Raw genomic sequence first — 55708 nt, forward strand, 5'->3', positions numbered from 1 at the left:
CGACACTCGCCGACATCGCCCTTCCGCAACAGGCGGCGGCATGATGGCGAAAGGCAGGGAAAGATGATCGAAACACTGTCCGTCCCAGAACGCCGCACCGGCACGATCCTGGCGATCTTGCCGCGGCGGGCTTCATGCGGGTTCGACCGGTCTGTTGCCGGTCCTTGACGCGCGCGCCACCGCCCTGACGGGCTGGTTGTCGATCAGCCGAACACCATCCAGCCAGGCGGCCACGAAGAGTCTCCCCGGACGGTCGGCCTGCGCGAGCGGCCCGAGATCGGGGTCGCTGCGCAGTTCGAGATAGTCGATCTCGGCAATCCCGGCCCCGACCAGATCACGGCGCGCGCGCCGCAGGACATCCGATGCGGTATCGCCACGCTCAAGGGCGGCGGCAGCCGCTGCGAGCGCCCGGCGGATCGCAGGTGCCGTCGCACGCGCCTCGGCATCCAGGCGCAGGTTCCGGGACGACATGGCCAGCCCGTCCTCTTCGCGCATCGTGGGGCAGGGGATGATTTCGGTGCCAAGATCCAGGTCAACGGCCAGGCGGCGGACGACCTGGAGTTGCTGAAAATCCTTCTCGCCAAAGAACGAGAAATCAGCCTCGGTCTGGATCAGCAGCTTGGTCACAACCGTCGCCACCCCGTCGAAATGGCCGGGGCGGGTATTGCCGCAGAGTCCTTCGCTCACACCCGTGACCGAGATCGTGGTGGCAAACCCGTCGGGATAGATCTCTTCCGGTTCCGGCACATAGAGCACGTCGATGCCAAACGGCAGGAGCTTCTGCGCGTCGCTGTCCTCGGTGCGCGGGTATTTCTCCAGATCCTCGGGGTTGTTGAACTGCCTCGGATTGACGAAGATGGTGACGATCACCCGATCCGCCCGGGCCTTCGCGGTTTCCACCAGGCTCAGATGGCCCTGATGCAGCGCGCCCATGGTCAGGACAACACCGATGGTCTCGCCCGATCGGCGCCAGTTTCCCGTCATGGCCCGCAGGTCGGATTTGCGGCGGATGATCTTCATGAGCCGGCCCCTTCGTCGTCGAACATGTGCTCGGCGGCCGGAAAGGTCCGGGCGCGCACTTCGGATGCATAAGCGGCGATGGCGGCCGATGCATCGGTGGCCAGATGCGCATAGCGTTTCACGAATTTCGGCTTAAACGCATCGAACAGCCCCAGCATGTCGTCGATCACCAGGATCTGGCCATCGCAGCCGGCAGAGGCCCCGATCCCGACCGTGGGAATGGCAATCTCGGCCGTGATCGCGTCGGCCAGCGCGGCGGGCACCTTCTCCAGCACCACGGAAAACGCCCCGGCCTCGGCCACCGCGCGGGCATCCGCGCGAATCCGCTCCGCATCGGCGCCGCGCCCCTGCACCCGGTAGCCGCCGATGGCATTCACCGCCTGCGGCGTCAGGCCGACATGCGCCATCACCGGGATACCGCGCGCGGTGAGAAAGCGGATCGTGTCGGCCACATGCGTCCCGCCCTCGAGCTTGACCGCGCCGGCGCCGGTTTCGGCCATAAGCCGTGCGGCGTTGCGGAAAGCCTGGGCCGGGCCTTCCTCGTAGCTGCCGAACGGCATGTCCACCACCACCAGCGCCCGTTCGGCCCCGCGGACCGTGGCCTGGCCATGCAGGATCATCATCTCCATCGTCACGCCGAGTGTCGAATGCAGCCCGTGCAGCACCATGCCAACGCTGTCGCCGACAAGGAGAAGGTCGCAATGCGTGTCAGCGATCTTGGCGACGGGCGTCGTATAGGCGGTCAGGCAGACCAGCGGTTCCGCGCCTTTCCTGGCCCGGATGTCGGTGGCGCTCAGGGCCTTCTGCGGTGCGGACTGGCTCATCTCGATCTCCCGGCTTACGCAAGGTCAATTCAGTAGGGGTTCGGGGTGGGTATCGCAAGTGCGGTGTTTCAGGGCCGTCTCCGAAATCCGCGTGCTCCCTGAGCATGTTCCGGGCCGGAGCGATTGCAACATCCCGGCCGTCGGGACCCCTGCGCCGCGCAGGTTGGCTGGAAACCTGACAATTGCCAATCATCATTCCAATAATGAGACTTATGTAAATATTGGCGGGGTGTATCCCCTCAAGATCAGGCAGACCTCGATAGTGAAGACGGAATACCTGGCCTGACCGCCGCGCCACTTCACGCTTGCACTTTCTTCAAACCAGACCGTCAGATCGCCACGGCCACGAAGTGCCTCGTTGCGCTCTGGCCTGTTGGCCACCCGAAACCTGGCCGCTGGAAGCTTGTTGCGGCCTCTGGCAAGGCGCTTTTGCGGCAGGACAGGCTACCTTCGGCATCAGCGCGCCTGCTTCCTGAATGAAATAGCGGCCCGTGCAACAGCGCGCCTGAAACCCGCCAGGCGGATCAGGGCAGGTTCTCGCGGAAATATATGTCGGCCTTGAGCGGATTGGGTCGCGATTCCGGTTGTGTCAGGTTGAGAATGGCACGATCGAGAAGCAGGTCGGGGTCTTGATCGAAAACCGCGTCCATGGTTCCATCGAGAAGGGCGCGGCGGGTATCTGCGGTCAGGCCGTGGCCGACAAAGACGATATCCTGCCGTTTCCGTTCGCGTAGCGCGCGGGTTATCCCGCCCGAGGATCCCCCGACATTGTAGATCCCCACCAGATCCGACTGCTGGTCGAGCAGGGCCAGGGTATGGCGATAGTTTTCCCCGGCGTCGTCATGGCCTTCGCGCAGGCCGACGAGGGTGAGCCTGGGGAACAACTCTTCGATCAGACTGAGGAAGCCCGCCTCCCGGTCGCTGTGGGCGCGGTATTTGCGGGAGCCGGCGACCAGCGCCACTGCGCCCTCGCTGCGGCCGGCGAGACGGCCCACGAGCAGACCCGCCGTTCGGCCTACCGCATGGTTGTCCAGCCCGACATGGGCCACGCCCGCGCGCTCGCCGAGGTTCGACACGATGGTGACGAGCCGGACGCCACGCGCCGCCACCTCCGCCGCCGCCGCCCGCACCTCGGGATGCTCGATGGCGAAAAAGGCGATTCCATCGGCCCAGTCGGCGCTCTTGCGCAGCGCCTCGGCCAGCGCCTCGGCGTTGAAGCTCTCGATGAAGAGGCAGCGCAGGAAAGGGTCGCTCGCCCCGGCAAGGCCGATCCGCGCCTTGACCCGCTCGCCCAGCAGACGGAGGTAGGGGTTGGTGCCGGCAGGCAGGAGGACGGTGATGTTCAGCGCGCGCTCCGCGCCGATATGCGCGGCTTCCTCCTCGCCGATGTAACCCAGGTCGCGGGCCACCTCGAGCACGCGGCGGCGGGTGCGGTCGGACACGCCCTTGCGTCGGTTGACCACGCGATCCACCGTGGCGAGCGAGACATTCGCCTGCGCCGCGATATCGGTGAGCAGAGGCTTCAGCCCACTTTCCGGCATACGGATGACCCCTCAAAAACCATCAACTCAAAGATCTGGACCAATCATGACCATAACTCATATCATTCGTCAAATGCCAAATTTTGAGGGGGAATGAGGGCAGAGGAGCCGTCCTTTATACCTCACAAAGTCTCACATATCTCGGGAGGAGACACATGACTGATTTCAACGGGTTCAACCGCCGCTCCGTGCTGGCCCTGGGCGGCGCCGCGCTGGCGGCACCGTTCATCACGCGCCCTGTTCTCGCGCAGACCAACCTGCGCTATGGCCACAACAACGAGGTCGCCTCGGTTGCCGGTGCGCAGGCCGACTGGTTCGCCGAAGCCCTCGGCCAGACCTCGGGCGGCGACATCGCGGTGCAGGTCTTTCCGAACAGCCAGTTGGGCAAGCTGCAGGAACTGGCCGAGGCCGTCTCGCTCGGCACCATTGCGTTCTCGCACAACACCGCCGGCGCGCTCGGATCGCTCTATCAGCCCTTCGCCGCGCTCGACACGCCCTATCTCTACCGCGACATCGACCACCTGATGGCGGTGACCGACGTGGAAAGCCCGGTGATGCAGGAATTGAACGAAGGCCTGATTGCCGCCGCCAACGTGCGGGTGATCTACGCCCACTACTTCGGCCGCCGCAACCTGACCTGCAACAAGGCAGTCATGGGCCCGGCAGACCTCGAAGGCGTAAAGATCCGCGCCGTGCCCTTCCCGATCTACACGACCGCCGTGGAAGGCATGGGCGCCGTCGCCGTGCCGGTCGACTGGTCCGAGGTGCCCACGGCGCTGGCGACCGGCGTGGTGCAGGGTCAGGAGAACCCGGTGAACGTGGTGCTGAACGTCAAGCTCTACGAGGTGCAGAGCCACCTCATGCTGACCGGCCACATGAGCAACGCCGAGGTTGTGGTGATGAACGAGGATGTCTGGCAAGGCATGACCGACGCCCAGAAGGACGCCGTGCGCGAGGCCGCCAGCCAGACCCGCGAAAAGGCCACCGGGGCGATTCTCGACAACGAGGAAAGCGAGACCCAACAGCTTCGCGATCTCGGCATGACCGTGATCGGCGAGGAAGACGGGCTGGACCTGGCAAGCTTCCGCGAGAACGTGTCGCAACTGGTCGAGGAACGCTTCGGTGCCGAATACGGCGACCTCTACGCCAAGATCGCGGCCATCTCGGCCTGATCGGCATGGACCGCGTCCGGCAGATACTGGCCCGCGTGGCAGGATGGGGGGTGGGGCTCGGCCTTTCCCTCCTCGCCCTCATGGCGGGTCTGGTGGTGCTTCAGGTCGCGGCGCGCAACTTCCTCGATATCGGCCTGCCCTGGGCCGATGAGATGGCCCGGTTTTCCTGCATCGGGTTGGTGTTTCTGTCGGTGCCGCTGCTCGCCGGGCGGCAATCGCTGGTGGCGGTGACGATGCTGCCAGATGCGCTCGGTCCCCGTGCCGGACGCTGGTTCCAGCTGCTGGCCGATATCGCCGCCTTCGCCTTTGCGGCGCTGCTGCTCTGGAGCTTCGCCGAGTTCCTGCCGCGCGCCGGCAAGTTCCTGACCCCCGCGATGCGGGTTCCCAACTGGGTCTATTACTCGCTCGCGCTCACCGGCTCGCTGTTCCTCGCCCTCGTGGCGCTGGACCGGATCGTCGCCACCCTGCGCGGCGCGGATCCCAGCGCGCCCTACGGCGAGACGGGCGAGGAAGAGGCCCTGAAAACCGCATGACCGCCCTCCTGCTGTCCATCTTCTTCGTCCTGCTGATCGCAGGCGCGCCGGTGGCGGTGTGCCTCGGGCTTTCGGCCGCCGTGGTGATCGTGAGCGAGGGCCTGCCCGTCTCGGTGCTGGCCCAACGCAGCCTGAACGCGCTCGACAGTTCGCCGCTGCTGGCTGTGCCGCTCTTCATCTTCGCCGCCGCGCTCTTGAATGCGACCGGCGTGACGACCCATCTCTTCGACCTCGTGCGCATGGTCCTGGGCCGGATCCGGGGCGCGGTGGCGCAGGTGTCGATCCTCGTTTCCCTGATCTTCTCCGGCGTATCGGGCGCGGCATTGGCCGACATCGGCGCTTTGGGAAAGATCCAGATCGACCAGATGACGCGCCAGGGCTACCGCCCCGAGTTCGCCGCCGGCCTCACGGTGGCCGCGGCCACCATCGGCCCGATCTTCCCGCCCTCGATCCCGATCATCATCTACGCCTCGGTCGCCAATGTCTCCGCCGTGCAGCTTCTGCTGGCCGGGATCGTCCCCGCCCTGCTGCTCACGGCCCTGCTGATGGTGCAGGTGGGCGTGCTGGCACGGGTAAAATCGCTCCCGCGCGACACCATTGCGGCCCGCCCCTCCGACGTGGCCCGCAAGGCGGCCATCTCCTTCCCTGCCCTTCTGGCCCCGGTGCTGCTGATCGGAGGGCTGATGTCTGGCTACTTCGGGCCGACCGAGGTGGCGGGCGTCACCGTGGCCTATGCGCTCTTCATCGGCGTGGTCATCTACCGCAGCCTCACCCTCCGCGGACTCGTCGAGGCGCTGAAGGAGACCACGACGTCGACCGCGAACATCCTCTTCGTCGTGGCCACCGCCGCCCTCTTCGCCTGGGTGCTGACGCTGGACCAGGTGCCGATGAAGGTTTCCGCCCTGCTGCTGGGCCTTACCGAGAACCCGCTGCTGCTGCTCTTGCTGGTCAACGTCCTGCTGTTGGTCGTCGGCATGGTGCTCGAAAGCATCGCCGCCATCCTGATCATCGCGCCCATCATCGCGCCCGCCCTGACGGCGGCGGGGGTGGACCCGTTGCAGCTGGGCATCGTCTTCGTGCTGAACCTGATGATCGGCCTGCTCACGCCGCCCGTCGGCATGAGCCTCTACATGATCACCATCATCACCAGGATGCCGGTGACCCGCGTGATCGCCGGGGTGATGCCCTTTTTCATCCCGCTGATCCTTTCGCTTCTGGTCGTGTCCGCCGTTCCGGCGCTGTCGACCTGGCTTCCCGAAACCCTGATGAAATGAGGCGCCCATGAGCAACCTTCTCGGCCCGATCCGCCAGCTTGGCATCGTCGTGGACGATATCGAGGCCGGCATGAAACACTGGTCGGAGGTCATGGGCGTGGGCCCGTGGTTCTACAACCCGCAGGTGCCGATCGTGGACTACACCTATGACGGGCAGAGCTACGAGCCGCACAATTCGGTGGCGCTGGCCAACTCGGGCGAGATGCAGGTGGAGCTGATCCAGACCCGCAACGATGTGCCGTCGATGTATCGCGACTTCATGCTGAAGGGCCTGCGCGGGCTGCAGCACGTCGCATTCTGGACGACGCAGTTCGACGATGACCTGACCATGATGGAAGCGCGCGGCTTCACGGTGAAGATGTCGGGAACCGTGGGCGAAAACGGGCGCTTCGTTTACTTCGCGCAAGAGCATCATCCGGGCACCTGCATCGAACTCTCCGAGGTGATGGGCCCCAAGGGCCGCATGTTCGACATGATCCGCGGGGCCGCCGTGGACTGGGACGGCGCCGACCCGGTGCGCCCCTTCCCCGATCTCGCCGCGATCTGATGGAACGCATCACCGCAGACTACCTGATCGAGACGCCGTTTCCGCTGGCCGATGTGGCGGCGACGATGGCGGGCGAGCAATCGTCCGGCACCTTCGTGCGCGTGGCGGGAGAGACCGACGAACTGCGTGCCCGGTCGGCGGCGGAGGTGCTGCGCGTCGAGGAACTGGGCGAGGTGGAAACGCCGTCGCTCGGCTCCGCCTACATTGCCCGAAAGGGGGCGCCAGGGCCGTTCCGCCGCGCAAGAGTGAGCATCGCGTTCCCGGTGGGCAACATTGGGAAGAACCTGCCGACGCTGGCCTCCACGGTCTCGGGCAACCTCTTCGATCTCGGCGAGGTGACGGGGCTGAAGCTGCTGAACGTCGAAGTGCCGCCGGAGTATCGCACCCGCTACCCGCTGCCCGCGCAGGGGATAGACGGAACCCGCGCCAGTCTCGGCGTGCAGGGGCGCCCGATATTCGGCACCATAATCAAGCCCAATGTCGGCATGACACCCGAGGCAATTGCCACGCTGGTGGCGGATCTCTGTGCCGCCGGGGTGGATTTCATCAAGGATGACGAAATCTGCGCCAACCCGGATGTCGCCCCGCTTTCCGCCCGTGTCCCTCTGGTGATGGAGGCGATCAAACGCGCCGAAGACCGTTCGGGCCGCCGCGTCATGATGGCCTTCAACATCACCGATGAGCTTGACGCCATGCGCCGCCATGCGGACCTCGTGGCCCGGCACGGCGGCACCTGCGTCATGGCCTCGCTCAACTGGTGCGGCCTTTCGGCGATGGAGACCCTGCGCGCCCACACACCGCTCGCCATTCACGGCCACCGCAACGGGTTCGGCGCCATGAGCCGCCATTCCGCGCTTGGCATGGCGTTCCCGGCCTATCAGGCGCTTTACAGGCTGTCCGGGGTCGATCACATGCATGTCCACGGCATCGGCGGCAAGTTCGTCGACAGCCCCGAAGAGGTGACGGAGGCAGCCCGCGCCTGCCTCTCCCCGCTCGCCGAGGGGTCGGATGATGCGGTGATGCCGGCCTTCTCGTCGGGTCAATGGGCCGGCACGCTGGCCTCCGCGCTGGAGGCGGCCGGATCGTCGGACCTGATGTTCATGTGCGGCGGCGGCATCCTCGCGCATCCCGACGGGCCGGCTTCCGGCATCGCCTCGCTGCACGATGCCTATGAGGCGTTTTCCTCAGGCGAAAGCCTCGCTGACGCCGCCAGAAAGCGCCCCGCCCTTGCCGCCGCACTCGAATTCTTCGGACGCCGGTGATGGGCGCGCGGATCGTCTTTCTGGGCGATGATTTCACCGGCGCTTCCGACAGCCTGGCCACCTATGCGAGGGGCGGCCGCGCCACCCGCCTGCTGACGGGAGAGGCCGCGCCGGAGGCTGGTCTCGACGTGCTGGGCATCGCGACAGACCTCCGTTCGCTGCCCCCGGACCGGGCCGGGAAGGTCGTGTCCGCGCTCTGGCCGACCATCGCCCGCGAGTCGCCCGAGGTCTTGCATCTCAAGGTCTGTTCCACCTTCGATTCCGCGCCGCATGTCGGATCGATCGGGGCGGTCGTCCGGCAGCTCACGACGCTGTTTCAGCCGGATGTGACGGCGGTGATCGGGGGCCAGCCGAGCCTGGGCCGGTACTGCGCTTTCGGGACGCTCTTCGCCCGTGGACCGGATGGGGCGGTCCACCGGATCGACCGGCATCCCGTGATGTCGCGTCATCCGGTCACCCCGATGCAGGAGGCCGACCTGGGCTTGCACCTTTCGCGGCAGGGCCTCGAACTGGCGAACCGGATCAACGCCCCCGAGCTGACCGATGCGGGAAGGGTCGCCGGCGCGCTGCGCGACGGCCCCGCATTGATCGACGTGATGTGCCCGGAACATCTCGCCCTCATCCGCGACGCCTTGCGCCGCGTGGGCGGCAGGCAATTGCTGATCGGCGCAAGTTCGGTCGCTGAAATCCTCGGCGCGGGGCAAGGCGGCGCCACGATCTCCGCGCCGCCGGCCCCGGAAGGCGCGCTGCTTGGCTTCGCCGGCTCACGCTCCACGATTACCGCGGCCCAGGTAAAGGCGGCGCGCCGCTACAGGCGGGTGCCGCTTACGCCCGACATGCTCGACGATCCTGCGACACCTGCCAGGCTCGCCGCTCGCCTTTCGTCCGATCAGCCGCTTCTCGTCCACCTCGATCCCGAGGCCGATTACCGCCGCGACCCCGATGCTCTCGCGGATGCCTGTGCCGACTTGGTCGAAGGGATCGTGACGAAAACCCCGCTCCGCGCTCTTGGCCTTGCCGGAGGTGACACTTCGAGCCGTATCGTCAAACGCCTCGACTTCACGGCGCTGGATTACCTCTCCGATATGGGCCAAGGCGCGTGCATCTGCTTTGGGCGCCACGCGGAAGAGACGCGCAATGGAATGCGCGTGATGCTCAAAGGCGGACAGATGGGTGCCGCCGATCTGTTCGACCGCTTCGCGGAACACATGTCACGTTGACGCGACAAACCGCGGGCTTGTCCGCCACATGGTCCATCGCCTCTTCTTCGGAAACATACTGCGCCGGCTTGCCGATGATCACGGCCCGTTTGGACCCGTCGCTTTCGAAGAATCGATAGAATTGAGCCCGCTGGCGCCCTGGTCCGGTCGGTGCCCGATCCCGAGAGGCAAACCTTATTCGGCGGCGTGTTTGTAGGTGCTCGCAAACTTCGTCAACGCGTCGTCCTCGCATGCCTCGATGGGAGTGAAGTCCTGATGCGCAATCCACTCCTTGCGCGTGGGCGTGCGGATGTAGTTCGATACGGCATTGAGGGTGAGGTAGACGATCTTGCGCGGGAAGGGCGTGATATTGCCTGCCGAGCCGTGCACCAGATTGCCGTGGAACATCAGCACGCCGCCCGGCTTGCCAGTGGGGACAACCAGCCCGCCTTCGTCCACCAGCCGGGTCACGGTATCGTTGTCCAAAGTCCAGAGCGGGTAGCTGGTGGTCGAGATGTCGTGGCCCGCTTGCAGCACGCCGTGCCTGTGGCTCCTGGGGATCAGCATCAGAGGTCCGTTGAAGGTGAAGACCTCGTCCAGGAAAACGGAAATGTTCATGGCGCGCGGTTCCGGCATGCCATCGTCGCGCGCCCATGTGCCGTAATCCTGATGCCATTGCCAGACATCCCCGGTAAAACTGGCTTTGGCGTTGATCTTGTACTGGTGCATGTAGACCTTTTCGCCGAACACCTGCTCCAGCGGCTCGATCAGGCGGGGATGGCGCCCCAGAATGCCAAAGGCCTCGTTATAGGTGTGCGCCGCAAAAGCCGTTCTCGGCGCGCCCGAGGTTTCGCGCCAGACCTCGGGGCGATCTTCATCGTAGATACGCTCGGCCTCGGCCTTCAGGACGGCTATCTCTTCCGATGAGAACGCCTCGGGCAGAAAAATCCAGCCTTCTTCCTCAAACTGCGTGATCTGGTCATCTGTCAGTTTCATGTCACGTTTCCTCCCTGGTTCGTTTGCGCCTGGCGCTCATGCATCTGGTCGATGCGGTTCCGGATCTCCTCACCGGCGCGCCGGGCATGGTCTTGCGAGCGGGCCTCGGCCAGATCCGCGTCCCCTGCGAGAACCGCGGCGGCGATGGCGGCGTGTTCTTCCCAGATGATGGCCCTGTGCCCCTCGTCATCCAGAACCGCCGCCATGGAGCGCATGAATTGCGGCCATTGTTCGGATACGGTGCGCGCAATTTCCGGGTTGCCGGACAGGTCGTGCAGGGCGCGGTGGAACGCGACATCCGCGTGGACCAGGTCAATCGTGTCCGCGTCCGGGCGCAGTGCAGCGCCCGCATCGAATGCTGCTTGCAAGGCGTCCAGTTCGGCGGGCACCGCACCGCCCGATGCCACGCGGACCGCTGCGAGCCGGGCTGCCAGGCCGTCCAGCACCTCGCGAACCTGATAGAGATGCCATATCTGCTGTGCGTCCAGTGGTGCGACGGCCAGCCCCTTGCGCCCATGCTGCACGACCAGTCCCTGATGTTTGAGAACTTGCATCGCATGGCTCACGGGCTGACGCGAAACGTCGAGGAGCTCCGCGACACGGTCCTGCGTCAGCCGCTCTCCCGGCGGCAAGCGGCCGACCGCGATCGCTTGAACCAGCTTGCCGTGAACGAGGTCTATGAGCGCGGGTTCCGATTTGAGCGGACCCAGCATCTCGGCCCCCTGGTTTTCCTTGTCCTGAAAGAGCCGTGTTGACATCGGAGCCGTGATTTCTGAATTTGGAATTCCGAATGCAGAATTTCAAATGGGGGCAAGCGTGTCAAGTGACGCGCAACCGGGGGGCATCGTATGTTTGTCTATCAAGAACTTCTGGCGCGCGCGGCGCAGGACAAACCGGTGCGTGTCGGATTGATCGGCGCCGGCAAGTTCGGATCCATGTTTCTGAGCCAGGTTCCGACGACACCGGCCCTGCGGGTTGCCGCCATCGCGGATCTGCGGCCGGACAACGCGCGCAGGGCCTGCGCCGACGTTGGCTGGAGCGCCGACCGGATCGATGACGTGGTCTTCACCGATGACGCCATGGCGATGATGGCCCGCGACGATGTGGATGTGATCGTCGAGGCCACGGGCAATCCGGTCGTCGGCCTGCTGCATGCGCGCGAGGCGATCCGGCAAGGCCGGCACATCGTCATGGTCAATGTCGAAGCCGATGTGTTGGCCGGGCCTCTTCTTGCGGAAGAAGCGCGCGCCGCCGGGGTCGTCTACTCCATGGCATATGGCGACCAGCCGGCCCTGACCTGTGAAATGGTTGAATGGGCGCGGGCGTGCGGGTTCACCGTTGTTGCGGCGGGCAAGGGCACGAAATACTTGCCGGATTACCACGCCTCGACCCCCGACACCGTTTGGGATCACTACGGGCTGACCACCGCGCAGGCCGCAGAGGCCGGGATGAACCCGCAGATGTTCAACAGCTTCCTTGATGGCACGAAGTCCGCGTTGGAAATGGCTGCGATTGCCAATGCGACGGGTCTCGCGCCTCCGGTTGACGGGCTGCTCTTTCCGCCGGCTGGCATGGACGATCTGGCGCATGTCCTGCGGCCCGCCGCAGATGGGGGGCAGCTTGCGGGCAAAGGCATGGTCGAAGTGGTCTCGTCGCTGGAACGGGACGGGCGGCCGGTGTTTCGCGATCTTCGCTGGGGCGTCTACGTGGTGATTGAAGCGCCCAATGACTATGCGGCGGCCTGTTTCAAGCAATACGGCATGAACACGGACGCCACCGGGCGATATTCCGCGATGTACAAGCCGTTCCACCTCATCGGGCTTGAGCTGAATGTCTCGATCCTGTCTGCCGCATTGCTCGGCAAACCGACCGGATCCACCTTGTCATTTGCGGGTGACGTGGTGGCCACGGCCAAGCGCAACCTGGCTGCCGGCGAGACGCTCGACGGTGAAGGCGGGTTTACGGTCTGGGGCAAGCTGCTGCCGGCCAGGTCGTCCCTCAGGCTGGGCGGGTTGCCGATCGGCCTTGCGCATGGTGTGAAACTGAAAAACGGCATTGCCGAGGGACAGCCGATCACATGGAGCGATGTCGGGATCGACGAAACCGCCGATGCCGTGAAGATCCGCCGCGAGATGGAGCACCGCTTCCAGCAAACGGTGGTTTGAAGTTAATCTCTTCACGACGCTTCTGTTCCGTATCGTGCCGATCCGGGCAACCGAAACGCCGCATTGGCGAAGCCGCGGCGCGGCACGAAGAACCGAAACCAACGGCATCCGTCGGTGGCTCCCGCCTGCAAGACGGCGATCGAAACCGTGAGAGTGGCCGCGAGCGGGAACGCCCGGCAGCTTCGCGCGGTGCCGGTTTCCGGTGAGCGCAAGTTCCATGACCGGTCGCACGGGCAAGGGTTTCAAGGCGCCATCGTCCCCGTCGTCCGACGCGCGCGCCAAGCGCCTGAACGTCAGAGGTGACCGCCATTCCAACACCGACGCCTGCCGGGGTTCAATTCGGTTTCCGGCCGGAAGTTTCCCGCCTGCCGGCTTGCGATCTGCGAAGCGTCGCGGAAGGCAGTTCGCCGTAACGACGGCGATACTCATGCGCGAATCGGCTGAGATGGGCTATGCCGCATTCCCCGGCGATTTCGGTGACGGTGGAAAATGGCCGCGCCAGAAACATTTCGCGGGCGGCTTCCAGACGCTGGGCGGCAAGAAATGCCCTGGGCGTGCAGCCGAGGATCTGTTTGAACGAGAGCTGCAGGTATCTGATGCTGGCTTCCGCCTCACGGGCAATGTCCGATATGGTAAGGGGAGCGCCGAGATTCTGGCACACAAACTCCTGCGCGCGCCGAACGACTTTCGCCGAACCTTCGATCCGTTCCGGGCACAACTTCACCGCATTGGTCGCCAACAGCAGTTGGACGAATGTTTCCACGATAAGCGCCTCCAACAGGCGGCGTTGTTGCTCCGAAGTCTCAAGCGAATAGTAGTCCAGATGCGCCGACGCATGTTCGGTCAGGGAGATCAGCGGACCATCGGGGCCTTTTGCGCCGGACTTTTCGATCAGCGTGAATTCCACCGGACCAATGCGCCGCTCGTTGCCTTGCAGGAGGAACTGGTCCAGCCGCTCCGTGGATATCGTCGTTGCGATGCCGCGCATGCGATGCGATGTCGTCTGCATCCGCAAGCTGACCGCGCCGGGCCCGACGATAACAGCCGCGCCGGAACAGGCGTCAAAGCTGTCCGTCCCATGGTCAATGCCCATCGTGCCGCGGGCCACCTTCTCATACCTGATGATTTCGCTGTCCGGCATCCGGAAGATGCAATTGGAGGCAAGGGCATCGGTGACGGAGACATGCCCATCCCCGAAAAGCCCGCCATTGGCGGCGAAATAACCTTCCTGCCGATCCGAAAAGCGAAGCGCCCGCAGCCCCTCCGTGTGACTGCCGTAGGCAGCCACAAGGCCGGAACGGACGATGTCCTCTTCGAGGTTGCGACCGTAGATTTCAATCATTTCCGAACTCTCCCGCACACAAGGGACATCCGAGGCATCCGAACCGCAGTCATCCGCACGCAGCACCAGTGACCGGGGATCCCGCAAATCCGCAGTGTAGCAACAGGTTAGCAGAGTGTTTCAACCATGTCGCCGCTTCAATGATCGGCGCCCGCATAACGGTTGTTGCCGCGGTTTGACCGTGGCGCGATGCGGAATTCGAACACATTTCGCCTTTTGGACAGCATCTCTTCGCTTTTCGGCTAGCCTGGCCTCCGGGAGTCTGACTAGAGTTGCTGCAAGATCCTGGCCCGTGGCAGCAGATCCCATGTTGTTGCTTCTGTTTCATTTGTCGGGCTGTTTTGCCCCGAACTGAATTGGGACGGTTCCCTGAATTGTTGGTCTGGAGCAGGCCAACCGCGTCGCGAGTCGGAGGAAGAAAGATTGAGACCGACAGTCCCGGTTGCCGCCGATTTCGCGAACGGACTTGCCGATGTTCGGTAATGCCTTGAAGTGCGGGGGCGCGACCAGGAACAGCGGAGCGCACGGCTGCGTCGCGTCCGGTGCCGAAGGCAACATCATCATGCGCAGGCATAATAGACAAAATGGTTGGGCCTGACGCTTGTCCCGGCACGATATCCCTAAGACTGAACATGGAGGACACAATGACCAGTCAAGCAAGAATCGGTAATCCGCGATCCCTTGGAGCCGCTATATGCGCAATGCTTCTGGCGGCCATGGCCTTGCTGACGCCGGGCCAGGCGGAGGCCCAGATGGGTCCGGACTACTGGAAGGTATCCGGCGTAGCGAGCGACGACTACCTCAACATCCGCTCCGGCCCCGGCACCGGGTATCGCGTCTTGGCGCGTGCCCCGAACGGCGCGGTGTTCCGGAATCTCGGCTGTCGCGGCACCGGCAATGATCGCTGGTGCCATCTTGAGACGCCGGATGGCACCGTGACCGGCTGGGCTGCTGGCCGCTTCCTGAGCGAATCGGGCGCCCCAGGCCATGGCAACATCTCGGGCAGCAACGATGTTCCCGAGCTGCATGTCCGCAGCAGCGGAGAGGTCGAGGTACGTTACGCCAGCGGCTGCACGGCGCTTTACAACCCCGCCGGACGACGGATCACGGCAGGCGCGTCCTGCTCCCGCGAACAGCTTTCGCGCGCCCATGACGCGGTCGAAGGCTATATGCGCGAACAGGCAGGTTCCGACAACCATTCGGGCAACACCGCCGCGATGGAAGTGAACCTTTCCGGCTCCGGCCTGATCACCAACGACCGCAGCATCGTCACCGGCAGCATCAGAGGCCACAAGGAGGGTCATTACGCCCTCCTGCTGATCGGCGCCGGTGCCAGCTGCACCGGCTCCATTGACCATGCGCCGGGCAGCGTCGGCAGCCAGACCAGCAGTATCCACTGCACCAACGGCGCGCATGGCTCGGCCATCCTCAACCAGAACGGCCTGCTGACCTTCAGCCTCACGAACGGCACCGCCGGTTTCGTGAAATTCTGACAGATCAGACCCGTTGCGGTCTGTCCCGCCGGCTTTTCCCTCGCCGGCGGGGCGGCCCAACAAGTGGACCGGAGGCCCGAGGAAACGACATGGCGAACTTTCCGACAGATGCGGAACGCTTCGGCTGGCTTGAAAGGGACCGCGACGACTTTCCGTATTACCACGGCGTTCCGGTCGAGATCACAACCGGCGGATGGTTGGTGGTGCTGGCTGGCGTTGCTCTTGGTTTCGCCGCCCTGATGATCGGCCCGGAATTCGTCCCCTCAGGAACGCCGCGTTTCCTGCTGGCGTTCCTGTTCGGGGCGATCCCGATCGCGGCGCTTGCGCTGGTTGCCGGATGGCACTGGACCGCGCTCTTCCGGCGGCTCAGGGCGGTCGATCCTCTGTGGATGATCGGTTTCGCGATCCTGAACGTGCTTGTCACCCTGGTCACCGGATTGCTCATCACGAATTTGACCGACGCGACCGCAAACTCGGCAATAGCGGACGCCGGTCAGATGGATGCGGGCCGCGCGCTGCATTTTTTCGCGTTGACCGGCATACAGCTGATCGGCGAGGAAGTGACCTCGATCCTGCCTTTCCTTGCCTTGCTGTATTGGTTCAGCGGACGCTTTGGAATGGGCCGCAGGACGGCGATCATTCTCGCCACTCTGGTCGTCGCTCTCCTGTTCTCGGTCGAGCATGGGTCGACCTATGACTGGAACCTTGTGCAGGTGCTGCTCGGGGTTGGGGTGGCACGGATCGTGCTGATCCTGCCCTATATCATGACCAAGAACCTCGCGGTCTCGGCGGGGGCGCATATCCTCAACGACTGGATGTTCTTCGGCCTGTCGATGTTGAGCGCCGCAGCCCCGGCAACGAGTTGAACCCGAACTTCGGGGAGGACGCAGCATGAGAAGACCTGCCTGGACGACCGGCGTCGCCATTTATCTGGGTTATGTCGCGCTGATCTTCACCGCCTGGGTCGTGATCGGGGTGGACTACCGGAAGCTCGTCGGCGCCGACGTCGTGTTCAAGAGTGTCGTTCTCCCGCTGACACTGGGCGCTCTCTTGCTGGTGCCCGCCGTCACCTGGCTCGGCTGGTGGCGGCCGGTCATGATCGAGGAGCGACGCGGCGGCCCCGCCTGGACGATGTGGGCGATACTGGCGGTCATGGCGGCCATGATCGTGACCGGTCTCGCCTCGACCGACTGGTCGGCGCTGGCGGTGGGTCATGTCGCGCTGATCGCGCTCGCCGGCGTGCTGGTCGGCTTCAACGAAGAGGCGCTGACCCGCGGCATCCTGATCGTGGGTTTCCGCGGCTCGATCCGGTCCGAAGTATGGGTCTGCATCTGGTCCGCCGCCCTGTTCGGGCTCTTGCACCTGATCAACGCGTTTTTCGGACTCGGGCTGGTCGGCGGGCTGCTGCAGGTCGTGATGGCCGGATGCGCGGGTCTCGGCTTTTACGTCTTGCGTCGGGTCTCGGGCGGATTGCTTCTGCCGATGGCGATGCACGGGCTGTGGGATTTCGCGAGCTTCACCCATCAGGCCTCCGGCAGCGAGCCCGCCGCGATTTCCCCCGTGTTCCAGTTCGGCACCTACCTCGTTTCGATCATCGCCGTCATTCTTGTCCTGCGCCACCACGCGAAGCCCCAGGCGGGGACGGCCCGTCTTGAAGGCGAAACGCCCTGACCTACCCGCCCAGGTCTTGATGAGCGAACCATTGGCCGAGAAATGATCGCCCGAGATCGACATGGCCGACCGGCGAACCGCGCGCCGCATCCGGTCCGCGCAGGATTGTCCCCAGATGGCCCGCCGATTGTCGGTCTTTCTGCTCCCTGGGCGGATATCTCGGAGCCGCACTTGCGCGACAGAGCGGAAGACGGCCTGTTCATGGCCGTCGTTTTCTTCATGAACGCGACCGGTTGATCTTTTTTCGATCAGATGAAACTTTCGGCGGAACTTCATCTGGGGGCGCGGTCGTGCACATTCTGAAATCACTCGGCCCGGCGGTCGCCCATGTTTCCGGCGCGGAGGCCATGCGCGCGGGACTTGGCGCCCTGATCGGATTGGGACTGACCGGCCTGTTTGTGCTGTCGCCCGCCGTCGACCTGGACCTGGGCCTCTATCTCGTCGCGCCCTTCGGCGCCTCCTCGGTCCTGCTGTTCGCCGTTCCGAACAGCCCTCTGGCGCAGCCGTGGTCGGCGATTGTCGGCAATACCGTCGCGGCCGTCGTCGGGGTCGCGGTCTGCCTTGTCGTGGCGGATCCGGCCTTGCGTATCGCGCTGGCCGTCGGGCTTGCGGTCACGGCGACCATCCTGTGCCGCGCGATCCATCCGCCTGCCGGAGCCGTGGCGATGACCGCGGCCATGTCTCCGGACGCGATCGCGCATCTGGGGTTCTGGTTCGCCCTGGCGCCCATTGCCGCCGGAACAGTCCTCCTGGTCCTGCTGGCGACCGTCTATGCCCGCCTCACGGGGCGCCACTATCCGTTCCGGCAGTTCGACGACCCGAGCGCGCACGGGACGGGAGATCGCAACCCGACCGAGCGTCTCGGGCTTTCGGAAGAGGAACTGACCGGCATTCTCGAACGCTATCGCCAGTCTTTCAACCTCGGCGTCGAAGATCTGGCGCGATTGATCGGGGCGGCCGAACTGCAGGCCGCAGCGCATTCCACCGGCCCGTTGGCCGCACGGGAAATCATGTCCCGCAATCTTGTGACCATCGGCCCACGGACGCCTCTGGGCGAGATCGCGGATCTGTTTCGGCAGCATCGGTTCACATCGCTGCCTGTCGTCGACGCAGATCAGTCGTTCCTGGGCGTGATCTTCCAGATGCACCTCATCGACCAGGCCCGCGCCGACGCCCTGCGCCTCGATCGCGGTTTTGGAGCCGCGTTCCGCCGCCTGCTGGATCGGGACCGGACAAGTCCGATGACCGCCGCCGACATCATGAGCGTTGCCGGGCCTCGCGCCACCGGCAACACCCCCATCGGCGCCTTGCTGCCAATGATGGCCGACGGCGATACTGATGCTGTGCCGGTCCTCGAATACGGCAAGATTGTCGGGATCGTCACGCGAACGGACCTCGTCGCGGCCCTGGCTCGGAGCGCTGCACGCGCCGGTTCTGCCTGACCGCGCGGCTATCGCCGCGCGTTGTTGACAATTTTTGTCAGTTTAATTATCCCACGCAAAAGCCAGCACAGAGTCAGCCATACGCAACAGCCAGCTCGGGCAACACGGAACAAGGGCCCCGAGGAGCGCATGCGGATGAAATCACCAGAACCCCCGTCGGGAATTTCAACTCCTGTGGCGGCGCGTTCCGCCGTTCCCGGCCAGGCGGGCTCCGGCCCGGAGCGACATTGTATGAGCCGTCCGATCACTTGTGCCCCGTATGGAGCCAAAGCAAGGCCGGACTACGCGCCGCTGCACCGCGCCGCGGGACTCCTGCTGATCGGCCTGGCGCTTTGCACAAGCGCCATGGCGCAGGACGCGCCCGCCCCGACGCTGCCTGCACCGGACGTTGCGACCACGCCGGCCGCACCTGATTCCGGTGGCGGAACCAACCCGCCTGCCGAAGCTCCGCCCCTGGCCGGGACGACCGCCGCCGCCGGACCGGGCGCCGTCCCGGAAACCGAACCGTCGATGACCGATCCCTATTTCCAAGCCCTGCGCAACCATGTGCCGGAAACGCTCCATGACGAAACCGAGATCATTCAGGCCGCCGCCGAATCCTCGGCCCGGTTCCTGCGCGACGGCGGTCCCGCGATCTGGGCGATCGCGGCGCTTTCGTTGATCACCGCGACGATCATCCTGTGGAAAATCTGGCGGCTGGCACTGGCCGGGGCCTGGTCCAAGGGTCATGCCCGCAAGGCCGTTGCCGCCTATGAATCCGGACGGATCGGCGACGCCGAACGGATCGTGGACCGACGCCGCGGTGTGCGGTCGAAAGTTGTGCGCAGTGCCATCGCCGCCCGGAACGAGAAACCCGACGATCTGGCGCGCGAGGACACGGCGCGGGTCGCCAGGAATGAACTTGCGGATGCCGCCGAAGGATTGCGGGCGCTGGAGCTTATTTCGACCATCGCGCCGCTGCTGGGTTTGCTCGGCACGGTCATGGGCATGATCGCCGCGTTCCAGGCGCTTCAGCAAAGCGGGGCGCGGGCCGATCCGGCCCTGTTGGCTGGCGGTATCTGGGAGGCGCTGCTGACCACCGCAGCCGGAATGGCGGTGGCGATTCCGGCCTCGGCCGCGCTGAGCTGGTTCGAATCGGTGATCGACCGGATTCGCCGGGACAGCGAAGATGCAGTGACGCGGATCTTCGTCGCGCCGCTTCCCGCGCCTTATGGCCGGAACGACGCGTTGCCGCCGGTTCCCGGTGAAACGGCGGCGGTTCTGGCTGCGGCGGCAGAGTAACCGTGTTTTCGCCCGCCATGCCCCGCAGGCGCAGAAAACCCAGCCTCACACCGATGATCGACGTGGTTTTCCTGCTGCTGGTGTTCTTCATGCTGGCTTCGCGGTTCGGGCTCGACCAGGTGCTGCCGCTGCCGATGGCCGGATCCGGCGGCGCCTATGACGGGCCGCCGCGCCTGATCGACATCGCGCCCGACGGACTGTTCGTGAACGGCGCCCCGACGGACGAAACCACCCTGAATGCGACGGTCGGGGCATTGATGCAGGCGCCTTCGGACATGCTCATCCTGCGAGGCAGGGATGGCGCGGATCTTCAGCGTATCATCGCGATCGCCGACCGGTTGCGCGCGGCCGGCTTCACCTCGCTTGTGCTGGTGGAATAGCCGGATGGATCTCGAACCCGGCACAAAGCGGCCGTCGCAGGAAAGCATCGTTCCGATGATCAACGTGGTGTTCCTGCTGCTGATCTTCTTTCTGATGACGTCGCAGATCGCACCCCCTGCCCCGGTCGAAGTGACCGCGCCGGCATCGGTCGACGGGGGCGATCCTGATGCCGAAACCCGGCTGTTTGTCGACGAAGGGGGCGTTCTGTATTTTCGAGACAGCCGCGGCAGCGCGGCCCTGGATCTGCTCCGGGCAGAACCTCCCGCATTCGGCAAGGTTCTGCTGACCGCGGACAAGGCTGTCGAGGCCGCGAAACTGGCGGCCCTGCTGCGCCAACTGGCCGCCGTGGGCGTTTCGGATGTCGAACTCGCGGTCAGCCTGGAATGAGAAAGCCAGTCGAAATCCTGCTGTTCGGAACGTTGGCGATCTGCCTGCACATCCTGCTGATGGCGGAGGGGCCGGATCGCGGCGCAGAGGCCGGCGGCGTCGGCGGCGCGGCGCTGGTTACTCTGGCCGGGGCGACGCCACAGATAGAAACCATGGTTGCCTCCTGGGTCCGCCCGCCCGCTGCCGCGCAGCAGATCGTGACCGAACAGCCGGAAATGCAGAATCCGAACGAAAGATCGCCAGTGACTTCGGTGCGGATCGAAGACGCGCCCAAAGCGTCGATCAAACTGGCGGCGATGCAACCGCCCGAGACCGAAACGCCGCGGCCGCCGGAGTTGTCGACCGCACCACCACCGTCACCGGCGGCCGAAGCGAAGCCTTCGGCGCAACCCGTCCCGAACCTCAGGCCCAGGGCGAAACCCGCCAAAAGACAACAGGAGGCATCCGCCGGGACCGCGCCGCAGAAATCCGCCGGATCCGGAGGGTCGGCCAACGCCGGCAACCGGGGATCGGCAGATACATCGATCCTGTCCGGGGGCCAGGAGGCCAGGCTGATCGCGGTCTGGGGGTCGCGGATCCGGTCCCATATCGAGCGCAAGAAGCGCTATCCGGCGGGGACGCGCGCCAAAGGGGACGTCACCCTGAAAATGAGCGTGGACCGCACCGGCCGTTTGCAGGCGGTTTCTGTGCGCCGGTCTTCGGGTGACGCGAAACTGGATGCGGCGGCGGTTGCCGCTGTCCAGCGGGCCGGACGCTTTCCATCCGCGCCAAAAGAGCTGCCCGGCTCGGTTTTCAGCTTTTCCCTGGCAATCAATTTCGACAGTTGACGGCGCCGCGGCCACCCGTAGCGTCAGGTGCCGGTCGCCGCCGATACCGATGCCATATCAAACGAAGAACCGTTTGCTGTTGCGGGCGATGTGCTCGACGAAAAGGCGCACCTTCGGGTCCTGAAGCTTCTTGTGCGGGTAGAGGCAGCCGAAAATCGTCGGCATCGGCGGCGTGTCGGGCAAAACTTCGACCAGACGGCCCTTTTCCAGATGCTCGCGGACATCAAAGCGCGGCTTGTTGACGATCCCTGCGCCCGCGAGCGCCCAGTCGGTCAGGACATCGCCATCGTCCGCGTCGAACTTGCCGCGGACTTCAAGCCTGCGCGGACCCATGTCGGTGCGCAGGGTCCAGAAATATTCCGGCGATCGGGGATAGCGCAGCAAAAGACAGTTGTGCCCGTCATTCATCAGGTCATCGGGCATCTCGGGCACGCCGAACTGCGACAGATAACCCGGCGCGGCGCAGAGCACGCGGTCGCAATCCGCGAATTTGCGCAGCTTCATCGTGGAATCGCCGGGGGCGCCGACGAAAAACGCGATGTCGAGCCCGTCGGCCAGGATATCGACCTTCCGGTCCGACAGCCGCATCCGAATCTCGGTTTCAGGATACCGGTCAGAAAAACCCGGCACCAGCGGCGCGACGATCCTGCGCCCGACCCCGAGCGGCGCGGTGATGCGAATCGCGCCTCTCGGCGTTTCGGAAAAGCTCGCCACGCGCGCCTCGGCATGGTCGAGCGCCAGCAGAACCGCCCTCGCCTCCTCGTAGAAAACCGTGCCCGCCTCGGTCGGCGTCATCGACCGCGTGGTCCGGTTGAACAGCCGCACGCCCAGATGTTTCTCCAGCTCTTTCAGCCGCTTGCTGGCCACCGCCGGGGTCAGCCGCAGGTCGCGCCCGCCCGAGGTAATGCTGCCCAGCTCCATCACCCTGACAAACACCCGCAGGCTCTCGATATAGGACATGCCCCCTCCCGTCGCGGAGAAGTCTGCGCCACCCCGCGCCCTTTTTCAACATTCTGTTGAAAGTATTTGCCGTTTACAGCAATTAACAGACTCTATAACCGGGTCTATCCTCTTCCCCATCGCTGGCTCATGCGCCGGAGGAGGGGGAGACCATCATGACGCACCGCACCGACATCCGCTTTGTTCTCAACGGCAGGGACATCTCAGTTCCCGATGTCGCGGCGGACCGGACCTTGCTCGACTTCCTGCGGCTCGACCGCCGCCTGACCGGCACCAAGGAAGGCTGCGCCGAGGGCGATTGCGGCGCCTGCACCGTGCTGGTCGGACGCCTCACCGGCACCGGGCTGCGCTACGAGCCGGTCAATGCCTGCATCCGATTCCTCGCATCCGTCGACGGCTGCCACGTGGTCACGGTCGAACACCTGTCCGGACCCGATGGCCGTCTGCACCCGGTGCAGCAGGCGATGGTCGAACATCACGGCAGCCAGTGCGGTTTCTGCACGCCGGGCTTCGTCATGTCGCTCTACGCGCTCTGGATGCAGGTCCCGGAACCCACCGTCACGCAGGTCGAAACCGCGCTGCAGGGCAATCTCTGCCGCTGCACCGGCTATGAACCGATCGTCCGCGCCGCCGTCGCGGTCAGCCGCTATGGCACCCCCGCTTCCGATCACCTGAATGCCGAACGCGACGCGATGACCGCGCGCCTGACCGCGCTCAAAGACGGCAAGCGCGTCGTCACCGGCCCCGAGGACAACCGCGCCATCCTGCCCGCCAGCGCCGACGATCTCGCGGATTGTCTGCTGGCCTACCCCGAGGCCACCATCGTCGCCGGGGCCACCGATGTCGGCCTCTGGGTCACCAAGTTCCTGCGCAGGATCGGCCCCGCGATTTTCACCGGCCATCTCGACGAGCTGAAGACCGTCACGCAACAGGGCGCATCCCTGCTGATCGGCGCCGGGGCCAGCTACAGCGATTGCCAGGACATCCTGTCCGAACACCTGCCGCATCTCGCCCCCTACTGGGATCGCATCGCCGGCTGGCAGGTGCGCAACATGGGCACGGTCGGCGGCAATATCGCCAACGGCTCGCCCATCGGCGACACCCCCCCGGTGCTGATCGCCCTGGGTGCCGAGATCACCCTGCGCCGCGGCGCCGAACGCCGCGCTCTTCCGTTGCAGGACTTCTTCATCGACTACGGCAAGCAGGACCGCGCCCCCGGCGAATTCGTCGAGAGCATCCGCGTGCCCCTGCCCGGCGCGGACGACCTGAACGCCGCCTACAAGATCTCCAAGCGCCGCGACGAAGACATCTCTTCCGTGGCCGCGGGCATCCGCATGACGGTGCGTGACGGTCGCATCAGCGGCGCGCGCATTGCCTTCGGCGGCATGGCCGCCACGCCGAAACGCGCCACTGCCGCCGAAACGGCGCTGAACGGCCAGCCCTGGGCGCGCGGCAGTTTCGAGGCGGCGGCGCGGGCGCTGGCGGGCGATTTCACCCCGCTGACCGACTGGCGCGCGTCCGCCGATTACCGGATGCGCGCCGCCCGGAACCTGCTGCGCCGCTTCTATCTCGAACATGACGCAGAGACCGACGCCCAAGTTCAACTGGCCATCGCTTGACACAAGGAGACGATCCCATGAAAGACACCGTTTCCATCACCGGATCCGCCCATACCGACCGCATCCATGACAGCGCCATCAAACATGTCACCGGTGCCGCCGATTACACCGACGATATCGCCCAGCCCGAGGGCACGCTGCACGCCTATCTCGGCGTCTCGGACGTGGCCCATGCGCGCCTTCTGGGCATCGACTTTGCCGAGGTTCTCGCCACTCCCGGCGTGATCGGCATTCTCACCGCCGAGGACGTGCCGGGTGTCAACGATATCAGCCCGACGGGTCTCAACGACGAACCGGTGTTTCCGACCGACCTGATCCAGTTCCACGGCCAGCCGCTCTTTGCCGTGATCGCCGAGAGCCGCGATATCGCCCGCCGCGCCGCCGCACGGGCCAGGGTCGATTACGAAACCCTGCCCCACGCGCTCGACCCCGTCGCCGCGATGGACGCGGGATATCCCCATGTCACTGCCCCGCTCAAGCTGGAACGCGGCGCTGTCGGCCCCGCCTTTGCCGCCGCGAAGCACCGTGTTTCAGGTCGCCTCACCCTCGGCGGGCAGGACCACATGTATCTCGAAGGCCATATCGCCTTTGCCATTCCGGGCGAAGACGACGACGTGATCGTGCATTGCTCGACCCAGCACCCCTCCGAGGCGCAGCACATGGTCGCCCACGTCCTCGGCGTGCCCTCCAACGCCGTGGTGGTCAACGTGCGCCGCATGGGCGGCGGCTTCGGCGGCAAGGAAAGCCAGATGAACCTGTTCTGCGCCGTCGCCGCGATCGCCGCCAAGAAATGGAACCGCGCCGTCAAGATCCGCCCCGACCGCGATCAGGACATGATCGCCACCGGCAAGCGCCACGATTTCGTCATCGACTACGATGTCGCCTTCGACGATGCGGGCCGCATTCAGGCGGTGCAGGGCAGCTTTGCCGCGCGCTGCGGTTTTTCCGCCGATCTCTCCGGCCCCGTCACCGACCGGGCGCTGTTTCACGCCGACAACGCCTATTTCTACCCCAATGTGCGGCTCGACAGCCACCCGATGAAGACCAACACCGTCTCCAACACCGCCTTCCGGGGCTTTGGCGGGCCGCAGGGCGTGATCGCCGCCGAGCGCATCATCGAGGAAATCGCCTATGCCACCGGGCAGGATCCGCTGGATGTGCGCAAGGCGAATTTCTACGGAGGCGAAGGGCGCAACCTGACGCCCTATCACCAAGAGGTTGAGGACAACATCCTCGATCGGCTGGTCAGCGAGTTGGAGGAGTCTTCCGCATACCGCCGCCGCCGGCAGGAGATCATCGCCCATAACCAGACCTCGCCGGTGCTGAAAAAGGGCATCGCGCTCACGCCGGTCAAGTTCGGCATCTCCTTCACCGCCACTTGGTACAACCAGGCCGGCGCGCTGGTGCATGTCTATAATGACGGTTCGATCCACCTGAACCACGGCGGCACCGAGATGGGCCAGGGGCTGAACACCAAGGTCGCGCAGGTCGTGGCCGAGGCCTTCCAGGTCGATTTCGAGCGCATCAAGATCACCAGAACCACCACCGAGAAGGTGCCCAACACCTCCGCCACCGCCGCCTCCAGCGGCACCGATCTCAACGGCATGGCGGCGCTGAACGCGGTCGAGCAGATCAAGGCACGGCTGGTCGCCTTCGCGGCGGAAAAATGGAACGTCGCGCCGGAAGAGGTGCGTTTTCTCCCCAACCGGGTGCAGGTCGGCGATACGGAACTGCCCTTTGACGCCTTCATCAAGCAGGCCTATCTCGCCCGCGTGCAGCTCTCCGCCGCCGGTTTCTACAAGACCCCGAAAATCCACTGGGACCGGGCCAGGGGCATGGGCCGCCCGTTCTACTATTACGCCTATGGCGCGGCCTGTTCCGAAGTCACCATCGACACGCTCACCGGCGAATACCGGGTCGAGCGAACCGACATCCTGCACGATGTCGGCCGCTCGCTGAACCCGGCGCTCGACAAGGGGCAGGTCGAAGGCGCTTTCATCCAGGGCATGGGCTGGCTCACCACCGAGGAACTCTGGTGGGACGACAAGGGCCAGCTGCGCACCCACGCGCCCAGCACATACAAGATCCCGCTCGCCAGCGACCGTCCGCGCGTCTTCAACGTCAACCTCGCCGACTGGTCCGAGAACCGCGAACTGACCATCAAGCGGTCCAAGGCCGTGGGCGAACCGCCCTTCATGCTCGGCATCTCGGTGCTGGAGGCCCTGTCGATGGCCGTGGCCTCGGTCGCCGATTACCGCACCTGCCCGCGCCTTGACGCCCCGGCCACCCCGGAACGCGTCCTGATGGCGGTCGAACGGCTGCGGGGCGAGGGCTGAGCGATGCCGACGCTCGACGCGTTCCTGACCGCCCACCCCTCGGTGATCCGCGTCGCGCTGACCCGCGTGCGCGGCTCCTCCCCCCGCAATGCCGGCACCGAGATGTTCGTGGCCCCCGCCGCGCTTTGGGGCACAATCGGCGGCGGCCAGCTCGAATATATCGCCATCAACGCGGCGCGCGACATGCTGCGCGATCGCGTGCTCAACCGCGATCTCGACGTGCCGCTCGGCCCCGAGATCGGCCAGTGCTGCGGCGGGCGCGTGGAACTGAAGCTCTCGCGCATGCGGGCTTCGGACAAACGCGCCGCGATCACCAGCGCCGCGGCGCACGAGGATACTCTGCCCCATGTCTATGTCCTGGGCGCCGGTCACGTGGGCCGGGCGCTGGCCGACCTGTTCCAGCACCTGCCGGTGCGCTGCATCCTCACCGATCCCCGCCCCGACGAGATCGCGCTTTGCACCGCGAAGGTGGAAACCCGCGCCAGCCCCCTGCCCGAAGCGGATATCCGGCACGCCCCGGCGGGCAGCGCCTTCATCGTCCTGACCCACGATCACGGGCTCGATTTCCTGCTCACCTCCGCCGCGCTCGAACGCGCCGACGCCGCCTATGTCGGCATGATCGGTTCCGCCACCAAGCGGGCCAAGTTCCGCAACTGGGCGCAGCGGGAATGCGGCGGGCAATCCACCGAGCAACTGATTTGCCCCATCGGGGCAAGCGGCAGCCGCGACAAGCGGCCCAGCGTCATCGCCGCCTTCGTGGTGGCCGAGGTGATGGCTGAACTGACCTCTGAAACTGCCGCAACCGCCCCGGCCGGGGCAAACGATGCGCCCCTTACGGGCCAGCAACGCGACCGGAAAGGGAGATCGGCCTGACATCCGTCGGCCGGGTCCGGTCCCAACAGAGGAGGAGCCCGTCATGGACGGGAAGACATACGACTACAAGCTGTTCACACGCAGCGATTTCAGCGCCTTCTGGGCGCTGTTCACCGACAACCTGGTGAACCTGCTGATCCTGTCCGGGGTCTGCCAGTTCGTGTTCCAGATGCCGCCCGAAATCGTCTTCGGCCGCATCGTGCCGGGCGCGGCCATCGCCATCCTGGCCGGGGTCGCCGTCTATACCTACATGGCGAAATGGGCCGCAACCAAACAGGGCAAGGACGTGACCGCCCTGCCCTACGGCATTTCGACACCGGTCATGTTCGTCTACCTGTTCGGCGTGATCGGCCCGATCTACTGGGCCACGAGCGACGCCATGCTGGCCTGGCAGGTGGGCATCGGCGCGGGTTTCATGGGCGGCATCGTCGCAGCACTCGGCGCCATCGTGGGACCCTGGCTCAAGCGCATCACCCCGCGCGCGGGCATGCTTGGCACACTCTGCGGCATCGCGCTGGTGTTCATCGGCTCGGTGCCGCTGTCGGAAATCTTCGAAAACCCGATCATCGGTTTCACCTCGCTCCTGTTCATCCTCTGGGGCCTGATCGGCCGCTTCCGCCTGCCCGGTAACGTGCCTGCGGGTCTCGTGGCCATCGCCGCCGGCACCGTGATTGCCCTGGTGCTGGGTGAGTCCCGCATCGACTTCAGCGGCATCGGTTTCTATCCGCCAGTTCCCTATATCGGCGATCTGATCGTGGGGGTGCAGTATCTCTTCGCCAATCCCGAACTGTTCCTGGTGCTGATCCCGGTGCAGATCTACAATTTCATCGAAACCATGAACAACGTGGAATCTGCCGAGGCGGCGGGGGATCACTACCCGGTCGGGCTCTGCCAGGTCACCGACGGCGCGGGCACCATGCTGGGCGCGGTGTTCGGCTCGCCCTTCCCCACCACCGTCTATATCGGCCACCCGGCCTACAAGCGGCTCGACGCGCATGCCGGTTACATCGTCGGCGTCGCCGTCGTGATCGCCGCCGCGGCCTTCCTGGGCTTCCTGTCCTTCCTCGCCGGACTGATCCCGATCGCCGCCGCCGCCCCGGTGCTGGTCTTCGTCTCGGTCAGCCTGATCACCAATACCGCCTGGGCGGTCAAGCCCTTGCACATGGCGGCGGTCTCCTTCGCCATCCTGCCGCATATCTCGGCCTTCCTGATGGTGAAATGGGGTTCGCTGATGAACGCGCTGCGCAGCACCGGAGTCGAGGGCCTGCCCGCGCTCGGCGATGACGCGCTGACCGCCGCGCTCTTGATGGAAGGCGCGCATTACGAGGGGCATCTCGCCCTCAGCCAGGGCGCGATCATCACCGGCCTGGCCTGGGGCGCCATCGTCGCCGACGTGATCGACGGACGCTTCCGCATGGCGGGCGGCTTCGCCATCGCCGCCGCGGTGATGTCCTCGGTCGGGATCATCCATTCCTTCACCCTGCAAATGCCGCAATTCGACGGGATCACCATCGGCTACCTGATCATCGGCGCGTTCCTCTACGTCTACCCGGCGCTGGCCCCGAAGGAGGATCTCGAACACCGGATCATCGTGCCCGACGAGCCCGACTTCATCGACGACGACACGCCAGCGCAACAGGCGTGACCCATGAACCGGGGCGGCTTTCGGGCCGCCCTTCTCCCCCTGCCCTTCCAGACAAACGAGACCCGCCATGACGCAGAGAGTGCTCCGCGGCCGCCTGCTGACCTTCCACCGCGAACCGCAATCGGGCGACGACACCGGCGCCTATACCTATCTCGAGGACGGCGCGCTGCTGATCCGCGACGGGATCATCGAGAAAACCGGACCCTTCGCCGAGGTCGCCGCCCTCGCCGGCGACGCGCCCGTGACCGACCACCGCCCGCATCTGATGATGGCCGGGTTCATCGACACCCATATCCATTTCCCGCAGGTGCAGGTGATCGCCTCCTGGGGCGCGCAGCTGCTCGACTGGCTCAACAACTATACTTTCCCCGAGGAAACCCGTTTCGCTTCCGAACGGCACAGCGCCCGCATGGCCGAGGCTTTCTTCGATCAGCTGATCGCCCATGGCACGACCACGGCGGTGGCCTTCTGCTCGGTGCACAAGACCTCGGCCGAGGCGTTCTTTGCCGAGGCCGCCCGCCGCAACATGCGGATGCTCGGCGGCAAGGTTCTGATGGACCGCAACGCGCCCGAAACCCTGCGCGACACGCCGCAGACCGGTTACGATGAAACCAAGGCGCTGATCGCCGGATGGCACGGCAAGGGCCGCAACGGCTATGTCATCTCGCCCCGCTTCGCCATCACCTCGACCCCCGAACAGATGGAGATGGCGCAGGCGCTGGCGCGGGAACATCCCGACTGCCACATCCAGACCCACCTGTCGGAAAACCGCGACGAGATCGCCTATACCGCGCAGCTCTACCCCAAGGCGCGCGACTATCTCGACGTGTACCAGTCCTACGGGCTGCTCGGGCCGAAATCGCTGCTGGGCCACGCCATCCACCTTCAGCCGCGCGAGATCGACGCCCTGGCCGAGACCGGCGCGCATCCGGTCTTCTGCCCGACCTCGAACCTGTTTCTCGGCAGCGGGCTGTTCGACGATGCCGGTCTGCGCGCGCGCGGCATGGTGAACGGCATCGCCACCGATGTCGGCGCGGGCACCAGCTACTCAATGCTCCAGACCCTCAACGAGGGCTACAAGATTCTGCAATTGCAGGGCCAGGCCCTGCACCCGCTCCGGGCGTTTCACTGGGCCACGCGCGGCAATGCCTGCGTGCTCGGCCTTGAGGACCGGATCGGCACTCTCGCCCCCGGCTCCGAGGCCGACGTGATCGTGCTCAACGCCCGCAGCACCCCCGCCATGGCCCTGCGCATGGAGCGCGCCGAAAGCCTGGCCGAGGAACTTTTCGTACTACAGATGATGGGGGACGATCGCGCCGTGGAAGCGGTCTATGTGTCGGGCGTCCCGGCCACGCCGGTTCCGGATCGGCAGGCCGCCGCCAATCGGGCGATGCAAACCGCATAATCCTCCGGACAGAACCTTGACGCGGCGCATCCTGCACAGGCATTCCGACTGTATCGCGGCATCGATTTCGACGTTTCCACGCTGCCGCAGAGCGTCCGGGCGCCGCTATCCGCCGTAGCGGTCGGCGGTCAGGCCATCGAAATCGATCTCGGGCTTCTTGCCCAGAACGAGATCGGCGACCGCCCGCCCCGATCCGCAGGCCATGGTCCAGCCCAGCGTGCCGTGACCGGTGTTGAGAAACAGGTTGCCCACCCGCGATTGCCCCAGCACGGGCGTTCCGTCCGGCGTCATCGGCCGCAGCCCGGTCCAGCCCTCGGCCCTGGAGATGTCTCCGCCGCCCGGAAACAGATCGCCGATGACATGGCGCACGGTATCGGTGGCATGCGGACCCAGCCGGTTGGAATAGCCGGCGATCTCGGCGGTGCCGGCGACGCGGATACGGTCGCCCAGGCGGGTGATCGCCACCTTATGCGTTTCGTCCATGATGGTGGATTGCGGCGCCTTGCCTTCGTCCACGACCGGCAGCGTCACCGAATACCCCTTTACCGGGTAGACCGGCAGGCGCACGCCGATCGGGTTCAGCACCTTCGGCCCATAGCTGCCGAGTGCGCAGACATAGGCGTCGCCGGTGATCCTGCCGGCGATCTCGGTCTCGACCCCGGCCACCTTGCCGTTTTCCACCGCGATGGCGCGGATCGACTGGCCATACTGGAATTCCACCCCCATCCCGGCGCATCTCTCGGCCAGCGCGATGGTGAACATCCGGCAATCCCCGGTGCGGTCCGCGGTCAGGCGCAGCCCGCCGACGAATTTCTCGCGCACCCCGGCCAGCGCGGGCTCGACCGCGATGCAGCCGTCCTGGTCCAGCAGTTCGAAGGGCGAATCGTATTCGGCGAGGATCTCCTGGTCGGCCCTGGACCCCTTGAGCTGCTTTTCCGTCCGGAACAATTGCAGCGTACCCTGTTCCCGCCCGTCGTATTCGATGCCGGTCTCCGCGATGAGATCGGGCATCACATCGCGCGAATAGTTGGAGATCCGCACCATCCGGCTCTTGTTGGTCCGGTAGCTGTCCTCGTTGCAGTTCCGCAGCATCTGCGCGCCCCAGGCCCACATCGTCGGGCTGATCAGCGGCCAGATGAACAAGGGGCGGCGCTTCATGAACAGCCACTTGACCGCCTTCAACGGAATACCCGGCGCGGCCCAGGGCGAAGTCATGCCATAGCTGAGTTCGCCGGCGTTGGCATAGCTGGTTTCCAGCCCCGGACCGGCCTGCCGATCCAGCACCGTGACCTCGGCTCCGCCCTTGGCAAGGTAGTAGGCCGTGGTCACACCGATGACCCCCGCTCCCATCACGACGACTTTCATGGTTGCACTCTCCAAAAAGGTTTCAGCACGCGGCGGGGCCGGTGATTTCGAGCTTCGGTTCCGGTCCGTTCGGCTCATGCGCCCCGGCCGCTCCGGCAGGGACCGCACCGTCGGGAACCCGGTCGTCCCAATCGTCGTTCATCGCGGCAAGATCGGCCATATCCGCCATATCATCGCTTTCCGGGTCTGACCACGCACCGAAAGACACGGCATCTGCCGGGCTTCAAACATTCCGCCGCGGATCGAATTGGCCCTGATCCGCATCGGCACGAAGCTCACCGACCCCGGCGGCAAGATCGCCCGCCCCGGAAAGCCAGACCAGAAATGACGACAAGGCGGCGCTGGCAGGCCCATTCGTCGGCCAAACCAGATAGTAGGTTCCTTCGACATCGACATAGCCGGAACTGGCCGGGACAAGCCGGCCGCGCCGGAATTCGCGGCGGGCGAGAAACTCGGGCAGAAGAGCCACGCCCGCCCCGGAGACGGCCGCCTCGGCCATGTTCGTGAACTGGTCGAACAGCATTCCGCGGAGCCGGTCCGCGTCGTGCCCGTGCGCCTTGAACCAGTCTTCCCACGCGCCCGGACGGCTTTCCAGATGCAAGAGGGGTTGCCCCGTCAACACTTGCGGCGGCATCGGGATTTCATCCGCGAAGCCGGGGGCGCAGACCGCGATGACACGTTCCTTCAGCAAGGGCAGATACTGCACGCCGCGCCAATCCTGCGCTCCGAAATGAATCGCCGCGTCGAAATCCTCGCGCTCGAAATCGAAAGGCCTGATGCGGGTGCTCTGGTTCACCAGAATGTCCGGGTGGGCCTGGCGGAAGCCGCGAAGGCGCGGGCTGAGCCAGTACATCCCGAAGGACGGCAGCACCGCGAGGTTCAGACTGGCGCGCGATCCGCTCGCCCTGACCTTCAGGCTCGCACGGGCAAGATCGTTCAGCAGGTCGCGCACCGAACGGGCATAGGCCATGCCGGCGGGCGTCAGGCGCAGCGACTTTCCACTGCGAATGAACAGCCGAACCCCGATCTGCTCTTCCAGGACCCGGAGCTGACGGCTGACCGCCGAATGGGTCAGAGAAAGCTCCTCCGCGGCGGCGGTGGCCGTGCCAAGCCGTTCCACCGCCTCCAGCGCGAGCAGGGAACTGATCGAGGGAAGAAACCTGCGCGGTGCTATCATGTGAGTTTTTCTCCAACCCTTGTTCGACGATGTCAATTTTTATCTGATTTGCACAGGTGTATGCGTTCCGCAGGCGCACAAATGCGGGGTGGGTTCATGTCTCTACGGCCGGGATTCAGGCGGATGCGGCGGATCGCTGCGCCCGCGTTCGCGGAAAGACAAGCCATGCCGCTTTGAGTCCGCGGACCGAACGCCTTAGGAATGAATACAAAGCCCCGCAACCGACGCCCTCTTTCCCCGATCGGGCCTTAGGCGACGCGGGCAGAACAAGGAGTTGACCATGTCCCATGCCGATATTCTGGCCGCATCCGGCCTTTCGAAATCCGACACCACCGGCGGCACGCTGGCAGTCCGAACCCCGGTGGACGGGTCCGAGATCGCGCGCCTGAAGGTTCACGGCGCCGCCGAAGCCGACGCGATGATCGCGCGGGCGCACGGGGCGTTCCTCGCCTGGCGCAAGGTTCCCGCACCGCGCAGAGGCGAGTTCGTCCGGTTGCTCGGCGAAGAACTGCGCCGCCAGAAACAGGCGCTTGGCGCGCTGGTGACACTGGAATGCGGCAAGATCCTCCAGGAAGGCCTGGGCGAGGTTCAGGAGATGATCGACATCTGCGATTTCGCCGTCGGTCTGTCCCGTCAACTCTATGGCCTGACCATCGCCTCCGAACGCCCCGGCCACGCGATGCGCGAAACCTGGCATCCGATGGGCGTTTGCGGCGTGATCACGGCCTTCAATTTCCCGGTGGCTCCATGGTGCTGGAACGCCGCGCTGGCGCTGGTCTGCGGCGATCCGGTGATCTGGAAACCGTCGGAAAAGACACCGCTGACCGCGCTGGCGGTGCAGAAGATCTGCGAAAAGGTCCGCGCAGGGTTCGGAGACGACGCGCCGGAGGGGCTGACGCAGGTTCTGATCGGAGATCGCGAACTGGGCGAGGCGCTGACCGCGAACCCGAAGGTCGCCATCGTCTCGGCGACCGGCTCGGTGCCCATGGGCCGCGCGGTTGCGGCGGACATGTCCAAACGGCTGGGGCGCACGATCCTTGAATTGGGCGGCAACAACGCGATGATCGTCGCGCCGTCGGCGGACCTGGAAATGGCGCTGCGGGCCATCGTGTTTTCAGCGGTCGGCACGGCGGGGCAACGCTGCACGTCGCTGCGCCGCCTGATCGTGCAGGAAGACGTCTATGACGCGCTGATGCCGCGGCTCATCAAGGCTTACGAGGGCCTGCCCATCGGCGATCCGTTGGCCGGCGGAACGCTGGTCGGCCCGCTGATCGACTCGCAGGCGATGGTGGCGATGGACGCGGCGCTGGAAACGGCGAAATCCCAGGGAGGCAGCGTGCATGGCGGCGGACGCGCACTGGCCGACAGCCACCCGGCGGCGGCCTATGTGCGCCCGGCGATCGTGGAAATGCCGTCGCAGAGCTCGATTATGCATCGGGAAACCTTCGCGCCGATCCTCTATGTGGTGAAATACCGCGCGCTGGACGACGCCATCGCGATGCAGAACGCCGTCCCGCAGGGCCTGAGTTCCTGCATATTCTCCACCGATGTCCGCGAGACCGAGCATTTCCTGTCGGCGGCAGGGTCCGATTGCGGCATCGCCAACGTGAACATCGGCCCCTCGGGCGCCGAGATCGGCGGCGCGTTCGGCGGTGAAAAGGAAACCGGCGGCGGGCGCGAGAGCGGTTCGGACGCCTGGAAAGGCTACATGCGCCGGCAGACCAACACCATCAACTATTCGCGCGAACTGCCGCTGGCGCAGGGGATCAGGTTTGACATCTGACCGCCCGGAAAACCTGTGGCGCCACAGCCATCGGCCGGACATGGAGCTGGCGGCGCTGGACGGCGACACCCGCTCCGACCTGCTGGTGATCGGCGGCGGTTTCACCGGATGCTCCGCCGCGCTGGAAGCGGCGCGCGGCAACGCGGATGTGGTGCTGCTGGAGGCCAGGACCATCGGCCATGGCGGTTCCGGCCGCAATGTCGGCCTGGTCAACGCCGGTCTCTGGCTGCCGCCGGACGATATCGTCGCGAAGCTGGGCCGCGACGCCGGGACGCGCCTGATCGACGCGCTGTCGGTCGCGCCCGACCTTGTCTTCCGGCTGATCGCGGAACATGGCATCGACTGCGAAGCGACGCGAAACGGGACGCTGCACCTTGCCCATGCGCCGTCCGGGCTGAGGGAACTGGAAAGCCGGTTGCGGCAGGGCAACCGCACCGGCGCGCCCCTGCAACTGCTCGACGCCGGCGAAACCGCGCGGCGCAGCGGATCGCGCGCGTTCTTCGGCGGGCTTTTCGATCCGCGCGCCGGGACTGTGCAGCCCCTGGCCTATTGCCGGGGCCTCGCGGCAGCCGCCCGCGCGGCCGGCGCCCGGATCTTCGAAGGCTCGCCGGTGCGCGAGATCGTCCATGACGGGACGCACTGGATCGCGCGGGTTGGCGGCCACCGGGTGCGGGCCCGGCATCTTCTGCTCGCGACCAATGCCTATGCGGACGGAATCGGCGGCGCTCCGGCGCGGGAATTCGTGCCGGTTCATTTCAGTCAGTTCGCCACCGCGCCGCTGCCCGAACCGCTGCGCCGGCACATCCTGCCGGGCGGCGAAGGCTGTTGGGACACGGACATGATCATGAATTCGGTCCGCATCGACCGAGACGGGCGGGTCATCATCGGCGGCGTCGGCAATGTCGACGGTCCCGGCGCGACGATCCACCGCCGCTGGGCGGCCCGCAAGCTGGCGCATTTCTATCCCGAACTCGCCGGCCTGCCCTTCGAACACGCCTGGTCCGGCGCGATCGCCATGACATCGGACCACTTGCCCAAGGTGCTGTCCTTCGGGCCGAACGCCCTGTCGGTCTTTGGGTATTCCGGTCGCGGCATCGGACCCGGCACGGTGTTCGGGAAACAGGCCGCGCGCGCCCTGTTGCGCGGCGACACGGATGCGTTGCCGGTTCCGTTAACCGAAAGCTACAGCGAGGGAGGGAAGCGCGCGCGCACCGTCTTTTTCGAAGTCGGCGCCCTGGCGGCGCACGCGCTGCGCCCCGGCCCCTTCGTGCCCCGCAAGGCGTCTTCGCCGTCCGCGCTGGCGCCCGGCCAGGACTGACGGGATACGGTGCGCAGCGGTTTTATTGCTTGTTCGCGGCAGTCACGAAGTCCCAGGCCACCAGCACCACCGTCAGCAGGACCACAAGCACCAGGTCCGGGCTTGGCACTTCAAGGGCCAGGATGGCGAGGAAGCCCACAAGAAACAGGAATGCGACGAGGGCAAGCAGACGTGTCATGGCATTTCCTTACGGTTCCGTTTCATTGGCTGTCCGCCCAATCGTAGAGCCATCTGGCCGAACGCAGCAACCGGCCATCGTCGGCGCGCGGCCCGACCAGTTGCACACCGATCGGCAGGCCGCTGGACGCGGTCAGTATCGGAACGCTGACGGCAGGCGTTCCGCAAAAGGTCCAGATGCCATTGAAGATCGGGTTTCCCGTCGATTCGAGCCCGTCCGGCGCCGGTCCGGGTGCGGAGGGACAGAGGATCGCGTCGCACCGTTCGAAGATTTCCTCGAGCCCGCTGTTCAGAACCGCCGGCCAGTCAAGCGCCATGAGGTAGTCGCAGGCGAGCGTCGCATTGCCTTCTTCAAGGGCTTTGCGGGTCGGTTCGCCAAGCCGGTCGCGCCCGTCCCGCCAGTATCGGTGGTAGTAACGCGCCATCTCCGCGAAGTTGATCCGCTGGCGCAACTCCCCGGCCCGATCGAATATCGCCGGCAGATCGACCTCGAACATCCGGTCGCCGAGCTGGTCCCGCAACTCCTGGAAAGCGGCACGGGTTTCCGGATCGGCCACGTCCCATCCGGGCGTCCGCACGAAGGCGAAGACCGGTTCCAGCGGCGGTTTCGAACGGGCGATGTCAAGCAGGCGCGGCGCGGGCGCTGGTGCGGTCGCGCTGTCAGCTTCGTCATGCCCATAGAGAACTTCGGCGATGAGCGCCGCGCCTGCCGGGTCGCGCGCGAAGACGCCGACCGTGTCCAGCGTCGGCGACTGCGTGAGTATACCGCGGCGCGGGATGGCGCCGAAGGTCGGCTTGAACCCGGTGACGCCGCAGAAGGACGCGGGACGGATCACCGACCCCCCGGTCTGGGTGCCGACGGCCAGCGGGATCATCCCGTCCGCCACCGCGGCGGCGGACCCCGACGACGATCCCCCCGGCGTTCGGGACGGATCGTGCGGATTGCGCGTCTTGCCGGGATGCATGAAGGCAAGTTCGGTCGTGACCGTCTTGCCCATGATCAGCGCCCCCGCCGCCTTGAGCCGTTCGACCACGAAGGCATCGCGGCTCGGCACCCGGCCGGCATCCAGCGCGCAGCCGTTTTCGGTCGGGATCCGCGCCGTGTCGATGATGTCCTTCAGCCCGACCGGAAGCCCGTGCAGCGGGCCGATCGGGCGGCCGGACAGCCGGTGCGCGTCCAGCGCGCGCGCCTGCGCCCGTGCATGGTCCGGATCGAACCAGGCCCAGGCCCGGACCTCGGCTTCACGCGCCTCGATCCGGGCGATGCAATCCTCGACCAGTTCCAGCGCGCCGAGCGCGCCGGAGGCGAGCCGGTCCCTCAGTTCGACCGCGCCCAGAAGGGTGAGCGGCGCCGTCGCGCCCGACCGCGGTTTCGGTCTAGCTGCCATAGAACAGCTCCGGCAGGTAGAACACGATCTGCGGGAACAGATACATCAGCACCATCGACACGATCACGCAGAACAGGAACGGCATGACCCCGGAAAAGATCTGGGTGAGCCGAACCTCGGGCGGCGCGATGCCCTTGAGATAATAGGCCGACATCGCCATGGGCGGCGTCAGGAAGCTCGTCTGCAGGTTCAGCGCCACGAGAATGCCGAAAAACAGCGGATCGATCTCGAAGAACTGCAACAGGGGCAGGAAGATCGGCACGAAGATGATGATGATCTCGGACCATTCCAGCGGCCAGCCGAGCAGGAAGATGATGATCTGGGCCATGATCAGGAACTGGATCGGGGACAGGTCCAGGCCCTGCACGAAATCGGAAATCAGGTGCTCGCCGCCCAGATAGGAAAAGACCGCCGAGAAGGTGTAGGAGCCGACGAAAAGCCAGCAGACCATCGCCGTCGTCCGAACCGTCAGGTAGACGCTTTCCCGCAGCCGCTGCCAGGTCATCGCGCGATAGACGATGGCCAGCAGCATCCCGCCCAGGGCTCCGATCGAAGCGGCCTCTGTCGGCGTCGCGAGTCCGAACAGGATCGAACCGAGAACCGCCAGGATCAGGAAGGCCAACGGCAGGAAGGAAGTCATGATCATGAACAGCAGCTTGCCCATCGGGATGTCGGGCACTTCCTCGTCGGTGGGACGCGGCGCCGAGGAGGGTTGCAGGATCGAACGGCCCACCACGTAGACCAGATAGAGTCCGACCAGCGTCAACCCCGGCAACAGCGCCCCCGCATAGAGCCGCACGATCGACACGTTGGACGCCGCCGCATAGACGATCAGCATGATCGAGGGCGGGATCAGGATACCCAGCGTGCCGCCGGCGCAGATGATCCCGCTGGCAAAGGAGGGATCATAGCGCGCCTTGAGCATCGCCGGCAGCGCCAGAAGCCCCATCAGCGTCACGACCGCGCCGACGATGCCGGTGGCGGTGGCGAAAAGAGCGCAGGTAATCAGTGCCGCGACCCCCATGGACCCCGGAATGTTCTTGGACGCAATGTTCAGGGTCGAGAACAGGCGGTCGACGATGTTGGCGCGTTCGACGATATAGCCCATGAACAGGAACAGCGGCACCGCCGTCAGCACCTCGTTGGACATGACGGTATAGGTCTGGTTCACGAACAGATCGAATATTCGGTTGTTGAACAGACCTTCGATCCAGAGGCTGAAGCTTTCCCAGCCACCCGCGGTTTCGTCCAGCCGGTTGAAGCCCCGCCACATGCGGGCGGCGTCGAAATAGGCGTAGTAGCCGAAACCGATGCCCATCGCCATCAGCGTGAAGGCGATGGGGAACCCCAGGAAAACGAAGACGATGAACAGCCCCAGCATCATCAGGGCGACTTGAGGGTCTGTCATATGTGGTGATCCATTTCAGCCTTGTCCGCTTCACGCATGAGCAGGTCTTCTGTTTCAAAGACATCCTCGTCCGCCGCGAGCCATTCGTTGGTTCGGATGGCCAGGATACACCGGCAGACCTGCGCGATGCCCTGGATGAAAAGCAGGATGCCCGCCGCCACGATCACCGACTTGAACTGGTAGATGGGGATTCCAGCGGGGCTGTTGATCGACACTTCGCCATATTGCCAGGAGCGGGCGGCGTATTTCCAGCCGGCGAAGATCAGGGCCGAGACACCGGGAAAGAAGAAGAGGATATAGAGAACGAGATCGACCTTGGCCTGGGTGCGCGGCTGCCACAGGCGATAGAGGAAATCGCCGCGGACATGGCCGCCGCGGGACAGCGTATAGGCGCCGCCCATCATGAACAGCGTGCCGTACATGATGAAGGACACGTCCAGCGCCCAGGCCGTCGGGCTGTTGAGAACGTAGCGGACGAAGACCTCGTAGCCCGTGCCGACCGCCATCATGACGATGAGCCAGGCAAAGGCCTTTCCGAACCAGGCCGACAGGTTGTCGGCAAAGCGGATGAATCCAGTCACGGGTCGCCCCTCCCCTTGGCGCGTGCTCTGCGCGAATTGGCTCCGGCGGCCGTGCCGCCGGGGCCGTGTTTTCATTGGACCCGGATCAGATCTTCAGGCGGCCGGGGAAGTAGTGGTCGTAGGCGAGGGCGTAATCCGGCGAGTTCATCAGTTCATAGTAGGTGACGCGCTGGACCCAATCGCGCTGGCTGTCGAGCGTCTTCTTCATGAACGGATCCGTTTCCAGTTCCGGAATCAGTTCGTCCCACGCCTTGAGCTGCGCGTCGAGGATCTCCTTGGACGTGCGGTGCACCGTGACACCGGCTTCATCCTGGAGCCACTTGAGATCCGCGGAATAACGGTCCATGGCCTTCGCCGTATTCGCGGTCGAGGCGGCTTCCACGGCGTATTTCAGGATCGCCTGAAGGTCCAGATCGAGATCTTCCAGGAAACTGCGGTTGAACAGGTATTCAAAGCTTTCGGACGCCTGGTGGTAGGACGAAAGATAGTAATTCTTGGCCACGTCCTGAGCGCCGAAATCCTTGTCCGACGACGGGTTGTTGAATTCGAACGCGTCGATCACGCCACGTTCCATCGCCGGCACGATCTCGCCGCCCGGCAGCTGGGCGACAGACATGCCCAGCCTCGTCATCAGGTCGGCTGCGAGACCCACGGTCCGGTATTTGAACCCCTGAAGATCGGCCACCGTGTTCACTTCGCCCTTGAACCAGCCGAAGGGCTGCGCGAACATCGGGAAGCCGAGATAGCCCTTGACGTCCAGCCCCATGATATCCTGGGTAAGCTCGTCATAAAGCGCCTCGCCACCGCCGGCAAAGAACCAGCTCAGCATCGTGGTCGCGGAGCCGCCGAAAACAGGGCCGGTGCCAAAGAGCGACGCGGCCTTGTTCTTGCCATACCAGTAGACCGGAACCGAATGCGCCGCATCGAGCACGCCATCGTTGACGGCGTCCAGCACCTGGAACGCGGCGACGACCGCACCCGCCGGCAGGACTTCGATCTTCATCCGCCCGCCCGACATTTCATCGACCCGCTGGGCGTAATCCTTGGCGAATTCGTCCCAGATGTTGGACGCGCCCCAGGACGTCTGCATCTTCACCACGATCGGCGCCTGCGCCAGAACCGCAGGCGCTGCCAGAACGCCGCCGGCGGCGGTGCCCCCCAACAGCGCGGATTTCTTGATAAAGGAACGGCGGTTCAGTTGCGTCTCAATTGTCATGTGACTCCTCCCAAAGCACTGATTGCGACCGATCTGACGTTCACGGCTCTTCGCCGCGTGATCGGCTGCGCAGGTGCACGATAGGACGTGGTTCGCATCAGGCGCAAGCCTTTAGCTGCCGATTGCCCCGTCACCAGGGGTCGCCCCGCGCATTCGAACCGGTCGCCGTCCGGCCCGCCGTCTTGACGGCGGCGGACCGGTTTCGGGTCAGGGACGCAGCGCCACGTCGTTCATGGCGAGAAACCGGGATCTTTTACATAGGCCACGACCTGCCGGATCTCGTCGACGGTGTAGGTGTCTTTCCAGGCCGGCATCTTCTTGAACCCCTTGTAAACCCGCTTGAAAACGAACTCCGGCTTGTATTTTGCCGGTTTCAGTTTCGGCGCCTTGCCGGGATAGGCCTTGTAGCCATGGCAATGGGTGCACTGTTCGAACCAGATCTCCTTGCCCGCCTCGAAGTTTGACGGATCCGTCAGAAATGCCTCCTCGAAGGTTTGCGCCGCGATCACCTCGTCATCGCTCATCGCCGGCTCATCGGATTTCTCTGCGTCGGGTTCCGCTTCCGCCGTGTCGGTCGAGGACTCCGCCAGGATATAGGCGACGACATCCTTGCGGTCCTGTTCATCCTTCAGCTTGAACGACATGCCCGACCGTGCCTTGCCGTCCTCCAGCCGGGTGCGCAGGAAAGCCGTCGGGTCTTCGAGATATTCGACCAGCAGCGGTTCGGTCCAGACCAGCCCCTGTTCACCTGCGGCAGACAGGGACGGGCTGTATTTGAATGCGTCGTAGGTGCCGGCGCTGCGCCCCACCACACCGGTCAGAACCGGGCCGGCCCGGTTTTCCGCACCGGCCCCGACCTGGTGGCAGGACTTGCATTTCTTGAACACCGTTTCACCGGCTTCGGCGTCTTGCGAATGGCCTGGCGTGCTCCAGCCAAGCGCGATGAGGACGGCGGCGGCCAGTGGTGCAGATTTGAACATGAGCTTCCTCTGATTTCTGTTCCCGGCCTTGCCAACCGGATAGAAGACGGCGCCGCATGCCATGTGCTTGCGGCGCCGGGCTTGATCGGGTCGGGTCAGTTGGCCGGCATGACCTTGTAGATCGTGTCCAAGCCGCCATTCGGACCGGTCGTGACCGAGGTGAGAACATAGACCTCGCCATCCGCATCCTGGGCAAATGCCAGAACATAGGGCTTCTTGCCCTCCATGTTGGTCACGTTCGCCACTTCCATCGACCAGGTGCCGTCGCTGCCGGGGCTGCCGATGAAGATCTGGCCGTCCATTTCGGCAAAGCTCTTGGACCAGTCGCCGAAGATGTATTTACCGTCCCAGTCCGCATGCGAACCGCGATACACATAGCCGCCCGTGTTGGAGATCCCCAGGCATTCCTGCGGGCGGGCGGTGCAGTTCGGATACTCCAGGATCGGCATCACGAGGTCCGCGCTCTCGCAGGACTCCGGATGGTTGTCCGGCTGCGTGTAGTCGAAACAGTGGGTCGCTTCCATAACCCGCCATCCGAGGTTGTCCCCGGCCTTGACGATATCGATCTCTTCGTAGCTGTTCTGCTGCACGTCACCGCAGAACATGTTGTTTTCGCCACCCATGTCGAAGGAACAGCGCCAGGGGTTCCGCAACCCATAGGCCCAGATCTCGGGCGCGGCCTCGTCATTGTCCACGAACGGGTTGTCGGCGGGGATCGCATAGTTGTTGCCGTCTGCCTGGCTGTTGACGTCGATGCGCAGGATCTTTCCATGCAGCACGCTCAGATCCTGGCCGTTGCCTTCGGTCACGTTGTGGCCGATGCCCCAGTCGTTGGCGTAGCCGCCGTCGCCGGTGGAGATATAGAGCATCCCGTCGGGACCGAATCCGATCCAGTGGCCATTGTGGTTGAACTGCGGCCAGTTGATTTCGCTGATGATTCGCTCGGAGTGCATGTTGGCCATGTTGGGGTCATCCGCGGACACCGTGAATTCCGACACCGTGTTGGTGTGATCCCACCAGAACATCTGCCCCAGATCGCCCTGGAAATTGATCGGCGCCGAATAGGCGACGTAGAATTTTCCGTTGTTGGCAAAATCCGGGTGGAACGCCAGGCCGAGCAGGCCCCGTTCGTCGAAATCATGGAATTGCGTCACGATCCTGTTGCGGATGTCCAGAAACGGCTGCGGCAGCAGATTGCCCTCGCCGTCGATGACCCGGACACGACCGTGCTGTTCGATCACGAACTTGCGGTCGTCGCCGTTCGGCTGAACCATCGCCAGCGGCGCATTCACACCGGTGACATAGGGTTCCAGCACGATATCCACCGCATGCGCGGCGGTGGTGGCCCCGAGGGTCATGCAGGTCGAAGCCAATATTCCGAGCATCAGGTTCTTGGTAGGCGCCATGTTAAATCCTCCCGTTTTCTTCACGGCATAGTTGCGAAGTTGTCGCCGCGTCACCCTAGCAGAGCCCTTCCGCGAGTCTCCAACTTTTTTTGCAGGCCGATCTGAAACGCGGAATTTGACTTTCCGCGGCAAACCGTGATTTCAAGTTATTGATTTCAAACGATATTGCAGTATCCGGACCAATTGGCGCCGCCGGGCCGGGCAATACAGGTGGCAACGGCAGCAACGTCCGGGGCCGGACGGCCCGGCCGGCATTCCCTAGGGAACGCATCAGGGCGAGGCCCGGTGTGGGATCAGGAAGGGCCGCACCACGACCCATAGCGCCAGCGGCGCGAGCGCGCAGATCGCGATGGTGAGAACCGCATTGTCCGAACCGATGTAACCGGCGGTGGCGAACACGAAACCCAACGGCACCGCGCCGCAGGTCAGCGCCGCCAGGTAGGGTCGCACCGGCATGCCGGTAAGGCCGGCGAGAAAGCTGATCGTCTCCGGCAGGATCGGCAGCCACCGCGATCCGGCGACGATCCAGCCGCCATAACGGTCAAACAGCGCCCGCGCCTGCGCCAGACCCTCCGCGCCCGCCAGTTTCTCGGCGGTGTTCGGCCCGATCAGCCGGCAGACCAGGTATCCGGCCAAACCAGCCAGAATCGACCCGGTTGCGCAGATCAGCCCGCCCAGGAACGGCCCGTAGATGATCCCGATCGCCGCCATCACCGCCGTCGACGGCACCGGCAGCGCGATGTCGGAGGCGATCAGCGCGATCCCGGCCAGCCAAGCCCATCCGCCGAATTGGCGCATCCAGCCGGCCACCCCGTCCTCGGCCAGCCGCGCTTCGATCTCGCCGCCCCAGATCAGGAAGGGCATCACCGTCACGAGCAGAAGCACAAGAACCAGCAGCAGCAGGCGCAGCATGCCCGGCTACTCGATCAGCAGTTGCTTCGCGCGGCGTTCGCCCGGAGTCTCGATATGCGGTTCGCGCCCGCCGCGCAGGATCGAATTGCCCTCGTAGAGCGTGCGCTGGTCGATGGCGGGCGGGTTCAGCCAGTCGTCTTCCTTCATCTGGCCGGACTGGCCATAGGCGTCCAGGGCGTTCTGGTAACAGACCTTGCGCACCGTTTCCTCGGACACGCCGCTTTCCAGCGCCAATTGCGCGGTCTTCGCCACGCCGAGACAATCGGAAATCCCCCAGTCGCAGGCGCTGTCCACGATGATCCGCTCGCCGCCGTATTGCTTGAGCAGCTCCACCATGCGCTTGTTGCCCATCTTGGTGGACGGATAGATCGAGAATCCGGCCCAGAACCCCCGTTGCAGGGTTTCGGCGACCGTTTCCTCGTTGTTGTGATCGATCACCACCATGCCGGGGTCGATCCCGTGTTCTTCACAGACATCCATCGACCGCGAGGTGCCGCGTTTCTTGTCGCGGTGCGGCGTGTGCACCATCACCGGCAGGTTCAGTTCCTTGGCCAGTTCCAGTTGCAGCCGGAAATACTTGTCCTCAAGGGCGGTCTGTTCGTCATAGCCGATCTCGCCAATGGCGACGACACCTTCCTTGAGCGCGAAGCGGGGCAACCATTCCATCACGCCTTCGGCCAGTTCCTCGTTGTTGGCCTCCTTGGAATTGAGTCCGATGGTGCAGTAATGGCGGATGCCGAACTGGCCGGCCCTGAACCGTTCCCATCCGACGATGGTCGACAGGTAATCCACATAGGTCCCCACGAAGGTGCGGGGCTGGCCGAGCCAGAAGGCCGGTTCGATCAGCGCGACGACGCCCGCGTCGGCCATTGCCTGATAGTCGTCGGTGGTGCGCGAAATCATGTGCGCATGTGGGTCGATCAGCATCATTGCAGCGCCTCCTCCAGATGGCCTTCGGCGCGCGCGCGGTCGAGCCGGGACCGTATCTCGGGCGCGTCCGCGAAGGGCCGGACCGGGATCCAGAGTTCCTCGGACACCGGGCGCCCGGCAGCCCAGCGTTCCTGCGCGTAATCCACCAGGATACGCGCCAGTTCGGGATTCGCCCGGTCTTTCAGACCAGTGATCGGACCCAGGTCGCTGCCGACGAACAGCGCCTTCAGGATCATGTGGTTCCAGCGGTGCTGGTCGAAATGATCGCGCGGAAACGGATTGCGGTGGGCAATCGCCTCGAACACCGGCTTCAGATTGGACCGCAGCCCCTCGCCCACTTCGAAATCCAGCGTTTCAGGTTCGGGATAAAGCGGCAGCCCGCGGTAGAGAGCGATCATTTCCCCGGCATCGGCGGTGCGGCGCAAATCCTTGAAAACCTGCGCGAAGGGACGTTGCGCCTTGAACCGCAACAGCCCCAGAACCCGCGCCGCGCCGTCGATGCTCCAGCCCTGGGGTTCCCAGCCTGCATGGGCGGCGTCGGCGGCGGCCCTGTCGGCGGGGGACAGGACGAGATCGGATTTCCCGAGCTTGCGCGGGGCCAGCCCCAGGAAGATGTGGAGGTCCCGTTCCGCCGCGCCCTGGGCGAGCGTCGCCAGCTGGTCCGTCACCCAGGGCGCTGCGTCGCCCGCCTGGGTCGTCACCCATCGTTGCAGAAGATCGGCAGGTTGGTCGGTCACGGCGCATCCTCTCCGCTTGGTCCCGACCGCAGTCTAGACGCAATCGCGCCGCGCTTGCCAGAGCCGGCGCGCAAAAAACTCCGATTGTGAACCGCGCCCCCGACCCATAAAACCGAACGGGGGAGGAGAAGGACGATGCTGAACATGCGGCGGTATTTTCCGGTCGCCATGATCGTTCCGGCGGCGGGGCCGACCGTGCTGGACCAGCGGTTCGAAGAACGTGATCTGCCCGGCTTTGCGCCGCATCCGGATGTCGCAACCGACGGCCGGATCCATGCGGTCGAAGGTTCGGGAAATTTCGGCGGGCTGCCGCGCGACAAAACCCGTTGGCTTTATCGCCGGAAGCCGCGCGACCGGCCCCCCGACGCCTGTTCGGCCATCGGCCCGAATGGCCGCCGAATCGAAATCCCGGTGGCGGAATACACCGACATGCAGGCGCTGCATCCCGATTCCAGGGTCGATGCCACCAACGCCGCCGGGGAACTTTACACACCGACCAGTGAAGAGCCGGGGCCGTTCGGATCGACCGGCAAGATCTTTCGACTGGTCCCCTGACGCCAAGGTTCTCCATGCACAATACACTCGTCATCCTTGTTGTCGGCCTCGCTCCGGATCTTGTCGGTCCGCACACGCCGCACCTGGCGAAACTTGCCGAAAGGGGCGGCATGCGGCCCCTTGACACGGTGACCCCGGCCGTCACCTGCACGGTGCAGTCGACGCTTGTCACGGGCCTGCCGCCGTCGGGCCACGGCGCGGTGGCGAACGGGTGGTATTTCCGCGACCTGTCCGAGATCCTGTTGTGGCGGCAGCCCAACCAGCTTGTTCACGGCGAAAAGATCTGGGACGCCGGACGGCGCCGCGATCCGGATTTCACCTGCGCCAAGATGTTCTGGTGGTACAACATGTATTCTACAGCGGATTATTCGGCGACGCCCCGGCCGATGTATCCCGCCGACGGGCGCAAGATACCCGATCACTACGCCTATCCGCCGGAACTGCACGACGAACTGGACGCAAGGCTGGGCCAGTTCCCGCTGTTCAAGTTCTGGGGTCCGCTGGCCGATATCACCTCGTCGGACTGGATCGCCAGGGCGACTCTGCATGTGATGCAGACCCGGAACCCGACGCTGACGCTGACCTACCTGCCGCATCTGGACTACAACCTTCAGCGTCTCGGCCCGGATCTCGGCCATCCACGATTGCAGCAGGACCTGCGGGAGATCGATGCGCTCTGCGGCGAGCTCATCGAACAGGCGGACGCCACCGGGCAGCGGGTGATCGTGGTATCGGAATACGGGATCACCAGGGCCACGGACGCGGTCCATATCAATCGCGCGCTGCGCCGGGCCGGGCTGATTGCCGTCAGGCCCGAGGAATTCGGCCGCGAGATCCTCGACGCCGGCGCGTCCGAAGCCTTTGCGATGGCCGACCACCAGATCGCCCATGTCCATGTCCGGAACCCCGACCGGATCGCGGAAGTGGCACAATTGATCGCATCGCTGGACGGGGTGGAAAGCGTCTGGGATGCGGAGGGCAAGCGCGCCAATGGTCTCGATCATCCCCGGTCCGGCGATCTGGTCGCGATCAGCGCCGCCGATCGCTGGTTCAGCTACTATTACTGGCTGGACGATGCCAAGGCGCCGGATTTCGCCCGCACCGTCGATATCCACCGAAAGCCGGGTTACGATCCGGTCGAACTGTTCGTCGATCCCGAGATCCGCTTTCCGAAGCTGGCCGCAGGCTGGAAACTGGCAAAACGAAAGATGGGTCAGCGCCAGTTGCTCGACATCATTTCGCCGAAGGACACCCGGCTGGTCAAAGGCACCCACGGCCGGATCACCGACGATCCGATGGCCGGGCCGCTGGTGATTTCATCCGAGGCCGGGATGCTGCCCGAAGGTCATGTGAAGGCCACCGGGTTCAAGGATCTCGTCCTGCGCCATGTGTTCGACTAGGCGCGGTCAGGCCCCCGAAACGATCCGATCCGGCGCGTCAGGTTCCTGATACGACGCGCTGCAAGACCAGCGTCAGCGCAAAGCCCACGACCGCCAGCAGGGCCAGACCGGCCTGTCCCGCAGCGGCGATCAGCACCGCGTCATAAAGCGAAATGCCGGCGATCATCGTCACCACCGCCCTGGGCACGTCGCCCCTCCGGCGGCGGAACAGCAGCCGCAGGGCGGCCAGAACCACCGCCAGCAACCCGGCCCAGATCGACAGCGCCAGCGCGCCGGGCATGGCCTGCACAAGCCCGTAAAGTAGCGGCACGGCCAGAACCGCCAGCGGCCAGGCCCTATCCAGCCGGTCATAGGCTTCCTGCTTGGCGGCATAGGTCAGCCCGACGATATAGGCCAGAAGCCCCAGCGCCCCGAACACGACCGGCCCTCCGATGCTGCCTACAGCCGCGGCAGGCAGGACATAGCAGAAGAACCGCGTCGCCCCCATGATCACCGGGCTGAGCGCCGTGCGCTTGTGCAGCCAGTCATAAAGCACCACCGCCGCCGCCAGCGCGATCCCGGCAACACCGGCCAGAACGCCGAGCGTGAAGGCCAGCACGATCCCGGCGCCAAGCAGGGCAAAGCCCACGGCGAACACGGTGCCGACGGCAATCTCGCCCCTGGGGATCGGGCGGTTCGCCCGTTCGCGGGCGTCGATCTCGGCGTCGAAGGCGTCGTTCAGCCACATGCCGCCGATATAGAACAGCGACAGCGCCAGGCCCGAGGTGACGATCACCGCCACCGAAGGCTGCCCGGCCAGGACCGCCCCGGCGATGGCGTTGGTCCATACTGTCGGCAGGTTGGACACCCGCCCGAGAGTCAGAACGGTCTTGAAGGTCATGGCTGCAATCGCTCCAGCACCCAGCGCATTTCTTTCACGATGTCCTCGTCCACCGTCGCGCTGCGCAGCGCGGGCGGCAGGACATCCCAGGTATAGGTCTCGATCTCCAGGTGCGGCGAAATCGGGTCGGACCGGTGCATCGCCAGGATCTCGTCGAGGAAATCCCGCGTCGACCCGAACGGGCCAAGGTCATCGACGAAGACGGGCACGTGAAAATGCACCCGCCACTCCTCGCCGTCGGTGGCGTCTCCGAGCGCCAAAGCCTCGGACAGATCCACATGGGCTTTCAAGCCCTCCGGCGTGCGGCGGATCACCTGATGCAGGTAGGTCGGTTCGTTGAAGGCGGCGAGCGCGTCCCGCTGGGCCTGCCCCATCCGCTGGACGCGCAGCGCCGCGCTCAGTTGCAGCTTGTGGATCGGTATGCCGACCTCGCGCAGCGCCGCGATGCTGGCCGCCGGGTCCTCGTATTCCACAGCCGCGTGACAGACATCGTAGCAGAGACCCAGATGCCGCGGCAGCGCGCGCGCGGCGGCATCCCGGCCCAGGCCCGTCATCTCGGCCAGCCGGGCCGCGGCGGCATCGCTGAACAGGTGATCGCGCAGGAAAGCGACGGTCTCGGGGATCGTTTCCAGGAAACAGGCCGGTTCCGGCTCGATCGCCAGGGCAACGGTCACCCCGGTTCGTTGCTGCAATCCGACCAGGTGCGCCACCGCCTTCAGGTAATTGTCGGCCATGGCGGTCTCGGCACCGGCGGCCAGCGGCTTGAAGGTTCCGGGCACGGTGCTCAGGCTGACGGTTTCGCCCTCGGGCGCGATCTCCGCCATCAGGTCGGCCAGCGCGGTCGTGTAGCGGACCCGTTCGGCGCTGCGCCAGTCGGGCTGGTAAACCTCTTCCTTGACCCGCGTGCCGTGAAACGGGCCGTAGGGGAACCCGTTGACCGTGACCCCGCGATAGCCGTGCCGCGCCATCACCTGCCTGAACGCACGCCTGTTTTCCGGATCGTCCAGTTCGGAGAGAGCCTGCGCCGAGACGCGCAGACCCACCGCGAAATCCGCGTCGGGGCACACCGCGGCCCGCACCCGCGCCACCGGCCCGTCCAGCGCAGCGCGCATGTCCGCCCAGGACTGGGTTGGGTGGATGTTCAGACAATATGTAAGGTGGCCAAGCCCGCCGGGCAATTTCATCTAGGCTTTTTCCCGCGCCTTCAGCCATGCCAGCGCCTGGCGCACCCGATCCAGGTCCATCTGATGCACTTCGTGACCAACACCCAGATCCTTCAGAAGCGTGATCGTCAGCTCGCCGCCCAGATGCTCCTGAAATTCGGCCAAGCCTTTCAGCAGCGCCAGTTCGCCGCCCGGCGCGGCGTTTTCCAGCGCCGGGTGCCAGATCCGCAGCCCGAGGTTTTCCAGCAGCACGACGATCCGTTCCTCTTCGCCTTCCGTCAGCAGGCCGGCCAGCACGGAATAGCGCGCATCGAGCGCGATGCCGATGGCGACCGCCTCGCCGTGGCGGACGTGATGATGCGTCATCGCCTCCAGCTTGTGCGCCGACCAGTGCCCGAAATCCAGCGGCCGGGCAGAGCCGAGTTCGAACGGATCGCCGCCATGGGCGATCTGGCGCATGTGCAATTCGGCGGAACGCCGGATCATGTGTTCCTCGGCATCCGGACGGAAAGTGGCCAGCGCATCGGCGTTCTCTTCGAGCCAGAGATAGAAATCGCGGTCCCGGATCAGGGCGACCTTGACCGCTTCGGCGATGCCGGCGATGCGTTCCCGCCGGGGCAGGTGTTCCAGGAACTCGAAATCGTTCAGGACCGCCCAGGGCGGCGCGAAGGTGCCGACATAATTCTTGATGCCCTTGAAATTCACCGCGTTCTTGACCCCGACGCCGCTGTCGTTCTGGGACAGGACGGTGGTCGGCACACGGATATGGCGCACCCCGCGATGGGCGGTCGCCGCCGCCAGCCCGACCGCGTCCAGAATCGCGCCGCCGCCGATCGCGATGACGTAGGAATGCCGGTCGATGGCATGGGCATGGATCGCGTCCTGCATCCGCTCCACATGGGCCAGCTCGTTCTTCACGATCTCGCCGCCGGGCAGGATCATCGGGTCCGCGATCAGGTCGATCCGGTCGGAATGGCTCTGCGCATAGGCCAGCAGCGACGGCACGAGACCCGGCATCGCCCGGACCGTGCCTTCGTCGAGCACGAAAAAGCACCGGTGGCGTTTCGCCGGTTCCTTGCGCGCAAGGACATCCGCGAACAGCGGGTTCTCGGGCGCGAACAATCCCCGGACGAAGGCAACGGGGTAGACGTAGGGCACCGAGAATTCCTGCCAGTAGACGGTGGCATCCTGCCGATGGGTCAGGCCCATGGCGGATTCGCTGTTCATCCTAACCTCCCCAGCAATGACAGCATTGCCCGCGGGCAACTTGACCCGCGGACAATTGCAAGACTAGATGGCGTTAACGGCTTACTCAACCCCGGACAAGGAGGGCGAGGTGAGGATAGTGAACGCGGTTCTCTGCCTGCTGATGGCGCTGTTCGCCGTGGTCCAATACAATGACCCGGACGCGCTGTTCTGGGGCGCGATCTACGGCGTAGCGGCGATCTGGTGCGGGTTCGCGGCGTTTCGTCCCGGCGTGTTCGAAACGGCCTTGGTCCGCGGCCTTCTGACCGCTTCGGTTACGCTGTCGGCGTTCGGCGTTGCCTGGTTCTGGCCCAGGACCGAAGGGTTCTGGCACATGGACGTCTGGTGGGAGACCGAAACCGCCCGCGAAGGCATGGGCATGATGATCGTTCTGCTTGCCGTCGCCGTCGCCTGGCTGACCGTCAGACCGCGACGCAGGGCTCTCTGAATGTCCGGCAAGGCGCCGGCCGTCAGTGTGTTTCCGGTATTGACAGCCGGCGGCGGCGAAACGGTGTCGCGCGGCGGGCCGCGGCGCTAATCGCCCGACGCATCTACCACCCCGCCGATCAGGTTTTCGTTCAGCAGCCGCCAATCCAGCCCGCCCCGCGGGCGGGAAATGGCGTCGAGATAGCGCCGGTTGGCGGATGCGGCGCCGCGGGCTTCGGTCACGGCCTCGTCCGGTGACACCTGCCGGAACACGACCGGGTCCTGCGGGCGGAGCTGGACGAAATCGTCGAGGTCGCAATCGAGCAGCGCCGCGATCTTCGGATAGCCGCCGGTGGTTTGATGGTCCGCAAGCAGGACGGTGGGAACACCGTCGCCGGCGACCTGCACCGACCCGCGCAGGATCGCTTCGGACGGCATGTCCAGTGTCGAACGCGGTTCGATGGGCGGCCCGGTCAGCCGGGCGCCCATCCGGTCGCGGGCGTCGCTCATCCTCCAGGGGCCGTTCAGGAACGCGGACACGGTCTCGGCGCCGAAGAACCGTTGCTGCGGACCGATGGTCGCCCGGAACGCGCCGCCGGGCCGCGGGTTCTGCCATCGGGGGATGTCGCCTTCGCGGTCGTCCCGCCGGGCGGCATTTCCGACCGTCAGTTTCTGGCCGCTGACAACCCGGCCACCGCCCAACCCGGACATTGCATGGGTGGCGGCGCTTCCCAGCCACCGGGGCACCTGAAGCGCGCCCGCAAAGGCGAGATAGCACCAGCTTCCCGACGCGCCGGGACGGATCGCAAGCCTGTCGCCGGCATCCAACGTGGCCACGGTCCAGGACGCCCGCCGCTGCCCGGCGTGGTCGATGGCGAATGCGCCGCCGGCGATTGCGAAACTGACCCGGCCCGACAGGCATTCCAGCGCCAGCCCGCCAAGCGACACCTCGATTGCGGCCGAACCGGCCGGATTGCCGAGCGCGGCGTTCGCCGCGGCATGGGCCAGCCGGTCCATCGGCCCGGATTGCGGCACCCCGAACCGCATCAACCCGCGGCGTCCCGCGTCCTGGATCGAGACATGCGGCCCGGCATGGGAAACAGAGACAACCGCCGTGTTCATGCGACGACACCGGCCTCCAGTTCCGTCCGGCCGATCCGGCGGAAGCGGACACGGTCGCCGACGTCGAACAGGAACGGCCGGGATTCGTCCTGCGTCAGGATCCGGGTCGGCGACCGGCCGATGATCCACCAGCCGGTCGGCATGGTGAGCGTCGAGACAAGGCATTGCGGCCCGGCGATCAGCACGCTGCCGGCGGGCACGTCGCGCACCGCGACCGGTTTTCGCGGCAGGCGGATGCGGTCCGGAACCCCCCCGAGATAGGCGTAGCCGGGGGCGAAGCCATACATGAACACGTCATACCTGCCGGCGAGATGGGCGGCGATGACGTCGTCGCGGCTCAATCCGCACGCGGTCGCGACCGCTTCCAGGTCCGGGGCGAAATCGCCGTCATAACAGACAAGCACCTCTTGCGATCCGGGAGTCGCATCGGGCCGGCTCTCCCCGCCGATCCGGCGCAGCGCCTGCTGCCGGACCGATCCGTGATCGCAGATCAGCGGATCGAAGTGGATCAGAAGGCTCGCGTAGGCCGGCACCGATTCCAGGAAACCGTCGAACGGATCGGCCGCGAGCGCCTCGTCCAGCTGCCGCACGCGGGCATTCGTTTCGCGATCGATCGTCTCGCCGAACTCGACCAGCAGGCCATGTTCGGCCACCGGGCTGAAACAGGGAAAGCGCTGTTCCGCCCGCGCCCTGCCAGTCATGTCAACCGGCCTCGCCCCTGGACAAAGGGCTTGAGGAGAATACCCGCTCCGGCGAGCCTTTCCCGGATTCGCCGCGCCATGTCGACAGCGCCCGGCGTGTCCCCGTGAACGCAGATCGAATCCGCCGCCAGGGCGATCCCGCCGCCATCGGGCAAGGGCATGTTTCCGGTCGCGAGAAACCGGATCAGCCGCTCGGAAATGGCCTCGGGGTCATGCAGCACGGCACCCTCGCGGGATCTCGGGACCAGGCGCCCGTTGGGCAGATACGCACGGTCGGCGAAGACTTCGGAATAGACCCGAAGCCCGGCGTCCCGCCCCGCCAGTTCGAGTTCGCTGCCGGATATGGCGAGTATCGCCAGCTCGCCCGGAAGGACGCGGACCGCATCGACGATGGCGTCGGCGACCGGACGATCGTCCGCCGCGAGGTTTCCCAGGGCGCCATGCGGCTTTACATAGCGGACCTGCGCCCGCGCCAGGGCGGCCAGGGCCTGCAACGCGCCGACCTGTGCGGCGACCATGCGTGAAATCTCGGCCGGGGCCATGGGAATCACGCGCCGGCCAAAGCCGGTCCGGTCCGGATATCCGGGATGGGCGCCGATCACGACCCCGCGCTCCGCGGCCAGCGTGAGCGTCTCGAACATGGTGTCCGGATCGCTGGCATGCCCGCCGCAGGCGACATTGGCGGATGTCACGAGATCCAGCATCGCGCGGTCGTCACCCATGGCCCAGGGACCATACCCTTCGCCCAGATCCGAATTGAGGTCGATCTGCATGCCGGGCCTCCTGTCAGCGACCGGGCTTGCCGGTGGCCCGGATCGACAGGACGACGCCCGCGCCATCCAGCCTGTCGACAGAGGTGAAGCCGGTCCGGTTCCGCCGCCGGCCCGACATCATGACCGGTATCTTCGCCGCCGCCTCGGGCGGCTGGCAGAGTTGCAGTTGCGTGTTCGGCGGATTGCAGACGCGGTATTTCATCTGGCTGAATGCCTCCGGGTTGGGAACATCAAGATCGGTGTATTCCGACAGCGGCGGATAGTCGACCCAAGGCCCGATGCCGATGGATTCATGGCAGACCTTCGACTTGTCGATATCGTGTACCACGATACAGATGTGATGCAGTTTGCGGAAGACCGGGTTCATCGCGGTCACTCCTTCACCGGAGCGGTGTAGTTCAGGCCGCCCTTGAGGTTCACGGCCAGGGTGCGGTCGGATTGCTCTTCGGTGACATCGAGGAAATCCGCGACCGGGCAGATGCCCGCGTTGTTCACCATGACGCCGATCCGGCCAGGGTTATCTAGGATTGGCGGCACTATCTGGCGGTGATCCAGCGCAAACCCGGTGCCCTGCGCCCCTCTCGCCAGATTGCTCCACCATGACGAAGACGCCGTTCTGTATGCCGTGGAGCTGGCGCCGGAAGCCGGCGTGCCGACCAAGACGTACATCCTGAACCTGCTCCACAGGCTGATCGACCGCAAGCAGACCGACGAGGCCGGCGTCGAACGTTCTCTGATTTAGCGTGAAATCAACCGGTCGTAACTGGCGCCGCCGGACCTTTGGGCCCGCGCCCGCGTCTGGTCGCCCATCTTTCCGTTTTCCGGGGGATGGCTCCGCCTCGGCCTGCCGGGAACCGAAACCGATTGGGATCAGCCGGAGGCGGCACTGGCCAACGGCCGACCGGCCAATTCCAGCAGGCCCCCGACATCGAGATGTTCTTCCAGGTGGTCGGCCAAGGCGTCCAGCGTGGTCTCCACGCCCGCATCATAGCCCGCCATCGAGGCGATGCCGAAATCGGCCAGCCAGGCCGCGCGGAAGGCATCGTCGCGGAACATGCCGTGCAGGTAGCTGCCCTGTACCCGCCCGCTAACGCTGACGGCCCCCTCGGGGATCCCCGCCACATGGGCGAAGGGGCGCGCGCGGTCGGGACCCTCGCTCCGGCCGATGTGGATCTCGTAACCGCGAAACCCCGCGCCGCTGGCTGCATGCACGGCCTGAACCTCGATCAGCCGCTTGTCCGCCGTCATCACAGTGTCGATGTCCAGCAGCGATAGCCCGGCATCCTCCCCGGCGTCGCCCTCGATCCCGTCGGGATCCGCCACGCGGCGCCCGAGCATCTGGTAGCCGCCGCAGATCCCCAGCACATAGCCGCCGCGGCGCAGATGGGCGGCGAGGTCGCCTTCCCAGCCCTGCGCGCGCAGGAAGGCAAGGTCGCCACGGGTGGATTTGGTGCCGGGCAGGATCACCACGTCGGCATCGCCCGGAATGGCGCGGCCGGGGCCGAGCATGGTGAGCCGCACGCCCGGCTCCTGCGCCAGAGGGTCGAGATCGTCGAAATTGGCGATGCGGGAGAGGCAGAGGCAGACGACATGCAGCCCGGAGGCACGCCGGGGCGCATCGAGATCAAGCGCATCCTCGGCGGGGAGTTTCCAGGCCCCGGGGAACCACGGCGCCACACCGAAACCGCGCCAGCCGGTGCGCGATTCGATCATGTGGTAGCCATCATCGAAGAGCGCCGGGTCACCCCGGAACTTGTTGATCAGAAAGCCTTTGATGAGCACCGCATCCGCAGGGTCGATCACCGCCTGGGTGCCGACGATCTGGGCGATCACGCCGCCCCGGTCGATATCGCCCGCCAGCACCACCGGC

Annotated in this window: 54 protein-coding genes and 1 pseudogene (1 of these 55 cut by a window edge); 26 read left to right on the plus strand and 29 right to left on the minus strand. The window is 65.4% G+C overall.

All coding sequences use genetic code 11. From position 1 onward, the window contains the following. Positions 1-132: 132 nt before the first annotated feature. The 3 genes from panC to QO034_RS15160 all read right to left on the minus strand — a co-directional run bounded on the left by panC (position 133) and on the right by QO034_RS15160 (position 3385). Positions 133-1020: a pantoate--beta-alanine ligase gene (gene panC / locus QO034_RS15150; protein ID WP_284486372.1), complete on the minus strand. Its 888-nt coding sequence runs from the start codon at positions 1018-1020 to the stop codon at positions 133-135. Then, a complete protein-coding gene (panB, locus tag QO034_RS15155) occupies positions 1017-1844 on the minus strand; it encodes a 3-methyl-2-oxobutanoate hydroxymethyltransferase (protein ID WP_284486373.1) in 828 nt (275 codons plus the stop codon). Before panB ends, panC begins: the two co-directional genes overlap by 4 nt. Positions 1845-2368: 524 nt before the next feature. Further along, the gene (locus QO034_RS15160; protein ID WP_284486374.1) at positions 2369-3385 is read right to left on the minus strand and encodes a LacI family DNA-binding transcriptional regulator; all 1017 of its coding nucleotides are present in this window, start codon (positions 3383-3385) and stop codon (positions 2369-2371) included. A gap of 155 nt (positions 3386-3540) precedes the next feature. On the opposite strand from QO034_RS15160, the gene QO034_RS15165 reads away from it, so the two are divergent. From QO034_RS15165 to QO034_RS15190, 6 genes are read left to right on the plus strand one after another with little or no spacing between them, the layout of a single operon-like run. After that, on the plus strand, positions 3541-4557 hold the full coding sequence (locus QO034_RS15165; protein ID WP_284486375.1) for a TRAP transporter substrate-binding protein: 1017 nt from the start codon (positions 3541-3543) through the stop codon (positions 4555-4557). A 5-nt stretch (positions 4558-4562) separates the two neighbouring features. Beyond that, positions 4563-5090, plus strand: a complete 528-nt coding sequence (locus tag QO034_RS15170; protein ID WP_284486376.1) for a TRAP transporter small permease — start codon at positions 4563-4565, stop codon at positions 5088-5090. After that, a complete protein-coding gene (locus tag QO034_RS15175) occupies positions 5087-6364 on the plus strand; it encodes a TRAP transporter large permease (RefSeq protein ID WP_284486377.1) in 1278 nt (425 codons plus the stop codon). Before QO034_RS15170 ends, QO034_RS15175 begins: the two co-directional genes overlap by 4 nt. Before the next feature lie 7 nt (positions 6365-6371). Then, the gene (locus QO034_RS15180; RefSeq protein ID WP_284486378.1) at positions 6372-6911 is read left to right on the plus strand and encodes a VOC family protein; all 540 of its coding nucleotides are present in this window, start codon (positions 6372-6374) and stop codon (positions 6909-6911) included. Beyond that, positions 6911-8173, plus strand: a complete 1263-nt coding sequence (locus tag QO034_RS15185; RefSeq protein ID WP_284486379.1) for a ribulose-bisphosphate carboxylase large subunit family protein — start codon at positions 6911-6913, stop codon at positions 8171-8173. Before QO034_RS15180 ends, QO034_RS15185 begins: the two co-directional genes overlap by 1 nt. Beyond that, entirely contained in the window at positions 8173-9393 is a 1221-nt protein-coding gene (locus QO034_RS15190) for a four-carbon acid sugar kinase family protein (RefSeq protein ID WP_284486380.1), read from the plus strand. Before QO034_RS15185 ends, QO034_RS15190 begins: the two co-directional genes overlap by 1 nt. Before the next feature lie 174 nt (positions 9394-9567). Here the strand turns inward: QO034_RS15190 and QO034_RS15195 are convergent, their stop codons facing one another. Beyond that, positions 9568-10368, minus strand: a complete 801-nt coding sequence (locus QO034_RS15195) for a phytanoyl-CoA dioxygenase family protein (protein ID WP_284486381.1) — start codon at positions 10366-10368, stop codon at positions 9568-9570. Next, entirely contained in the window at positions 10365-11126 is a 762-nt protein-coding gene (locus QO034_RS15200) for a GntR family transcriptional regulator (RefSeq protein ID WP_284486382.1), read from the minus strand. Before QO034_RS15200 ends, QO034_RS15195 begins: the two co-directional genes overlap by 4 nt. A 90-nt stretch (positions 11127-11216) precedes the next feature. On the opposite strand from QO034_RS15200, the gene QO034_RS15205 reads away from it, so the two are divergent. Further along, on the plus strand, positions 11217-12533 hold the full coding sequence (locus QO034_RS15205; protein WP_284486383.1) for an NAD(P)H-dependent oxidoreductase: 1317 nt from the start codon (positions 11217-11219) through the stop codon (positions 12531-12533). Positions 12534-12867: 334 nt separating this feature from the next. Here QO034_RS15205 and QO034_RS15210 read toward each other — a convergent pair whose 3' ends face one another. Continuing rightward, positions 12868-13875, minus strand: a complete 1008-nt coding sequence (locus QO034_RS15210) for a helix-turn-helix transcriptional regulator (RefSeq protein WP_284486384.1) — start codon at positions 13873-13875, stop codon at positions 12868-12870. A 752-nt stretch (positions 13876-14627) separates the two neighbouring features. Here QO034_RS15210 and QO034_RS15215 point away from each other — a divergent pair. From QO034_RS15215 to QO034_RS15250, 8 genes are all read left to right on the plus strand, one after another. Beyond that, on the plus strand, positions 14628-15368 hold the full coding sequence (locus QO034_RS15215; RefSeq protein ID WP_284486385.1) for an SH3 domain-containing protein: 741 nt from the start codon (positions 14628-14630) through the stop codon (positions 15366-15368). Positions 15369-15457: 89 nt separating this feature from the next. Continuing rightward, positions 15458-16234: a CPBP family glutamic-type intramembrane protease gene (locus QO034_RS15220; RefSeq protein WP_284486386.1), complete on the plus strand. Its 777-nt coding sequence runs from the start codon at positions 15458-15460 to the stop codon at positions 16232-16234. Positions 16235-16259: 25 nt separating this feature from the next. Further along, a complete protein-coding gene (locus tag QO034_RS15225) occupies positions 16260-17039 on the plus strand; it encodes a CPBP family intramembrane glutamic endopeptidase (RefSeq protein ID WP_284486387.1) in 780 nt (259 codons plus the stop codon). Positions 17040-17329: 290 nt separating this feature from the next. Next, positions 17330-18481, plus strand: a complete 1152-nt coding sequence (locus QO034_RS15230; protein WP_407696773.1) for an HPP family protein — start codon at positions 17330-17332, stop codon at positions 18479-18481. Positions 18482-18712: 231 nt separating this feature from the next. Continuing rightward, positions 18713-19762 carry a MotA/TolQ/ExbB proton channel family protein gene (locus QO034_RS15235; protein WP_407696774.1) on the plus strand — a complete coding sequence of 350 codons (1050 nt, stop codon included), beginning with the start codon at positions 18713-18715 and terminating at the stop codon, positions 19760-19762. Between the two features lie 17 nt (positions 19763-19779). Continuing rightward, a complete protein-coding gene (locus QO034_RS15240) occupies positions 19780-20142 on the plus strand; it encodes an ExbD/TolR family protein (protein ID WP_284486452.1) in 363 nt (120 codons plus the stop codon). Positions 20143-20146: 4 nt separating this feature from the next. After that, complete coding sequence (locus QO034_RS15245) at positions 20147-20530, plus strand: ExbD/TolR family protein (protein ID WP_284486388.1); 384 nt, start codon at positions 20147-20149, stop codon at positions 20528-20530. Then, positions 20527-21357 (plus strand): TonB family protein, encoded by an 831-nt coding sequence (locus QO034_RS15250; protein WP_284486389.1) that lies wholly within the window; start codon positions 20527-20529, stop codon positions 21355-21357. Before QO034_RS15245 ends, QO034_RS15250 begins: the two co-directional genes overlap by 4 nt. 57 nt (positions 21358-21414) lie before the next feature. On the opposite strand, the gene QO034_RS15255 is transcribed toward QO034_RS15250, so the two are convergent. After that, complete coding sequence (locus QO034_RS15255) at positions 21415-22317, minus strand: LysR family transcriptional regulator (RefSeq protein ID WP_284486390.1); 903 nt, start codon at positions 22315-22317, stop codon at positions 21415-21417. A 155-nt stretch (positions 22318-22472) separates the two neighbouring features. Between QO034_RS15255 and xdhA the strand changes: the two genes are divergently transcribed. The 5 genes from xdhA to guaD all read left to right on the plus strand — a co-directional run bounded on the left by xdhA (position 22473) and on the right by guaD (position 30195). After that, positions 22473-23936 carry a xanthine dehydrogenase small subunit gene (xdhA, locus tag QO034_RS15260; RefSeq protein ID WP_284486391.1) on the plus strand — a complete coding sequence of 488 codons (1464 nt, stop codon included), beginning with the start codon at positions 22473-22475 and terminating at the stop codon, positions 23934-23936. A 17-nt stretch (positions 23937-23953) separates the two neighbouring features. Next, positions 23954-26272: a xanthine dehydrogenase molybdopterin binding subunit gene (xdhB, locus tag QO034_RS15265; protein WP_284486392.1), complete on the plus strand. Its 2319-nt coding sequence runs from the start codon at positions 23954-23956 to the stop codon at positions 26270-26272. A 3-nt stretch (positions 26273-26275) separates the two neighbouring features. Next, the gene (gene xdhC, locus QO034_RS15270) at positions 26276-27145 is read left to right on the plus strand and encodes a xanthine dehydrogenase accessory protein XdhC (RefSeq protein WP_284486393.1); all 870 of its coding nucleotides are present in this window, start codon (positions 26276-26278) and stop codon (positions 27143-27145) included. A 43-nt stretch (positions 27146-27188) separates the two neighbouring features. Further along, complete coding sequence (locus tag QO034_RS15275; protein WP_284486394.1) at positions 27189-28790, plus strand: xanthine/uracil/vitamin C permease; 1602 nt, start codon at positions 27189-27191, stop codon at positions 28788-28790. 67 nt (positions 28791-28857) lie between these two features. Continuing rightward, on the plus strand, positions 28858-30195 hold the full coding sequence (guaD, locus tag QO034_RS15280; RefSeq protein WP_284486395.1) for a guanine deaminase: 1338 nt from the start codon (positions 28858-28860) through the stop codon (positions 30193-30195). Positions 30196-30300: 105 nt separating this feature from the next. Here guaD and QO034_RS15285 read toward each other — a convergent pair whose 3' ends face one another. The 3 genes from QO034_RS15285 to QO034_RS15295 are packed head-to-tail and all read right to left on the minus strand — an operon-like array spanning position 30301 to position 32737. Beyond that, positions 30301-31560: a D-amino acid dehydrogenase gene (locus tag QO034_RS15285; protein WP_284486396.1), complete on the minus strand. Its 1260-nt coding sequence runs from the start codon at positions 31558-31560 to the stop codon at positions 30301-30303. A gap of 22 nt (positions 31561-31582) precedes the next feature. Further along, a complete protein-coding gene (locus tag QO034_RS15290) occupies positions 31583-31729 on the minus strand; it encodes a hypothetical protein (protein ID WP_284486397.1) in 147 nt (48 codons plus the stop codon). A gap of 54 nt (positions 31730-31783) precedes the next feature. Then, positions 31784-32737 carry a LysR substrate-binding domain-containing protein gene (locus QO034_RS15295; RefSeq protein ID WP_284486398.1) on the minus strand — a complete coding sequence of 318 codons (954 nt, stop codon included), beginning with the start codon at positions 32735-32737 and terminating at the stop codon, positions 31784-31786. 280 nt (positions 32738-33017) lie between these two features. Between QO034_RS15295 and amaB the strand changes: the two genes are divergently transcribed. Together amaB and QO034_RS15305 are read left to right on the plus strand one after the other, a co-directional pair. Beyond that, entirely contained in the window at positions 33018-34520 is a 1503-nt protein-coding gene (gene amaB, locus QO034_RS15300) for an L-piperidine-6-carboxylate dehydrogenase (protein ID WP_284486399.1), read from the plus strand. Then, a complete protein-coding gene (locus tag QO034_RS15305) occupies positions 34510-35838 on the plus strand; it encodes an NAD(P)/FAD-dependent oxidoreductase (protein ID WP_284486400.1) in 1329 nt (442 codons plus the stop codon). The genes amaB and QO034_RS15305 overlap by 11 nt, the downstream gene beginning before the upstream one ends. A 22-nt stretch (positions 35839-35860) precedes the next feature. Here the strand turns inward: QO034_RS15305 and QO034_RS15310 are convergent, their stop codons facing one another. From QO034_RS15310 to QO034_RS15355, 10 genes are all read right to left on the minus strand, one after another. Continuing rightward, positions 35861-36016, minus strand: coding sequence for a hypothetical protein (locus tag QO034_RS15310; RefSeq protein WP_284486401.1), 156 nt, complete (start codon positions 36014-36016; stop codon positions 35861-35863). Positions 36017-36038: 22 nt separating this feature from the next. Then, positions 36039-37403 (minus strand): amidase, encoded by a 1365-nt coding sequence (locus tag QO034_RS15315; protein WP_284486402.1) that lies wholly within the window; start codon positions 37401-37403, stop codon positions 36039-36041. Next, complete coding sequence (locus tag QO034_RS15320) at positions 37393-38811, minus strand: TRAP transporter large permease (RefSeq protein WP_284486403.1); 1419 nt, start codon at positions 38809-38811, stop codon at positions 37393-37395. The genes QO034_RS15315 and QO034_RS15320 overlap by 11 nt, the downstream gene beginning before the upstream one ends. Then, positions 38808-39392 carry a TRAP transporter small permease subunit gene (locus QO034_RS15325; protein WP_284486404.1) on the minus strand — a complete coding sequence of 195 codons (585 nt, stop codon included), beginning with the start codon at positions 39390-39392 and terminating at the stop codon, positions 38808-38810. The genes QO034_RS15320 and QO034_RS15325 overlap by 4 nt, the downstream gene beginning before the upstream one ends. An 85-nt stretch (positions 39393-39477) precedes the next feature. Next, positions 39478-40608: a TRAP transporter substrate-binding protein gene (locus QO034_RS15330; RefSeq protein WP_284486405.1), complete on the minus strand. Its 1131-nt coding sequence runs from the start codon at positions 40606-40608 to the stop codon at positions 39478-39480. A 230-nt stretch (positions 40609-40838) separates the two neighbouring features. Then, positions 40839-41588, minus strand: a complete 750-nt coding sequence (locus QO034_RS15335) for a c-type cytochrome (RefSeq protein WP_284486406.1) — start codon at positions 41586-41588, stop codon at positions 40839-40841. A 95-nt stretch (positions 41589-41683) separates the two neighbouring features. Then, positions 41684-42994 (minus strand): PQQ-dependent sugar dehydrogenase, encoded by a 1311-nt coding sequence (locus QO034_RS15340; RefSeq protein ID WP_284486407.1) that lies wholly within the window; start codon positions 42992-42994, stop codon positions 41684-41686. Positions 42995-43264: 270 nt separating this feature from the next. Then, positions 43265-43906, minus strand: a complete 642-nt coding sequence (locus QO034_RS15345) for a TVP38/TMEM64 family protein (RefSeq protein WP_284486408.1) — start codon at positions 43904-43906, stop codon at positions 43265-43267. A gap of 6 nt (positions 43907-43912) precedes the next feature. Then, a complete protein-coding gene (locus tag QO034_RS15350; protein WP_284486409.1) occupies positions 43913-44836 on the minus strand; it encodes a TatD family hydrolase in 924 nt (307 codons plus the stop codon). Beyond that, positions 44833-45573 (minus strand): EboA domain-containing protein, encoded by a 741-nt coding sequence (locus QO034_RS15355; protein WP_284486410.1) that lies wholly within the window; start codon positions 45571-45573, stop codon positions 44833-44835. Before QO034_RS15355 ends, QO034_RS15350 begins: the two co-directional genes overlap by 4 nt. Before the next feature lie 135 nt (positions 45574-45708). Between QO034_RS15355 and QO034_RS15360 the strand changes: the two genes are divergently transcribed. Together QO034_RS15360 and QO034_RS15365 are read left to right on the plus strand one after the other, a co-directional pair. Continuing rightward, positions 45709-46128 (plus strand): hypothetical protein, encoded by a 420-nt coding sequence (locus tag QO034_RS15360; protein ID WP_284486411.1) that lies wholly within the window; start codon positions 45709-45711, stop codon positions 46126-46128. 14 nt (positions 46129-46142) lie between these two features. Next, positions 46143-47528, plus strand: a complete 1386-nt coding sequence (locus tag QO034_RS15365) for an alkaline phosphatase family protein (RefSeq protein ID WP_284486412.1) — start codon at positions 46143-46145, stop codon at positions 47526-47528. A gap of 37 nt (positions 47529-47565) precedes the next feature. Here QO034_RS15365 and QO034_RS15370 read toward each other — a convergent pair whose 3' ends face one another. Genes QO034_RS15370 through QO034_RS15380 form a run of 3 tightly spaced genes read right to left on the minus strand, consistent with a single transcriptional unit; the run spans position 47566 to position 50798 of the window. Beyond that, a complete protein-coding gene (locus QO034_RS15370) occupies positions 47566-48408 on the minus strand; it encodes a UbiA family prenyltransferase (protein ID WP_284486413.1) in 843 nt (280 codons plus the stop codon). Then, positions 48405-49592, minus strand: a complete 1188-nt coding sequence (gene eboE, locus QO034_RS15375) for a metabolite traffic protein EboE (RefSeq protein ID WP_284486414.1) — start codon at positions 49590-49592, stop codon at positions 48405-48407. Before eboE ends, QO034_RS15370 begins: the two co-directional genes overlap by 4 nt. Further along, the gene (locus tag QO034_RS15380) at positions 49593-50798 is read right to left on the minus strand and encodes a 3-dehydroquinate synthase (RefSeq protein ID WP_284486415.1); all 1206 of its coding nucleotides are present in this window, start codon (positions 50796-50798) and stop codon (positions 49593-49595) included. It abuts the gene before it with no gap. A gap of 109 nt (positions 50799-50907) precedes the next feature. On the opposite strand from QO034_RS15380, the gene QO034_RS15385 reads away from it, so the two are divergent. Beyond that, a complete protein-coding gene (locus QO034_RS15385; protein ID WP_284486416.1) occupies positions 50908-51264 on the plus strand; it encodes a transmembrane 220 family protein in 357 nt (118 codons plus the stop codon). Positions 51265-51350: 86 nt separating this feature from the next. On the opposite strand, the gene QO034_RS15390 is transcribed toward QO034_RS15385, so the two are convergent. From QO034_RS15390 to QO034_RS15410, 5 genes are read right to left on the minus strand one after another with little or no spacing between them, the layout of a single operon-like run. Then, positions 51351-52364 (minus strand): 5-oxoprolinase subunit C family protein, encoded by a 1014-nt coding sequence (locus tag QO034_RS15390; protein WP_284486417.1) that lies wholly within the window; start codon positions 52362-52364, stop codon positions 51351-51353. Further along, positions 52361-53065: a 5-oxoprolinase subunit B family protein gene (locus QO034_RS15395; protein ID WP_284486418.1), complete on the minus strand. Its 705-nt coding sequence runs from the start codon at positions 53063-53065 to the stop codon at positions 52361-52363. Before QO034_RS15395 ends, QO034_RS15390 begins: the two co-directional genes overlap by 4 nt. Continuing rightward, a complete protein-coding gene (locus QO034_RS15400) occupies positions 53062-53838 on the minus strand; it encodes a LamB/YcsF family protein (protein WP_284486419.1) in 777 nt (258 codons plus the stop codon). Before QO034_RS15400 ends, QO034_RS15395 begins: the two co-directional genes overlap by 4 nt. A 13-nt stretch (positions 53839-53851) precedes the next feature. Next, positions 53852-54205: a VOC family protein gene (locus QO034_RS15405; protein ID WP_284486420.1), complete on the minus strand. Its 354-nt coding sequence runs from the start codon at positions 54203-54205 to the stop codon at positions 53852-53854. A gap of 5 nt (positions 54206-54210) precedes the next feature. Then, positions 54211-54336 (minus strand): hypothetical protein, encoded by a 126-nt coding sequence (locus QO034_RS15410; RefSeq protein ID WP_284486421.1) that lies wholly within the window; start codon positions 54334-54336, stop codon positions 54211-54213. Positions 54337-54363: 27 nt separating this feature from the next. Here QO034_RS15410 and QO034_RS15415 point away from each other — a divergent pair. Then, positions 54364-54541 (plus strand): annotated as a pseudogene (locus QO034_RS15415) (IS21 family transposase); the annotation flags it as partial. Positions 54542-54708: 167 nt separating this feature from the next. On the opposite strand, the gene QO034_RS15420 reads toward QO034_RS15415, so the two are convergent. Then, positions 54709-55708, minus strand: the 3' portion of a protein-coding gene (locus QO034_RS15420) for a cobyric acid synthase (protein ID WP_284486422.1). It continues 473 nt past the right edge of the window; the window shows 1000 of its 1473 coding nt (coding positions 474-1473); its start codon lies beyond the right edge, outside the window — the gene reads right to left on this strand; it ends in the stop codon at positions 54709-54711.

Origin of the sequence: Sedimentitalea xiamensis (genome assembly GCF_030164465.1) — a bacterium.
GTDB lineage: Bacteria > Pseudomonadota > Alphaproteobacteria > Rhodobacterales > Rhodobacteraceae > Sedimentitalea > Sedimentitalea xiamensis.

What these genes read in the sequence shown, in the direction of transcription:
- panC (WP_284486372.1), bottom strand. Translation starts at nt 1,020, where the DNA reads ATGAAGATCATCCGCCGCAAATCCGACCTGCGGGCCATGACGGGAAAC.
- panB (WP_284486373.1), bottom strand. Translation starts at nt 1,844, where the DNA reads ATGAGCCAGTCCGCACCGCAGAAGGCCCTGAGCGCCACCGACATCCGG.
- QO034_RS15160 (WP_284486374.1), bottom strand. Translation starts at nt 3,385, where the DNA reads ATGCCGGAAAGTGGGCTGAAGCCTCTGCTCACCGATATCGCGGCGCAG.
- QO034_RS15165 (WP_284486375.1), top strand. Translation starts at nt 3,541, where the DNA reads ATGACTGATTTCAACGGGTTCAACCGCCGCTCCGTGCTGGCCCTGGGC.
- QO034_RS15170 (WP_284486376.1), top strand. Translation starts at nt 4,563, where the DNA reads ATGGACCGCGTCCGGCAGATACTGGCCCGCGTGGCAGGATGGGGGGTG.
- QO034_RS15175 (WP_284486377.1), top strand. Translation starts at nt 5,087, where the DNA reads ATGACCGCCCTCCTGCTGTCCATCTTCTTCGTCCTGCTGATCGCAGGC.
- QO034_RS15180 (WP_284486378.1), top strand. Translation starts at nt 6,372, where the DNA reads ATGAGCAACCTTCTCGGCCCGATCCGCCAGCTTGGCATCGTCGTGGAC.
- QO034_RS15185 (WP_284486379.1), top strand. Translation starts at nt 6,911, where the DNA reads ATGGAACGCATCACCGCAGACTACCTGATCGAGACGCCGTTTCCGCTG.
- QO034_RS15190 (WP_284486380.1), top strand. Translation starts at nt 8,173, where the DNA reads ATGGGCGCGCGGATCGTCTTTCTGGGCGATGATTTCACCGGCGCTTCC.
- QO034_RS15195 (WP_284486381.1), bottom strand. Translation starts at nt 10,368, where the DNA reads ATGAAACTGACAGATGACCAGATCACGCAGTTTGAGGAAGAAGGCTGG.
- QO034_RS15200 (WP_284486382.1), bottom strand. Translation starts at nt 11,126, where the DNA reads ATGTCAACACGGCTCTTTCAGGACAAGGAAAACCAGGGGGCCGAGATG.
- QO034_RS15205 (WP_284486383.1), top strand. Translation starts at nt 11,217, where the DNA reads ATGTTTGTCTATCAAGAACTTCTGGCGCGCGCGGCGCAGGACAAACCG.
- QO034_RS15210 (WP_284486384.1), bottom strand. Translation starts at nt 13,875, where the DNA reads ATGATTGAAATCTACGGTCGCAACCTCGAAGAGGACATCGTCCGTTCC.
- QO034_RS15215 (WP_284486385.1), top strand. Translation starts at nt 14,628, where the DNA reads ATGGGTCCGGACTACTGGAAGGTATCCGGCGTAGCGAGCGACGACTAC.
- QO034_RS15220 (WP_284486386.1), top strand. Translation starts at nt 15,458, where the DNA reads ATGGCGAACTTTCCGACAGATGCGGAACGCTTCGGCTGGCTTGAAAGG.
- QO034_RS15225 (WP_284486387.1), top strand. Translation starts at nt 16,260, where the DNA reads ATGAGAAGACCTGCCTGGACGACCGGCGTCGCCATTTATCTGGGTTAT.
- QO034_RS15235 (WP_407696774.1), top strand. Translation starts at nt 18,713, where the DNA reads ATGAGCCGTCCGATCACTTGTGCCCCGTATGGAGCCAAAGCAAGGCCG.
- QO034_RS15240 (WP_284486452.1), top strand. Translation starts at nt 19,780, where the DNA reads ATGCCCCGCAGGCGCAGAAAACCCAGCCTCACACCGATGATCGACGTG.
- QO034_RS15245 (WP_284486388.1), top strand. Translation starts at nt 20,147, where the DNA reads ATGGATCTCGAACCCGGCACAAAGCGGCCGTCGCAGGAAAGCATCGTT.
- QO034_RS15250 (WP_284486389.1), top strand. Translation starts at nt 20,527, where the DNA reads ATGAGAAAGCCAGTCGAAATCCTGCTGTTCGGAACGTTGGCGATCTGC.
- QO034_RS15255 (WP_284486390.1), bottom strand. Translation starts at nt 22,317, where the DNA reads ATGTCCTATATCGAGAGCCTGCGGGTGTTTGTCAGGGTGATGGAGCTG.
- xdhA (WP_284486391.1), top strand. Translation starts at nt 22,473, where the DNA reads ATGACGCACCGCACCGACATCCGCTTTGTTCTCAACGGCAGGGACATC.
- xdhB (WP_284486392.1), top strand. Translation starts at nt 23,954, where the DNA reads ATGAAAGACACCGTTTCCATCACCGGATCCGCCCATACCGACCGCATC.
- xdhC (WP_284486393.1), top strand. Translation starts at nt 26,276, where the DNA reads ATGCCGACGCTCGACGCGTTCCTGACCGCCCACCCCTCGGTGATCCGC.
- QO034_RS15275 (WP_284486394.1), top strand. Translation starts at nt 27,189, where the DNA reads ATGGACGGGAAGACATACGACTACAAGCTGTTCACACGCAGCGATTTC.
- guaD (WP_284486395.1), top strand. Translation starts at nt 28,858, where the DNA reads ATGACGCAGAGAGTGCTCCGCGGCCGCCTGCTGACCTTCCACCGCGAA.
- QO034_RS15285 (WP_284486396.1), bottom strand. Translation starts at nt 31,560, where the DNA reads ATGAAAGTCGTCGTGATGGGAGCGGGGGTCATCGGTGTGACCACGGCC.
- QO034_RS15290 (WP_284486397.1), bottom strand. Translation starts at nt 31,729, where the DNA reads ATGGCGGATATGGCCGATCTTGCCGCGATGAACGACGATTGGGACGAC.
- QO034_RS15295 (WP_284486398.1), bottom strand. Translation starts at nt 32,737, where the DNA reads ATGATAGCACCGCGCAGGTTTCTTCCCTCGATCAGTTCCCTGCTCGCG.
- amaB (WP_284486399.1), top strand. Translation starts at nt 33,018, where the DNA reads ATGTCCCATGCCGATATTCTGGCCGCATCCGGCCTTTCGAAATCCGAC.
- QO034_RS15310 (WP_284486401.1), bottom strand. Translation starts at nt 36,016, where the DNA reads ATGACACGTCTGCTTGCCCTCGTCGCATTCCTGTTTCTTGTGGGCTTC.
- QO034_RS15315 (WP_284486402.1), bottom strand. Translation starts at nt 37,403, where the DNA reads ATGGCAGCTAGACCGAAACCGCGGTCGGGCGCGACGGCGCCGCTCACC.
- QO034_RS15320 (WP_284486403.1), bottom strand. Translation starts at nt 38,811, where the DNA reads ATGACAGACCCTCAAGTCGCCCTGATGATGCTGGGGCTGTTCATCGTC.
- QO034_RS15330 (WP_284486405.1), bottom strand. Translation starts at nt 40,608, where the DNA reads ATGACAATTGAGACGCAACTGAACCGCCGTTCCTTTATCAAGAAATCC.
- QO034_RS15335 (WP_284486406.1), bottom strand. Translation starts at nt 41,588, where the DNA reads ATGTTCAAATCTGCACCACTGGCCGCCGCCGTCCTCATCGCGCTTGGC.
- QO034_RS15340 (WP_284486407.1), bottom strand. Translation starts at nt 42,994, where the DNA reads ATGGCGCCTACCAAGAACCTGATGCTCGGAATATTGGCTTCGACCTGC.
- QO034_RS15345 (WP_284486408.1), bottom strand. Translation starts at nt 43,906, where the DNA reads ATGCTGCGCCTGCTGCTGCTGGTTCTTGTGCTTCTGCTCGTGACGGTG.
- QO034_RS15350 (WP_284486409.1), bottom strand. Translation starts at nt 44,836, where the DNA reads ATGATGCTGATCGACCCACATGCGCACATGATTTCGCGCACCACCGAC.
- QO034_RS15360 (WP_284486411.1), top strand. Translation starts at nt 45,709, where the DNA reads ATGCTGAACATGCGGCGGTATTTTCCGGTCGCCATGATCGTTCCGGCG.
- QO034_RS15365 (WP_284486412.1), top strand. Translation starts at nt 46,143, where the DNA reads ATGCACAATACACTCGTCATCCTTGTTGTCGGCCTCGCTCCGGATCTT.
- QO034_RS15370 (WP_284486413.1), bottom strand. Translation starts at nt 48,408, where the DNA reads ATGACCTTCAAGACCGTTCTGACTCTCGGGCGGGTGTCCAACCTGCCG.
- eboE (WP_284486414.1), bottom strand. Translation starts at nt 49,592, where the DNA reads ATGAAATTGCCCGGCGGGCTTGGCCACCTTACATATTGTCTGAACATC.
- QO034_RS15380 (WP_284486415.1), bottom strand. Translation starts at nt 50,798, where the DNA reads ATGAACAGCGAATCCGCCATGGGCCTGACCCATCGGCAGGATGCCACC.
- QO034_RS15390 (WP_284486417.1), bottom strand. Translation starts at nt 52,364, where the DNA reads ATGAACACGGCGGTTGTCTCTGTTTCCCATGCCGGGCCGCATGTCTCG.
- QO034_RS15395 (WP_284486418.1), bottom strand. Translation starts at nt 53,065, where the DNA reads ATGACTGGCAGGGCGCGGGCGGAACAGCGCTTTCCCTGTTTCAGCCCG.
- QO034_RS15400 (WP_284486419.1), bottom strand. Translation starts at nt 53,838, where the DNA reads ATGCAGATCGACCTCAATTCGGATCTGGGCGAAGGGTATGGTCCCTGG.
- QO034_RS15405 (WP_284486420.1), bottom strand. Translation starts at nt 54,205, where the DNA reads ATGAACCCGGTCTTCCGCAAACTGCATCACATCTGTATCGTGGTACAC.
- QO034_RS15410 (WP_284486421.1), bottom strand. Translation starts at nt 54,336, where the DNA reads ATGGTGAACAACGCGGGCATCTGCCCGGTCGCGGATTTCCTCGATGTC.